The organism is Acidisphaera sp. S103 (assembly GCF_009765975.1).
GTDB lineage: Bacteria > Pseudomonadota > Alphaproteobacteria > Acetobacterales > Acetobacteraceae > Rhodopila.
Window position 1 is genome coordinate 56,191 of sequence record NZ_LMUJ01000032.1, and the last position, 50,560, is coordinate 106,750.

The 50,560-nt window shown below is 64.5% G+C and carries 16 protein-coding genes (1 of these 16 cut by a window edge); 15 read left to right on the top strand and 1 reads right to left on the bottom strand.

Annotated elements, in window-relative coordinates:
- From GSQ89_RS06445 to GSQ89_RS06500, 12 genes are all read left to right on the top strand, one after another.
- On the top strand, positions 1 to 27,498 hold the 3' portion of the coding sequence (locus tag GSQ89_RS06445) for a right-handed parallel beta-helix repeat-containing protein (protein ID WP_158923190.1). Its footprint begins 765 nt before the window's first position; only the last 27,498 of its 28,263 coding nucleotides appear in the window; its start codon lies beyond the left edge, outside the window; its stop codon occupies positions 27,496 to 27,498.
- Positions 27,499 to 27,512: 14 nt separating this feature from the next.
- The gene (locus GSQ89_RS06450) at positions 27,513 to 27,839 is read left to right on the top strand and encodes a DUF3467 domain-containing protein (protein WP_158923192.1); all 327 of its coding nucleotides are present in this window, start codon (positions 27,513 to 27,515) and stop codon (positions 27,837 to 27,839) included.
- 19 nt (positions 27,840 to 27,858) lie between these two features.
- Positions 27,859 to 29,718, top strand: coding sequence for an efflux RND transporter periplasmic adaptor subunit (locus tag GSQ89_RS06455; RefSeq protein WP_158923194.1), 1,860 nt, complete (start codon positions 27,859 to 27,861; stop codon positions 29,716 to 29,718).
- Between the two features lie 172 nt (positions 29,719 to 29,890).
- Positions 29,891 to 32,047, top strand: coding sequence for a peptidase M50 (locus GSQ89_RS06460; RefSeq protein WP_158923196.1), 2,157 nt, complete (start codon positions 29,891 to 29,893; stop codon positions 32,045 to 32,047).
- On the top strand, positions 32,044 to 34,056 hold the full coding sequence (locus tag GSQ89_RS06465; protein WP_158923198.1) for a prepilin peptidase: 2,013 nt from the start codon (positions 32,044 to 32,046) through the stop codon (positions 34,054 to 34,056). Before GSQ89_RS06460 ends, GSQ89_RS06465 begins: the two co-directional genes overlap by 4 nt.
- On the top strand, positions 34,057 to 34,884 hold the full coding sequence (locus GSQ89_RS06470) for an efflux RND transporter periplasmic adaptor subunit (protein WP_158923200.1): 828 nt from the start codon (positions 34,057 to 34,059) through the stop codon (positions 34,882 to 34,884).
- Between the two features lie 64 nt (positions 34,885 to 34,948).
- Positions 34,949 to 39,397: a Hint domain-containing protein gene (locus GSQ89_RS06475; protein WP_158923202.1), complete on the top strand. Its 4,449-nt coding sequence runs from the start codon at positions 34,949 to 34,951 to the stop codon at positions 39,395 to 39,397.
- An 8-nt stretch (positions 39,398 to 39,405) separates the two neighbouring features.
- The gene (gene rfbF / locus GSQ89_RS06480) at positions 39,406 to 40,173 is read left to right on the top strand and encodes a glucose-1-phosphate cytidylyltransferase (RefSeq protein WP_158923204.1); all 768 of its coding nucleotides are present in this window, start codon (positions 39,406 to 39,408) and stop codon (positions 40,171 to 40,173) included.
- Entirely contained in the window at positions 40,170 to 41,213 is a 1,044-nt protein-coding gene (gene rfbG / locus GSQ89_RS06485) for a CDP-glucose 4,6-dehydratase (protein ID WP_158923206.1), read from the top strand. The genes rfbF and rfbG overlap by 4 nt, the downstream gene beginning before the upstream one ends.
- A complete protein-coding gene (locus GSQ89_RS06490; protein ID WP_158923208.1) occupies positions 41,198 to 42,451 on the top strand; it encodes a class I SAM-dependent methyltransferase in 1,254 nt (417 codons plus the stop codon). Before rfbG ends, GSQ89_RS06490 begins: the two co-directional genes overlap by 16 nt.
- Positions 42,452 to 42,453: 2 nt before the next feature.
- Positions 42,454 to 42,984 (top strand): dTDP-4-dehydrorhamnose 3,5-epimerase family protein, encoded by a 531-nt coding sequence (locus GSQ89_RS06495; protein ID WP_158923210.1) that lies wholly within the window; start codon positions 42,454 to 42,456, stop codon positions 42,982 to 42,984.
- Positions 42,981 to 46,304 carry an NAD-dependent epimerase/dehydratase family protein gene (locus GSQ89_RS06500; protein WP_158923212.1) on the top strand — a complete coding sequence of 1,108 codons (3,324 nt, stop codon included), beginning with the start codon at positions 42,981 to 42,983 and terminating at the stop codon, positions 46,302 to 46,304. The genes GSQ89_RS06495 and GSQ89_RS06500 overlap by 4 nt, the downstream gene beginning before the upstream one ends.
- 82 nt (positions 46,305 to 46,386) lie before the next feature.
- Here GSQ89_RS06500 and GSQ89_RS06505 read toward each other — a convergent pair whose 3' ends face one another.
- Positions 46,387 to 47,427, bottom strand: a complete 1,041-nt coding sequence (locus GSQ89_RS06505; RefSeq protein ID WP_158923214.1) for a Rieske 2Fe-2S domain-containing protein — start codon at positions 47,425 to 47,427, stop codon at positions 46,387 to 46,389.
- A 152-nt stretch (positions 47,428 to 47,579) separates the two neighbouring features.
- On the opposite strand from GSQ89_RS06505, the gene GSQ89_RS06510 reads away from it, so the two are divergent.
- Genes GSQ89_RS06510 through GSQ89_RS06520 form a run of 3 tightly spaced genes read left to right on the top strand, consistent with a single transcriptional unit; the run spans position 47,580 to position 50,424 of the window.
- Entirely contained in the window at positions 47,580 to 48,656 is a 1,077-nt protein-coding gene (locus GSQ89_RS06510) for an LLM class flavin-dependent oxidoreductase (RefSeq protein ID WP_158923216.1), read from the top strand.
- Between the two features lie 10 nt (positions 48,657 to 48,666).
- Positions 48,667 to 49,452, top strand: coding sequence for an alpha/beta fold hydrolase (locus GSQ89_RS06515; RefSeq protein ID WP_158923218.1), 786 nt, complete (start codon positions 48,667 to 48,669; stop codon positions 49,450 to 49,452).
- Between the two features lie 33 nt (positions 49,453 to 49,485).
- A complete protein-coding gene (locus GSQ89_RS06520) occupies positions 49,486 to 50,424 on the top strand; it encodes a cobaltochelatase CobT-related protein (RefSeq protein WP_158923220.1) in 939 nt (312 codons plus the stop codon).
- Positions 50,425 to 50,560 lie beyond the last annotated feature (136 nt).

Genomic DNA, 50,560 nt, shown 5'->3' on the forward strand with positions numbered 1-50,560 from the left:
GGCGGGTCGGCCTCCGTTGCTGCTACCGCGACCGTGCAGCTTCAGGACCCGGTCGCCGGCGATCCCAACAATTATATTACGCCAGCCGAGCTGAACGGCGAGCCGATGACGGCTTTGGTTTCGACCTCGTTGTCGGGGTCGGCAAATTTGACCCTGCCGATCAGTTCCAATCTGTTGGCCGGCGGCACGCAATCGTTGCAACTGAACTGGTCGGGCGATCTCGCCAGCGTCGGCGGCTCCAACCTGAACAGCCTTGGGGCGTGGGCGCAGCTCGATACGATTTCGCCGGCGTTGGTGCGGCAGGCGGTCAACGCGCTGCCGGGGCTGATTTCGTCCGCGGTGGGCAGTGCCGGGTTCGGCGCCGGCGTGCCGGTCCTTGGTCAGGACCTGGGCCAGTTGTTCGACCTGGGTTCGGATTTCACCACCGCGGCGGCCGGAATTGGCAATGCGACGTCGCTGGATCAGGTGGCGGCGGCGCTGCAGAACAACGGCATTGCCGTGACGTTCAGCGTCAATGCCGCGGACAACGAACTCGATATGCTGGTCAACGCCAGCAATGCGTTCGATACCACGGTGCCATACACGATCGACACCCAGATCGGCGGCACCAACTTTGTACTGAACGGATCGGTGCAGGCGACCGGGACGGCGACCGCTGCCCTTACCGTTGGCCTGTCGTTCGATACGACGCTTCCCGACGACCAGCGCCTTGTGCTGGTCGAGAACAGCAGCGCGTTGAGCCTGGCGTTCACCGCCATCACTGCCTCACCGATCACGGCGACGGCGGCGCTCGGGTTGATGCGGGTGCAGGTGAACGATGGCAGCCTGACGATCGGTGCGCAGAATGGCAGCACCGTCGATCCGACGAAGCCAGCGACTGCGACGATCGCGTTTTCCGGCACCAGCGGTGGACGCGTCACGTTAGCGCAACTGGTTTCGAGTCCGACTGGCTCGATCACCACGGCCTACAGCGGCGCGATCCAGGCGACGCTGCCGTTGACCAGCCCGCTTGGTGGGAATGCGGACCTGGGCATGACCTGGCTGCTGGATCAGCCGGCCGGTGGCGTTCCGCAGATCACCGGTGCCGCGCAGGCGGCCAGCCTGGTGGTCGCGCCGAGCAGCCTAACGACCGACCCAACGCTTGATGCCCAGTCGGTGGCGGGGTTGCAGACCCTGGTCCAGTGGGCGGCGGCGGTCACCACGTCGGCCGATCAATCCACTGCCCTGACCACCCAGATGCCGTTGGTGAACGAAACGCTGGCGCAACTCAGCGGGCTTGGGCCGGCGACAAGCGGCACGTTCCCGGGGGTGCTCAACGTTATCGCCAGCGCGATCAATTCCTATGCGGTGGTGGGCGCCAGCACCGACAATTTCCAGGCCTCGATCATCAGCGCGCTGGCGGCATTCACCGCCGCGAACCCGGCCTACACGTTCGCCGTCACTGCAACCGCGGGAGAGATACCGGCGTCCGATACCACGGGGGCGGAAGCCCTGGGCCTGACGCCGGGCATAGACCAGTTGGTGTTCACCCTGTCGGTGACCGCGACCTATGCCAGTTCCCCGACGTTCAGCCTGACCCCCAGTTCCGCCGACGACAATCTCGGTTTTTCGGCCACCGGGACGGCGACGGGCACCGTGAACCTGAACGTCACGTTCGCGATCGCACAGACATCGAATATCTCGGCGCAAGACGCCACCGTCGTGATTTTGAATGGGCTGACCGCGGCGGCGACCGGCCAGGTTTCCGGGCCGTTGCCGCTAGGAATCGGATTGCTCGGTGCGACGGGGACCTCGGGCAACGTCGACCTGGGCACGTCTGTCGACATCACCATGACCAGTGACGGCACCGGGCTGCCGCAGCCGAACTCGATCGGCGCGATCCTGGGCACCCCCGCCGGCCAACTGATGACGGTCACGGAACAACAGCCATCGTCCATCTCCGGTGACTTCGTGGTGACGTCGACCTTCGGCATCCTGAACAACGGGACCACCGAGGTCACGATCAACGGCGATCCGCTGAGTGGGTCCGTCCCGACGGTGATTATCGTGGGGACTGAATCGCTGGACTTCCAGGCGTTCGCCAATCTGGCGCCCACCGATCTGCTGGGCGGGCTCTCGACGCTCGCATCGGCGATGGATGACGTGGGCGACGCGCCTTCGGTGTCCGGCACAACGTCCGAGATGATCGCCGATGTGCCGCTGACCGACGTGACGGTGGGGCAGGCCGCCGATTTCGGTTCGGTGTTCGAGACGGACATTGTCGATGCGCTGACAGCGTCGCAGAATCATGCACCGACCTTCGACAGCATCCAGCAGTTCCAGACGGAGCTGGCCGCCCTGACGGGGGTCACCGGGTCGAGCGTCACTTACAACAATAGCAGCAACGACATCGACGTCGGCTTCACCCTGTCTGTCGGCTTCGACACCACTCCGGCGTCGTTCACCTATGACCTGACCGGCACGGCGGGCACCGTCCTTGGCGATCTGACGAATGTGAATGCGACGACGGCGACGGCGACGCTGTCGATCAACGGCACCGGCACCATCGCGGTCGGGTTCGACTTCAGCCTGGCGCCGAACGCGGTGCAGTTCGTTGGCGCGACACCGTTGCCGACAACGGGTGTTCTGCCTACGGGATCGGATGCGCATTTCACCCTGAGTCTGACCGCCCCTGGCGACGCCACGCCGACGACAGTGTCCGTGACCGTCGCTGCGGCTGCCACGCAGGCCAATGGAACCGCGGCACAACTCCTTACCGAAATCAGTTCGGCACTGGCAGCCGCGCTGACGACAGCAGGCCTGCCGGCGAACGTGGTGACAGCCGGCATGTATGGGGGTGCGCTGACGCTGAATTTGATACCGGGGATGTTCACCGACATGGCGGTGTCAACTGCCCCGACAGACCCGGCGGTGTATGAACTTGGCATCGCGCCGGCGACGCTGCCGACAGCCTCGATCGTGGGCAATACGGCCCTGCCGGGTAATGGCCGGTTGAGCGCGGATGCCACGTTCACGGTCACGGCGGACGGCGGCACCGCGACGCCGATTACCATCACCGCGGCATCGACAGCGGGCAACAGTTCGCAGAGCCAGTTGCTGACGCAGGTGCAGCTTGCGCTGGCGCCGCTGAACGCGACCCTGACCAATGCCGACCGCCTGCCCATCGTGGTCGGCCTGACCAGCGCGGGCCTCCTGTCTTTCACGATATCGGGCTATGGCAGCACGCTGGCCATCACCGCCGGCGCGGCGGCGCAAACCGGGCTGGGCTTGCCGACGTCGGACACCGTCCAGGCGGGGGCGCCGGATGTCTATGTCGAGGCATCCGCCGGTCCGGTTCCGGAAGACGACGTGCTGACCACCAACCAGACGTTCACGATCACTGTCGACGGGCTGCCGAGCATGGACATCACGGTCTATGCGACGGCCACGGCCGGCAACGATACCCCGGCCCCGACGGGCGTTCTCGATCCCACCCCGGCGCAGTTGGCGGCGGAGGAGGACGTCACCACCCCGCAGCAGATGCTGACGAATGAAATCAACCTGGCCCTGGCGCCATTGAATGCCGAACTGGCCAACGCCGGCTACGCCCAGGTCTCGGCCAGCATCGGCACGCCCGCCTCGAATGCCGATCTGGACGCCGGCAGCACGACGGCCAACAGCGATGGAGTCCTGTTCTTTTCCACGATGGGATCGGCGGCAACGATCATCGTTCAAGCACCGGCGGGCAATCAACTGGGCCTCGGGCTTGATCAAATCAGCACCGCGCCGACGCTGTCGGTGGCCGCGGGACAGACGTTCAACGGCAACATCGATGTAACGCAGTTGTCGCTGACCGGCACGCTGGCGGTGACCGGAAGCGTCACCGCCACGGCGGAATTGGGTAACGTCGAAATCAATCTGGGGCCGGGCACCATCGCGTTCGATCCGACCGTATCATTGTCGTTGCGTGGTTCGGCCCTGTTGTCGAACCTCGACAATCCCGCGAACACCGCCGCCTATTTCAATGAGGTTGTTGGTGGTGCGGCCTCGATTTCCCTTCCGCTTACGGCGGCCGATGGATTGGGTTCCGAACTTGGCCTGGATTCGAACGCCGCCCTGGCGCTGAGCGCGCCCGACATGTTCACGCTTTCAGGGTGGACGGCCAACACCGCGTCGCTGGAGGGGCTGGCCACCGCGCAGTCTTTCACTTTTGCCGAAGCGAAGGAGGCACTGACGCAGCTTGGTGCCTTGGTCACCCAGTCCGCGGCGAACCCAGACGGGCTGTTCGGCCAGCTTGTGCCGCTGATCAACGAGCCGCTGGGCACCGCGTTGGGGATCACTCAGGACTTCGCCAACCTGGCGTCCGATCTGCTGCCGGGATCGAATTTCACCCTGGATCAGCTTCAGACCGCGTTGAACACAGCGGTGACGACGGCCTTCGGTCCATTGAACAGTGGCGCCAGTTTCGGCGTTCAACTGACCGGCGACGTGTTGCAACTGACGCTGAACTTCACGCCGGGCCTGACCGCGACCAATGTCCCGATCAACATCGATCTGCCGAATTTGGGTTTAGGAACGAATCCCAATCTGCCCGGTGTCTCCGACATCGGCGGCAGCGTCGTGACGGTGACGCCCAGCGCCAGTTTCAAGTTGGCGCTGGATATCAACCTGGCGTCGCCAACCAACCCGGTGTACGACCTGGATTCAACCACCCAGTTCATGCTCGGCGTGCTGGTCACCGGTACCAGCGGCTCGTTGTCGCTGGGGCCGCTCGGGGTGACCTTCGCGGGTGCCACGCTGCTGTTGAGCAAGACCAGCGGCGATACGACCGATCCTGCAACGTATACGATCGGGCTGACCAGCACGACATCGTTGGCCACCGTGACCCAGCAGATGGCCGGCAGCGGCTGGCTGAGTGCCTCCGGCCCGGTGACCGCCACGATCACCGGGCAGGTGACTGTCTCGCTGCCATTGTCCGAGACCTCCGACGGGAGCACCACGTCGCTCGGCTCGCTGACCTTGACGATCGCCAATCTCGGGCAGTTCGACCGGGATCTGTTGGCCGGCGCCGGCAGTGTTTCCAGCCAAATCACCTTCTCACCGCCCAACCTGGCGAGCGCGTTCGCCAGCGCCGACCTATTCGGCAACGATACCGGTATTCTGGGCGCGCTGAACACGTATCTCGATCAACTGCAATCCGTTTTGAATACCGATTTGTTCGGGCTGGACATTCCGGTCGTCGGCAATGCGCTGGCCTCGGCCGGCAGTTTCGTGACGCAACTGCAGACCGACATCAATAAGATCGGGTCGGAGGCGGGCGTCCAGGACATCTATAACGCGCTGACGGGTGCTCTTTCGGCTTTCGATCCGGCGACGCCGGTGGTCCAAATCCAGTATCTGACCACCGGTTCCACTTCGTGGGACACCTTCGTTACGGGCGACGCGTCGGCGTTGCCGTCTCAGGTTTCGGATATCGAAGACATCCAGATCATCTTCACGCTTGGTGGCACGTGGTCGCCGGGCACCTCGCCGAACCTTAATCTTGGCCTGCCTGGCCTGGGGCTGACGGTCACACAAGGCGCGGTGTCGGTCAGCGCGGGGTGGAACCTGGCGTTCACCCTGGGCGTCGATCGCAACAGCGGTCCCTATATCGTTACGGCAGGGGGCAGCGGCAACCAATCCCTTTCCATCTCCAACGGCGTGACGGCCGACCTTGTTGCCAACGTGTCGACCACCGCCGCGATCACCGCGACGCTGGGCTTCCTGGCGTTGACCGCGACGCAGCCGATCCCGGGCCAGCCCGACCCGGACAATACCGGCGACACCGCGGTGCAGACGCAGGCGTCGTTGAATTTTACCGCTGGGTTGACCGGCGGAACGAGCACGATTGGCGGAGAAACCGTCGAAAACCTTACGTCGTTCAGCGGCAGCAACCTGAACATCGCCGTGACCGGCAGCGCGGAGATCGACCTGGATCTCAAGCTTGGGTTTGGTTCGGGTGGCACGGTGGATACGCAGTATCCGCATTTCACCGCACAGCTTCTGATTGGCGCGGCGGCGCCGGAGGGAAGTCCGGCGGGCACCCCGGGTGCCTGGACGTTCACCAGCGACAACCTGGACGCGACTGCCGCACCGAGCGTGGATTTGAACAATATCTCGCTGGATCTGGGCGATTTCCTGAACAATTACCTGAATACGATTCTCAGTCCGCTGGCCCAGGTGCTGGAACCGATTCAGCCGATCCTGAACTTCCTGAACACCCCGATTCCCATCATCAACGAGCCGCTGGTCCAGGCGATCTCCGACATCTTCGGCGGCGACGTTCAGAATTTTTCGTCGATCGTCAGTTTCGTCGATGCGGTCGTCGATTTCTCCAACGATCTGGGCGCGTCAGGGATGATTTCCCTGGGTAGTTTCAATTTTAACCAGTTCGATCTGCGGCAGGCGCCCGGCAGCGGCGGCAACTCGATACCCGACGACGATTCCAGCCAGCTTATGACCGACTTGCAAAACCCGTCGGATTTCACGGCAAGCCCCGACGATCCCAATCCTTTGGCGGCGGCGGAGGGTGATAATTCCGGGTTCGGCTCTTTCATGCAGGAGGCCGGTTCCGGCAGCATCCTGTTCCCGGTCCTGACAAATCCGTCGAGCTTGATCGGCCTGTTGTTCAACCAGCAGGCAACCCTGGTGGAAATCACTTCGCCGGAACTGTATGCGCAAATCAGCACCAGTATCGACATCCCGGTCTATCCGCTTATCACCGCCAATCTGACGGCGTCTTTCAGCATCGATGCCCGGTTCTCCGGGGGCTACGACACGTACGGCATTCTGGAGGCGGTGCATGACGCGGCGAGCAATCCCGGTGCGATCCCGGGCGATCTGGCCGACGGGTTCTTCATCAACGATGCCCAGACGCAAAGCAAGATAGGCATGGAGCCGGCGACGTTCGTCGGCATTCAAGGGATGATCGGTGTTGGCGCCAGCGTTGGCTTCGGCAGCCTGCTCAGTGTTGGGGTCGGCGGCGGCATCGGGATGAGCATAAGCGTTTCGTTGAAGGATTACGCGCCTTCGAACTATGCCCCCAATGGTGAGACCGCGGCCGCCTATGCCGCGGCCAATGACGGCAATGGCAAGACGCGGCCGAGTGAGATCGCGGCGTGGATCGAGGAGTTTGGCGATCCGCTTTGTGCGTTCAACCTGAATGGCGACATCACGGCCGATCTTTTTATCGAAGAACAGGTCGTGGGCCTCACTTTTACGCAGTCGATTTTCAACGTCACGCTGTTTTCCTTCACGGCGGGTGTTAACTGCAATGTCCAGTTCGAGAATCTGGGCACCGTGGTCGATGGCGAGTTGACGCTGTACACCGGCGCAGACTTCTACAAGCGCGATGTTTACACCGAGGGGCTTACCGGTGAGGTCCTGTCGGCCGGGCCGAGCGAGGAAGGCAACGACGACTTCACGGTGTCGCAAAAGTCGCCCACGGAGATCCTGGTCACCGCCAGCGATGGGTCCAGCGAGACGTTTACCGGGGTCACCAGCCTGTTTGCGGAACTTGGGACCGGCGACAACACGTTGGACGTTACCAGCGCATTGAAGGCGGCGAACGGTGACACGATCAACGAAACGATTATCGGCGGCACGGGCACCCAGGAGGGTAACGATACGATCACGGCCGGCGGCGGCGACGACCTGATCGAGGCCGGTGACGGCACAGCCCAGATCGTCGGTGGTGACGGGTCGGACACGATCTATGGCGGGACGACAAGCAGCCCGGGCGTCAGCATCAACATCGTCACCAAGAAGACCCAGAATGCCGACGGTACGACGTCCACTGTCACCCAGACCGTTTTTGGCGATTCGATCACCGGGGGCACCGCTGGCGGGAATCTGATATACGGCAGCTTCGGATCCGATCTTATCAATGCGCCCGGCGGCCACAACACGGTGTTTGGCGGCCAGAACGACTACAATGTCGTTATTACGCCGAATAAAGGTTATGAATGGGGCGACGGCCCGCAGAACATTGTTACCTCGATTCCCAATGTTATTCAGGCCGCGGGCGGCAACAACGTGCTTGTGGGCGGTTCGGGGAACGACGAGATCGAGGGCGGCGGCGGCAACAACACCATCGTCGGTGGCGGCGGCAATAATCTGCTGATTGGGGGCGAAGGGTCCAATCTGATCTATGGCGGGGTCTTCGCCGTCAACGTGAGTGCCGCGGTGAGTTCCGAGGCGGCGACGCTCGCCAAGGCGACACCGCCCAGTTCGTTCTCGATCAGCAATCCCGGCGGCACGCCGACGCCTGTCAGCACCACGGTGCAATCCACCGGCGCGCTTGGGCAGAGCGTCATATTTGGTGGATCGCCAGCGCTTGACCTGGTGAAGCAGTACGGCACGCTGGCGAATTGGCTCGCGCTGGGGCTGCCGCTGAATGGCTTGCCGGCGACCGAGACAGCCGCGGTGGCCGCAGCCGACGGTCCAGATACCCTGTATGCCGGGACCTTGGGCGACATGGTGATCGGCGGCGCGGCCGACAACACGATCTATGGCGGTGCCGGTCCGGATACGCTGGTGGGCGGACCGTCCACCGACCTGATCACCGGTGGCGGCGGCAACGAATACATCTATGACCGTGGCACCGCGACGATCTACGGCGGCACTGGGAATGACACGATCTACGGCGGCCCGAAGAGCAACACGATCTATGGCAACACCGTCACCGGCAGTAATGGCGGCAGCGACTACATCCAGGGCGGTAATTCCGACAACTCGATTTATGGCGGCACCGGTAACGACACGATTTTTACTGGGTCGGGTCCCGATACCGTCGTCGGCGACACGGTCACCGGCGGCAAGGGCGGCAACGACCTGATCTACGGCGAGGGCGGCAACGATACGTTCTATGGTGGCCTCGGCAACGTCACGATCTACGGCGGTAGCGGCGCCGATACGATCTATGGCGACACCACCGGCGGTTCGGGGGGCAACGACTATATCTCCGGCGGGTCCGGAAGCGACACGATCCTGGGCGGCACCGGCAACGACACGATCTATGGCGGTGGCGGCAAGAACACGGTGTACGGCGGCCAGGGCAACGACTTCATCAGTGGTGTCGGCGGCAGCGATGACTCGGTGTTCGGCGGCAGCGGTAACGACACGATCTACGGCGGCACCAACAACGAGACGCTGGCGGGTGGCGAGGGCGCGGACAGCATCTTCGGCGGGCTTAGGTCCGACCAGATCACCGGCGGGTCCGGTCCCGATACGATCACCGGCGGCGGCGGCTTCGATATCATCGTGGGTGGCACCGGCAACGACAGCATCCAGGGTGGCACCGACGGCGATCTGATCCATGGTGGCACCGGCGCCGATACCATTACCGGCGGTTCGGGTGCCGAGAGCATCTATGCCGGCGCGCTGGCGAGCGAGATTACTGGCGGCAGCGGCGCCGACCTGCTGGTTGGCGGGGCTTCGGCCGACACCATCACCGGTGGTTCCGGTCCGGATACGCTGTATGCCGGTTCGGCGCCCGGCAACGTGCTGTCGGGCGGGACGGGCAACGACCTGATCTACGGAACGGACTCGATCGGTGCGACCGGCGAGGGCGACACGATCACCGGTGGCAGCGGCAACGTGACGATCTGGGGATCGGCGGGTGACGATCTGATCATCGGCGGGTCCGGCAACGATGTGATCCATGCCGGTTTGGGCAACCAGACGATCTATGGCGGCACCGGCACCGACCTGATCTTCGGGGGGCCGGGCAACGACGAATTGTTCGGCGACCTGACGGACACGGCGCTGACCGAAGACACGATCTATGGCGGTACCGGCACCTCGACGATCATGGGCAACGCGGGCGACGATGAGTTGTACGGCGGCGATGGGCGGGATTCGATCACCGGCGGCGGTGGCAACGACGTGATCTATGGCGGCAACGGAACCGGCAAGACAATCGTCGGAGGTGGCGGCGATGCAACGATCTGGGGGTCTGTCGGCGGCGACGATTCCATCAGCGGGGGTGCCGGCAATGTCGAGGTCTTCGGCGAGGGTGGTAATAACACGATCACCGGCGGTGCCGGCAACGACACGATCGAAGGCGAACTGACCGGCAATCTGATCTCGGGCGGCACCGGCAACGATCTGCTGGTGGGCGGTGAGGGCGGCGACACGATCAATGGCGGCCTGTTGTCGAGTCCGTCCGCCGGGACCGGGCAGGATACCATCTACGGCGACACCGGCAGCACATCGCCCGCTGTTGCCGGCAACGATCAGCTTACCGGCAATGCCGGTGACGACATGATCTACGCGGGTACCGGCACCAACACGATCAGCGCTGGCACCGGGGCCGGCACCCAGGTGTTCAATCCGGGTGTGGCGACGGTCGCGACGTACGCGTCAACACCGATCCCGGAACAGAATCCCGAACTGACCGCCGCGACCAGTGCCGCGGCGGCGCTGCCCACGCAGGTGGCGAACAGCGGCGTATGGGCGACGCTGGCTGGCGGAGTCGGGTCCAGCCTGGCCGCGCCCACCACCAACAATGGCGGGCCGGTGATCGTTGCCAGCGCAACGACGAGGTATGTGGCGTGGATCGATACGCAGAGCGGCATTCCGGCGGTCTATGTGGCGACCGAAAGCGGTTCCGCCTGGAACCAGCTTGCCGGCAGCGCGCAAGCGGGCGGCATCAGCGGGCTGCTGCAGGCGGCGTCGGAACCGGCGATCGCGCTGTTGGCGAGCGGCCAGCCGATCGTTGCCTGGACGGCGCAGACCAAGACCGGCACCGATATCGAAGTTGCCGAATACAATGGCACCAGTTGGGTATCCCTGGGCAATGTCAGCCAGACCGGGAAGGCATCCAACGCGCAGATCCTGATGGTGGGCGGCGAGCCGACCGTGGTGTGGCTGGATACCACTGGCGGCGTGTCGAATATCTACGCCAAGCAATACAACGGGACCGCCTGGGTCGCACTGGGGACCGGGGCGGCGTCGGGCAGCGGTGTCAGCGGATCCTCGACGCCGGTGACGGAATTTGCTGCCGCCACCAATGGGACCAACCTGGCGGTCACGTGGACGCAGGCGTTTGCCGCGGCGCCGACGCAAATCTACGTGAAGCAGTATAGTGGCGGCACGTGGGCGGCGTTGGATACGTCGGCGTCCGGCTCCGGACTGAGCGCCGCGCTGTATGCGGCGGCTGCGCCGACCGTGGCTTATGTCGGCAACAATCTGTTCGTTGCGTGGCAGCAGAACATCACCAATCCGGCCCAGTCGGAGACGGTATTCCAGCAGGCGTCGGTGATCTACGCGGCGGAATACACCGCCAGTGCGTGGAAGCCGGTGCAGGCGGGTGCCGAGACGGGATTTGGGATATCGGACAACGCCGATATTTCGCTGGCGCCGAAACTGGCCTCGAATGGGACGGCGCTGATCCTGGCGTGGTCGAACGAATCCGTTGCCGGTGCGGGCACCGATACGGATCTTTATGTGTTGACGTGGAACGGCACCAGTTTCGCCGCCGCGTTGCCGGGTCAGGCGAGTGGCGACGGTGTGGCGCAAAGCACCGGCGGACTGGTCGATCTGTCGGTGACGCTGGATCCGAATGGCAATCCGTTCGCGACCTGGGCCGATCTCGACGATGGCGCACCGTCGCTGCGGGTGATCGGCACGCCGGTGACGCCGTCGGCGGTGACGGTCGCCACGCCTTCGACCTTGTCGACCCTGCTGAGCGGCACCAGCGCCGGTTCGGGTGACGTGATCTACCTGAGCAGCGGCACCTATGCCGCCATTACCCTGGGGACCGCCAACAACGGCCTGACGATCGTGGGCGAGCCGGGTCTGGGTGCGGTGATCGATGGCGTTACGGTGACCGGCAGCAACGTGACGCTGCAAGGCGTCTCCATCGCCGGCACCATTACCGCAAGCGGCACCGGGTTCGCGCTGCGGGAAAGCCGGCAGACCAGCGGTACGCTGACGCTCGATGGGTCTGGCCAGCTTGTGATCGACAGCGCGCTGACGGGTGTGGGTGTGTCGTTGTCGGGTGCGACCGGGTTCGAGTTGCGTGGCAACACGATCACCAGTTCCGGCATCGGTATCGCATTTGGCGCCGGCAATACCGGGACGATCGATTACAACACGATCACGGCCACGACGATCGGCATCAACATCGTCAACACATTCGCCGGCATGATCCTGGACAACGTGATCACCGGGGCGGGGATCGGGGTGAATTACTTCGCCGCGGCGGCATTGAGCGGCAACCGGATCGAGAACAACACGACCGGCGTGGTCGCGGCGGTCAACAATGCCGATGGCGGCTTCGGATTTGTGGCTGGGTCGGGCGTCAATTTCATCAGCGGCAACACCACCGGCGTGCAGCTTTCCGGCCAGATGCAGGATCAGAATATCAGCGGCAACCAGATCGGCGTGAGCGGCAGCGGTGTGATCGGCGGCACCACTTTGTCGCTGGCCAACGACATCAACGGGAACGTAACGGGCGTCGAGAATTTCATCGGCACGATCCAGTTCAACCGAATCGACGGCAACGGCACCGGCATTCTGGCGACCGCCAACCTGAACGTGCTGCACAACCTGATCTATAACAACACGACGGTTGGCCTTGAGGTTTCGGGCGTTTCCAATATCAGCACGTCCGACAACACGTTCTACACCGCGACCGGCGACAACATCCGTATCGAAAACGGTTCTTCCAATGTCGAAATCCTGAACTCGATTCTGTGGGTGCTGAACGGCTACGACATCTATGTCGCAAACAACAGCCAGAGCGGGTATTTCAGCGACTACAATACGCTGTTTGCGGGTCCGAACGGCATTCTGGTCTACTGGACCCAGAATTTCACCGACATCCTGGACTGGCAGGACGACGTCGCGCTGTACGATCTGCACTCCACCGGTTCGACCGTTCCCGAACCGACCAACGGCATGCCGCACTTCGTCGACATGCAGGCCAACAACTTCCAGCTTCTGCCGATGGTCGGCGGGCAGGCGGCGGCGGATGCGGCGCTGACGCAGGGTAGCCCGATCGTTGAGTACGACACGCAGCTTCAGAACGGTAACCTGCTGACCGACCCGGGCTTCGAGCAAGGCCTGAGCGGCTGGACGACTGATGCCGGCGCCGGCTCGGGCGTACCCTCGGGTGGACCGAGCGCGTATGATGGCAGCAATTATTTCTATGCCGGCGCGGTTAGCGGCGATCCCACTGGCTTTGCGCAGCAGCAGATCAACCTGCTGCAGGCCGGCTACAGCGCGGCGGAACTCGACAGTGGAACGTTGACGGTATCGTTCGGCGGCTACACCCGCTCATTGAGCGAAACGACGCCGGACATCAGTTCGATCACGATCACGCTGCTTGGCGCCACCGGCAACACCCTTGGCACGATGACGGTCGCCTCGCCGAACGCGACGACGCAGTGGTTGCTGACCAATGGGACGATCGCGCTGGCGACGGGGACTCGTTCGATCCTGTTCCAGTTCAATGTGACCGTGCACGCCGGCGATACCAGTTACAACGCCTATATCGATGATGCGTTCGTTACGTTGACCACCGGCAGCGGGCCGCAGTCGGCGTTGCCGGGGATCGGTGCCAACTATCTGACCAATCCCGGGTTTGAGAATGGGCTGGACAGTTGGACTGCAAGCCCGGGCAGCAGCGCGGCGTCCGCGGGGCAAGTGACGGGCTATCCGGCCGCCTTCGATGGATCGAGTTATTTCGCTGCCGGCGCCGCGCAGCAGGGGACCGTTACGCAAACGGTGAACCTGCTGACCAGCGGGTTGACCACGGCGCAGATCGATGCCGGTGGACTGAACCTGGTGTTCGGCGGCCGGGTGATCTCCGGCAACGCGTTCCCGCCTGATCAGGGACAGATCACCGTCACGATGCTGGCCGCCGATGGCAAGACCGTGCTGGGGACCAGCACCGTGCAAGCCCCCGACACCACCGACCGCTGGGCGCTGGTGGGCGGCACGACGGCGCTGCTGTCGGGAACCCGCTTCGTCGAATACACCTTCACCGCGACCCGGCAGACGGGCGAGACCTACGACGAATCGTTCCTCGACGACGCATTCGTTTCGACTGCACCGATCGGCGTGGCGACGCCGGATGGCGCCTATCAGGCGCCCGCGATGACCGATTCGTCGACCAGCGCGGCGCAGATCGTGCTGACATCGCCGGTGCTGTACGTGAACTGGGTGGACAATGCGCCGCATCTGATCACCTGGAACAATTTCGGCGATGCCGGCGCTTCCAACCAGTCGGTCAATATCGAGCTTTACCAGGAAACATCGCTGGGTTCAGGGTTGCCGAGTGAGCCGAAGCTGCTGGAGACGATCGCCGCGGCGGTCAGCAACACCGGGTCCTATACCTGGATTCCGACGCCGGCGACGGTGCCGTATGGTACGACGGGCCTGATCATCCAGGTTTCGCTGGTCAGCGATCCGGCGGTGTTCGACCGTTCCACCGAACCGTTCACGGTGCCACAGAACGGCAGCACCTATTATGTGAACGATGGATCGACGGCGAACGACCAGTACACCACCGCACCCGGATCGAACCGTAACGATGGGAAACTGCCGAGTGCGCCGCTGCCGAATATCGATAATGTGCTGCGGCAGTATTCGCTGACGTCCGGTTCGGTGATCTACGTCGATCCCGGCAGCTACAGCATGATCGATCCGTTCGATGTGTCGGGTAACGTGAACTATGGGCTGGGCCTGGATCAGGGCTTCACCGTGCAGGGTCCGACCAACGGTACCGCCGCGATTCTGTTCCCGGCGATCCCCGGCAATCCGGTCAACCTGATCCAGCTTGAAGACGCTAACCTGGTAACCGTCAACAACCTGACGCTGCAGAACGCCGGCCGTGGTATCCTGATACAGAACAGCACCGGATTCTCCTCCACTGGTGTAACGATCACCGGCATGGCGAACGAAGGATTCCGAGCGGACAACTCGTCCATTACGCTGTTGAAGAACCTGACAGTGTCCAATTCGGGTTCGGTCGGCATCTATGTCGACGGCACGGTCGGCGCGATCACCGGTGCGGACGTGACCGACAGTGGTCTCAGTATTGCGCCCTATCAAGCCGGCGGCAATGCCAGCCTGGCGTCAGGCCTGTATGTGTCCGGCTCGGTCGGGTCGGTCAGTGGAACATTCGCCGACAACGTCGGGTGGGGCGTTTATCTGGCCAATCCAGGTTCGGTCGTTGTCACCGACAGCACGATCTTCGGCAACCTGGACGGGCTGTATGTGAACGGCAACAGCGGCACCGCCGTCATCGGCGATCCGGTGCTGACCGACAATGCCGGCAACATCGTCCAGGGCAACACCGGTTACGGCATTTTCGCGACGGGTTCGGTGCTGGTCACCGGCAACGTGGTTTACAACGAGTCGGGTGCCAACAGTTACGGCATCCAGGTACAGAACGGTGCGAGCGCAACCGAAAACGTCGTCTACGCTAGCCTGATCGGCATCGTTGACGACGGTGCCGCGCTGGTCAGTGCGAACCGTGTTTACGACAACGCGCAGATCGGTATCGACGACATCAACCAGGATTATGCCGGCGGGACGATCGCGATCACCGATAACGTGATCTATTCGAACGGTGCGGGGATCATCGACCAGCCATTCTACGCCGAGACGCTGAACCTCGACAACAACCTGATCTATGCCAACGGGACTGTCGCGATCTCGATCGCCGGACAGAGCAACGTATCCATCATCAACAACACGATCGATCAGCCGGTGGGCGACGGCATCGATATTTCCGGTTCCAGCAGCGGCATCAAGCTGCAGAACAACATCCTGGTGATCGGTTCCGGCATCGGCATCAATGTCGCGGCGAACAGCCAGAATGGTTTCGCCAGTGACTACAACCTGTTCTACACCGGCGGCACCCAGATCGAAGGCGGCGGTGGCGGCGCGATCGGCGAGTGGGAAGGCGTCCTGGAACTGTCGCTGATCGCCTGGCAATCGGCGACGTTCGGTGACCTCGACAGCTTCACCGCCAATCCGCTGTTCGTGAACCCCACCGGATCGGAAGGTGTTCTCGGCTATGTCAGCCCGTCACAGCCGGGCTATGACGACGACTTCCACCTGCAAAGCCAATACCAGAATTTCGCCGGCGGCAGCCTTGCCCCGATTATAGGCTCGTCCGGAAAACCGGTGTTCCCGGTCATCAACGGCGGCACCAGCGCGGCGCAGTCACCGGCGATTGACCGGGGCAACGCGTCCAGCAGCTACGCGAATGAGCCTGAGCCGAATGGCGGCTATATCAACCTCGGTAATTTCGGTGACACGGCGCAGGCGTCGGAGAGCCCGAGCCAATATATCCTGGTGCTGGCCCCGCAAGCTGGCGCGACAGTGCAGGAAGGCACATCGACGGCGATTACGTGGCGGGCATTCGGATTTACCGGCAACGTGACCGTGTCCTATTCGACGGATGGCACGACGTTCACGCCGATCGCCACGGGCATTGCCGACAGCGGCAGTTACACCTGGGCGGTGCCGGCCAATCAGGCCGCGGGCAGCACCTATGTGATCCAGGTCGCATCCGTCAGCGCACCGTCGGTTACGGGTCTGTCGCAGACATTTACCGTGTCCGGCAAGATCACCGACTACTACATCAGCCCGACCGGCAACGATGCGAACAACGGACTGACGCCAAGCACACCGAAAGCCTCTATCCAGGGACTGGAAGCGGCCTACACGCTGGGGGCAGGCGATACCATCTTCGCCGCGGCGGGCACCTATGACGTCACCACCAGCATCGGCCTGACCGGCACCACGTCCGGCACCAGCGCGGGCGCCTTTACCATCACCGGGCCAACCAGCGGGCCCTCGGCGGTGTTCGATCGCGAGAACCTCAATTCCGGCCAGGACGTGTTCGACATCCAGGGCGGCAGTTTTATTACCATCGAGGATGTCACGATCACGGGTGCTTTCAACGGCATCGAGATCGGTGGCGCGTCCAAGGGTGTGCAACTGCTGAACGACACGGTGACCGGCAACAGCGATGTCGGGATCCTGGTCGATGTGAACAGCGGCGGCACCGCGACCGCGGTGACCGGGCTGATTATTGAGGCCGATACCGTCTCCGACAATGGCCTGGATGGGAATGGCAATTACTATGGCGGCAACCAGGATGGGATCCTGGTGGACCAGGGCAATGGAGCCATTCAGTTCCTCAACGACAAGGTTTTCGGCAACAACAACGCCGGGCTTTATCTGCAGGGCGGCTACGACGGTGTGGGCACATCGACGATCGACGGCGGTGCCTATTACCAGCAGACGGGCCTGTATGGCGGCAACGGAATCGGCATCGACGACAACACCGGCAGCCTGATCGAGAATGTGGAGGTCTACAGCAACAACAACGACGGTATTTACAGTAACGACAATGCCGGTTACTCCACGACTGTTCCTGGCAGGGTTATCGACAATACCGTGTTCGGTAACGGGGCCGCGCAAATCGAGGCCCATACGGCGATCGTCACAGATAACCTCGTCTACAGCCAGTTGAACAAAAGCCGGACCGCGATCGAACTGGATACGTCGTCGACCGGTACCGGCAACACCGTGTTCGGCGCGACCTTCGGCATCTATGTGGATGGCGGGTCCGAGGCGATCGACAATCTTGTTTACGACGTTACATCTTACGGCATCCAGTACAGTCTGAGCGCTCCGGCGGCGATCACCGGCAACACTATCTACAGCGCCGCGATCGGCATTTATGGCGCCGAGTACTACTCGGGTGGGGCGATCCCGATCACCGGTAACCTGATCTACGAGAACACCACCGCGGGTATCGAGCTGAACGGGTCAGGCGGCAACAACGCGGACATCGTCAACAACACGATCGACGAGCTGACTGGTATCGGCATTCTGGTCGGCGGCAACTCAACCGCCACGACGATCGAGAACAACATCATCGTCATGGCCTCCGGCCCGGCGCTCGTCGTCACGCCTACGGCTGAAGGTGGCTTTGCCAGCGACTACAACTTGTTCGACGTCGGCAGCAGCAGCACCGTGGCCGGCAGCACCGTCGGGACGATCGGTGTCTGGGAAGGCGTCAGCTATACCAGCCTGGCGTCATGGTATTACGAACTCGGTCTCGACCAGCATAGCCAGGTCGGCAACCCGGATTTCGTTGCACCCAATGGGGCCAGCGGAATCTTCGGGTTCGGAACGCCGGGTGGCCAGCCGGAATTCTACTCGCCGGATTATGCCACCAATCTGGGGACGTTCGACACGCCGTTCGGCGTGCCGATCGGGCAGTTGACGACGCTTGGCGCCGTCGCGGCGGGGTCGTTGCAACTGAATGGAACATGGACCGCGGTGTATGATACCGCGGACAGTTCCTTGACGAGTCCCACGCCGGGAACGGTGGTGACGCCGGACGGACCTACCGGCACGACGACCACTGTGACGCAGGTCACATACGGCTTCGAGACGGATGGATTCCAGAACAACCATACCTACGACTTCAGTGCGCCGCTCAGCGGAACCCCGCTGTTGTATTACACGACCGCGGCTGGGTCGGGTGGGACGGCGACCTGGACGTTCACCGGCCTGATCCCCGGGCAGACGTATCAGATCAATACGCTGAACGAGGCTTCCGGCACCTTTGGCACCGCGCAGTACGTGGTCACCGACGGCAACGGCAACGTCCTGGTTGGCAGCAACGTCAATCAAAACAGCGACTATCTGACCGACTTCGTCAATGGCGGCACGATCAGCCAAGCCGTTTCGGTTGTGGCAACCAGTGTCGTTGGCACGAACGTGTCGGTCAGCACGCTGTACTACACCAATACGTATCCGTTCGAACCGGAGTATAACGAAAACGAAGTCGGACAGTTCATCGCCACCGGGACCGAGGCGGTTCTGACCATGCAGGCCGAACCCGGCAGCGAACTGGTCGCGGACACGGCGTTGCTGGTGCCGGTTGGCGTCAATGGCGGTGCGGGCGACAATTTCCACCTGCAACCGGGATCGCCGGCGATCGATGCGGGCGATCCGACGACGCCGTTCGTGCAGGAGCCGTCGCCGAATGGCGGCCGGGTGAACCAGGGTTATGACGGCGACACAGCGCAGGCGCAGGTCAGCCCGTCTGCAACGTCCATCCAGGTGCTGTCGCCCGGCAATTTGTCGAAATACGAAATCGGCGAGACGCTGCCGATCAATTTCCAGACCACGGGATTGACCAGCGAACAGCCGGTGCTGCTGCTGCATACGGGCGGCGCCTCGATCAGCACCGGATCGCAGGGCAACTGGTCCGGCGACGCGTTCCGCACCGACGGACAGACCGAGACCGATACGCAGTCGGCAACGAATATCGGCACGCTGGCCGGGGTGCCGACCGCGCTGTTCTCCACCGGTGTCCAGGAGGCTTATGGCAGTGGCGTTGGTCAGGCACTGAATTTCGACTTGCCGGTGGCGAACGGCACCTACTCGATGACGCTGTATTTCGCCGATCCGTCGACCAGTACCGCGGGCAGCCGCGTGTTCAACATCGTCGCCAACGGCGTGACGCTGCAGGCCAATTACGACATCGCTGCCGCCGCGACGGCTCAATACGGGGAAGGCTATCACGCGGTGTCGGCGACCTTTACCGTGACGGTCACCGGCGGCCAGGGCCTGACGCTGGATCTGGTCGATGTGACCAGTGGCTATGGGGCGATGATCAACGCGATCGCGCTGGAACAGGCCGATCCCAGTGGTACGGCATCACCGACGGCGACTGTGCAGTTGTTCACCAATGCCGGCACGTGGCAAACGATCGCGTCCAACGTGCCGGTCAATTCCTTTGGGCAGGGCCAGTATCTGTGGACCGTGAACCAGACCAGCGACGGCAATACCGCGCTGATCCGGGTGATTTCCGGCACCGTCACCGGCACGTCCAATCCGTTCCTGCTGGCCAACGGTGGCCAGGATTTCTATGTCAACAACAGCTCGACGGCGGGCGATCAGTACACCACGGCGGTCGGCAACGATGCAAATTCCGGCAAATCGCCCGACCAGCCGCTGGCGAGCGTCGCGGCGCTGTTGCGCGCCTACCCGATCGGGCCGGGCGACACGATTTATGTCGATACCGGTAATTATACGGTGCCGACAAACATCGATCTGCCGGCGGCCGAATCGGGCACCGCGCTGGATCCGGTCCAGATCATCGGTCCCACCATCGGCAGCCATGCGATCCTGAACCGCGGCAACGTAACGAGCGGCGAGGACGTGTTCCAACTGGCCGGCATCAGCAATGTCGAGATCGAAAACCTGACGCTGGAGGGTGCGTATGACGGTGTCAATCTGACCAACGCATCCGGCGTGACCCTGCTGAACGACACGATCGCCAACAATCTGAACGACGGCGTCGATGTTCCGTATGGCGCGGGCGTCACGAACCTGGTGGTGAAGAACAGCACCATCGATAACGACGGTTCGCTGGAATACGGTTATGGGGTTTATTTCGGTTACAACAACTCCGGCATCCTGCTGGCCAACGACCAGATCTACAACAGCTTTGGTGACGGGATCTATCTGAACGGCAGCGGCCAGCAGACCGTGCAGGGCGGCAGCGTCTACAACAGCAATGGCAATGGCATCTCGGCCAGCTACGCGTTGATCGAGGACGTGGTCACCTACGGCAACAGTAACGGCAACGGTGCCGATGGCATCACCGCCAGCTACAGCACCGTCATCGGCAACACCGTATTCGGTAACCGCTCGGATGGGATCAATGCGGGTGAGAGCGTCGTTGCAACGGATAACCTTGTCTATGATGAACTCGGTGACGATGGGATGGACATCGGATCCGGCGCGACCGCCAGTGGCAACACGGTCTATGGTGCCGCCAACGGTATGTTCCTCTCGGGCGGGGCTGTCGCGCAGGACAATCTGGTCTACGACAACACCAGCAGCGGCATCTATTACACGCTGAGCCTGCCCGGGGCGATCACCGGCAACACGATCTATGGCAATGCGCTGGGCATTTCGGGTGCTGAATACTACTCTGGGCCGACGCTGCCCATCACCGGGAACCTGATCTACGAGAACGCCACCGCGGGGATCCTGCTGACCGGCGGGTCCAATCAGGAGATTATCAACAACACGATCGACCAGCCGACGGGCACGGCTATCTCACTCGCCGGTTCGGATGGCAATTACAATGCCCAGAGCATCGACAACACGGTCGAGAACAATATCCTGGAGGTCGCGGCCGGCCCGGCGCTGACGATCGCGCCGAGCGCCGAAACTGGTCTCGTTAGTAACTATAATATGTTCGATCTGACCGGTAGCGGTGTGATCGGCAGTTGGGAGGGTGTGAATTACAGCACGCTGCCCGGTTGGTATTACGCGACGGGGCAGGATCAGCTCAGCCAGGTGGGTAACCCGGCATTCGTCGATCCGGCGGGTGCGGACGGATTGCTTGGCTACGTTCCGCAAACGGGTGCGCAGCAGGTGGTGACGGCGTCCTCGGCAAGCGGATTCTCGACGACGGGTGTATGGACACCGTACTTCAATGGGTCGGACACGAATCCCGCCGATGGCGGCGCCGGCAGCACGGCGCTGGAATCCCTGGCGGGATCGAATGGCACGGCGACCTGGACGTTCAGCGGCCTGACGCCGGGCCTGGTGTATCAGGTGGCGGTGAACTGGCCGGGCAATTTCGTTGCCGGCACGGCGACTTATGTGGTTCACGATGCCAACGGCCAAGGGCTTGTGCTGGATCAGATCAACCAGTACGACAACGCATCGACGGGCGTGACCAATGGCGGTGTCGGGTTCACGATTATCGGTGTGTTCACGGCCACCACCGGATCGATCAGCGTGACGATGAGCGGCGGGGTGGGCAACACGATTCTGGCCGACGGGGTGCTGGTTCAGGCGATCGGCCGTAATGACGGTTCGGATGACGATTTCCATGTGGAACCGGGGTCGCCGACGATCGATGCGGGCAATCCGGCGACGCTGTACAACCTGGAACCCGGCCCGAATGGCGGTCGCGTCAACCTGGGCTACGATGGCGACACGGCGCAGGCGCAAACCAGCGTGGCGCAGACGCTGCAGGTGCTCAATCCGGCGGATCTGGGAAAATATGAGGTCGGTCAGCAGGTGCCGATCGATATCGACAGCAGCGGCCTTCTGCAAAGCCAGGCGGTCCTGCTGATCAACGCCGGCGGACCGACGATCGCCACCGCCACGCAAGGTAATTGGCAGGCCGACACTGATCTGGCCAGCAGCGTGTCCACGTTCACCAACACAGCATCCATCACGACCTTGGGCACCGTGCCGGCCGCGCTGTTCACCACTGGCGATGATGTCAGCGCCAGCGCGGGTTCCGCGCTTAGTTACGATCTTCCCGTCGCCAACGGCACTTATACGCTGAGGCTTTACTTCGCTGATCCGAACTCGAACGCTGTTGGGCAGCGGGTGTTCAATGTCATCGTCAACGGCGCGACGATGGTGGCCGATTACGACATCTTCAAAGCGGCGGGTGCGGAAAACAAAGCGGTCGAACTCGATGTCACGGTCACAGCGACCGGCGGCAAGGGCCTCGATCTGAGCCTGGTCAGCGTGTCCGGCTACTACGGGGCGATGGTCAATGCCATCGAAGTGGATCAGACGGTTTCCGGTGGCGCGGTGGCGCCGACGGTGAACTTGGAGGTTTCTACCAATGACGGCGCGTCATGGTCGCCGCTCGCGACCAACGTGCCGGTCAATCGCTTCGGTCAGGCGCAATATGTCTGGACGGTGGACCGCACCACGACCGGCAGCACCGCGCTGATCCAGGCGGTTTCGGGCAAGGTCACCGGCACCTCGCAGCCGTTCCTGCTGGCGAATGGCGGCACTCTCTTCTACATCGACGACTCATCGCTGACCGGCAACCAATACACCACCGAGATCGGCAACGATGCCAATTCCGGCAAGTCGCCCGACCAGCCGATGGCCAGTCTGGCGGCGCTGCTGCGCGCCTATCCGATCGTTTCGAGCGATACGATCTTCGTCGATACCGGCAACTATGTGGCAACCAGCGATGCCGTGCTGCCGGTTGGTGATGGTGGAACGGCCGCCGATCCGGCGATGATCGTCGGTCCGACCAACGGCGGTACCGTGGTGATCGATCGCAACAACACGTCGCCTGGTGCGGGTGCGATCGACGATACCGGCGCCAGCAACGTCACGATCGAGAATCTTGCATTGACGGGCGCCGACTACGGCATTGCGATTAGCGGCACATCGACCGGCATCACCCTGCTGAACGACAGTGCCTTCGGCAACGCCGGGGACGGCATCTTCACGCCCAGTAGCGGGTCGATCTCCGCCCTGTCGATCGACAACAGTGCGATCTACGACAATATCGGCCCAGGTATCACCCTGCAGGACGGTGTGCTGACCGCCACTCTGTCGAACGATCAAGTCTACAACAACACCAATGACGGTATCGATGCCGTCGCCTACACCGGCACCATCGCCATCACCGGCGGCGCGGTCTACGACAACAGTGACGCCGGTATCACCGCGAACTATGCCACCACCGTCGAAGACGTGCAGGTGCATGGCAGTGCTCGGGACGGCATCGATGCCAGCGCCAATGGCGGCCGGCCGTTCATTTCCGGAAACACGGTTTATTCCAATGCGTGGGCGGGGATTTCCAGCAGCGGCGCGATTGTGACCGACAACACGGTCTATGATCAGGTCAATACCAGCTACGACGCGATCTACTTTGGCGGCGGTGGAACGGTGTCCGGCAACACCGTCTATGGCAGCAGCACCGGCTTGTACGTGCCCAGCGGCGCGCTGGTGACGGACAACGTGGTCTACGGCAACAGCCTGGATGGCATTTTGCTTGGCGGCAGCTCTGGCTACACCATCACCGGCAACATCACCTATGGCGACGCGATCGGTATCGCCGGCAGCATCAATTCGTCGACGATCGAAAACAACCTTGTCTATGACAACGTCACCACCGGCATCGCACTTACCGGCGGGTCGACCATCTCGATACTGAACAACACTATTTATCAGTCCATCGGCCAGGCGTTGACCTTGTCCGGTGTGTCCAGCGTGACGGTCGAGAACAACATCCTCTGGGTGGACGAGGGCGACATCATCAGCGTTGCGGCCGGCGCCACCACGGGCTTCGTCAGCGCCTACAATCTGTTCTACCAGGGGGCGGACGCCACACCGGCCACGCTCGGCCTGTGGCAAGGGGTGGCCGAGGCAACACTCGCCGCCTGGCAGACGGCCAGCGGCCAGGATGTCACCGGCAGCAAGACCGGCAACCCGGATTTCGTGAATATCGCCGGGGCAGATCAGGTCCTGGGCGGCCCGGGCACGCCGGTCGGGGCCGGGGCGGACGACGATTTCGAGCTGGCGGCCGGATCGCCCGCTATCGACTCCGCGAATGCCTATGTGGCGCCGTTCACCGATCTGCTGGACCAGCCGCGGCACGACGATCCTGCGACGGCCAATACCGGCGTCGGCTATCCGCTGTATGTGCAAACCAATGGCGCCGCGACCAGCCCGCCGGCCACCAGCGGCATGACGTTGCTGTTCCAAAGCGACGGCGGGGTCACGACGTTTGCGTTGCCGTTCTCATTCAGCTTCTACGGCACGACCTACACCAGCGTCCTGGTTTCCTCGCAGGGCTACCTGCAATTCGCTGGTCCTGACACCAGCGGATACGATACGCCAAGCGTGGCCGGGCTGGCCGCCGCCGCTCGGATCGCGCCACTCTGGGCACAGATTTACACCGAGGTCACCGGCGGCGGAGTCTTCTATTCGAAGACGGCCAGTTCGGTCACGTTCGAATGGGTGGGCGTTGCCGAAAATGGTGGCGGCCCGGTCAATTTCTCAGTCACGATCAACAGCAACAGCAACAGCAACAGCAACGGCAGCTTCAGCTTCAACTACGGGGCCGGGAACGCCAACCTCAGTCCGGTCGTCGGGGTCTCGGCGGGCAACACGCAGCTCGGGTCCACGCCGGTCTATGTGCTCTCCAGCGCCAACGGCAGCGCCTCCTTGAACAACGTGGCTTCGCAGAGCTGGGCGCCCCAGGCGGGAGACACCTATTTCGACATCGGTGCGTTCGAGTTCCAGGGCAGCAGCGCCGACAAGACGCCGCCGAAGGTGGTTTCCATTACGCCGATCCCGGCCAATAACGGCACGACCGGTCTCGCCTTCACCGGCATTACGGTGACTGTCAGCGAGCCACTCGATCTGGTCAGCGCCAACAGCCCGGCGAACTACAGCCTGATCAAGGCGGACAGCAACGGCCAGTTCAACACCACGGGTGCGACGGTGATCCCGGTCGTGCCGGTCTATGTGCTGGGTTCCACGACGGTGACGCTGGAACTGCCGAACGGCGTGCTGGCGGCGGGCGAATACCAACTGACGCTGTCGGGGACCCGAGCGATCTTCGATCAGTCCGGCAACGCGCTGGCTGGCAACGGCACGACGGCTGGCACGAACTATGTGACCGTCTTCACCATCAACCGGTCGAGCGACATCGCGCCGGTCGCAACACCGCAGACCATTTCGGTGGCGGAGGACGCATCGGTGCAGGTCGTGCTGGCGGCGACCGACACGCAAGGGAACACGCTAACCTACAGCGTCGTCACAGCGCCAGCCGACGGCATGGTGTCCGCGATTACCAACGGCAACACTCTGACCTACACGCCGGTCGCCAACTTCTACGGTTCGGACAGCTTCACCTTCCAGGCCACCGATCCGGACGGTGAGAGCAGCCAGGCCGCGGTGTCGGTGACGGTTACCCCGGTCGACCAGGCGCCGGTGGCGATCGCCCAAAGCGTCAGTGTTATTCACGATGCGCCGCAAGTCATTGTGCTGGGCGGCACCGACGCGGAGACTCCGGCGAGCCAGTTGACCTACACGATTGCGACCCAGCCCGCGCATGGGACCTTGGTGCGGGTTGCCGGCAGTTCCGACGCCTTCACCTATACGCCGGCGGCCGGATATCTGGGGGCGGACAGTTTCAGCTTCACGGTGACCGATACGGGCAATCCGCCGGGTAATCTGGCCAACGCCAAGACCAGTGCGCCGGCGACGGTTTCCGTGGCTGTTGTCGATCCGGCGCCGGTCGGCGTGCCGGCCAGCTATACGACGCGTGAGGGCGTAGCGTTGAACGTTCCGGCGGCACAGGGCGTGCTGGTGAACGACATCGACACCGCCGGCGACGTGCTGACGGCGACGCTGGTGACATCGACCTCGCATGGTAATCTGGTGCTGAACAGCAATGGTTCGTTTGTCTACACCCCGTCGGCGACGTTCACCGGGACAGATTCCTTCACGTACCTGCCGCATGGGACGTATGTGGCGGGTGCCGCGACCACGGTGACGATCAGCGTGACCGCTGGCGTTGCTCCCCCGCCGCCGCCAGGGAAGAAGGGCGCCGCGGCCCCTCCAGCTCCGCCGCTGCCAGGGGGTTCGGCCGGCGGCGACGAAGCGAGTGGTGGTGCCATGACGGAAATGGTGCCGGTTGCCGCGCCGGAGACGTCTACTGGGTCGGCGGCCTCGCAGCCGACGACCGACAGCGATTTCGTCGTGGTGCCGGCGTCGACCGATCCGACCGGTGATTCGGCGCCGTCGTCTTCGTCGGCCGGTGCGACATCGGATGGGACGCAGCCGACAGGCAGCACCTACACGCCGGCGGTGGTGATTCCGACGCCGACCGGTGATGCCGTGGTGCCCGCTGCGGCGGTGGTCGCACCGGTCACGGTGCCGGACGATGCGACACCGCCCGTCACGCCGTCGGCGGCGGCCACGGATGTACCAGCGGCGACAACCGACGCGGACGCATCTGCTGCCACCGCGGGTTCGACGGATGGCGAGACGCCGACTGTTTCGGTTGTGCAAGCCGGTGCAGCCGTCGAACCGGTGATCACGGTCACGGTGCCATCGACCGACACGGTTGCCTCGCCGCCGACATTGATGCCGGTCGTTGTCAACCAGCCGGACGTGGTGCTCACCGAACAGGTTCCGCCGGCCATCGTGGCCTTCGTACCAGGCACCGAACGGCCAGCGGTGCCGGCCGTGACCGACGTGGCACCCGACGCCGCGATGCCAGATGTATCGGATGTGCCGTCGACGCCGGCCGCCGATATCACCGTGCCGGTGACGATCACGGCTGCGTCGCAGCAGGTCCTTTGGGTGAACGACACGGCGGCGCTGATGGCGATGCCGGACCCGATCATGCTGCCGAGCTTCACTCAGCCGGGTGATGAGACGTCGGTGCTGATGTTGCCGGCGGCGCCGGAGATCTCGCATCTGCCGCAGGACTTCGCGGCGGCGCTGCGGCGGTTGACCGAACGGACCCCGGCGATCGTTACGTTCGTCGATCCGGTGACCGGCCAATTGGTGAATTCAGGGGGGCCGCAAGCCATGGAGCCCACGAAAGAACAGTCATGGCTGCTGGTCGATACCGACCCCGATGACAACCTTGGCGCCCTGTCATCGCGCATCCGCTGGGATAGCCACCCGATATGACTCAGGAGAACGAAATGGCCGATGTTTCCGACAACGCCCCGCACGAGCCTTCCCCCGTTGACGTGGCGATCGCCGAGCAGGTGGTGAACACGAAGGTCAATTGGGACGACAGCAAAATGGTCACCACGTTCGCCAATGTGGTGAACGTTCTGGTGACGCGTGAGGAACTGACTTTGCTGTTCGGCATGAACCAGACCTGGAACGCGTCCCAGGCCAAGGAACTGACGGTGCAGTTGAGCAACCGCATCGTGCTGACCCCCTACGCCGCGAAGCGACTGCTGACCCTGCTGACGGCTCGGATGCGGGACTATGAGTCTCGCATCGGGCCGATAACGCTGTAGCACGCCGGAACCGTCCGCGATGGAGCGCGAAAACCAGACAGAACCCGAGGCTGGGACCGTCACGCCGCTCGATCAGGCGCTGTGGAGCGTCCTGGCCGCCGAATCGGCGCCCGCGCCGTTCACCCGGGCCTGGCTGGCGCTGTTGTGCCGGATGCTGCCGGGGGCCGCGCGCGCGGTGCTGGTGCTGCGTCAGGATGGTGCGCTGGCGCCGATCGCCCGATGGCCGGAAGGCGACCCGGGATCAGCGCAACTGTCGCATGTCGCGGAACTGGCGCTGACCGAACGGCGTGGCGTGGTCAGCCGTCCGGGTGGCCGCACACCCGGGCACACCGCGACCCGTGTATCGCACCTGGCGTTCCCGCTGCTGTTCGGCGGTGAAGACCAGGGCGTCGTGGCGGTGGAATTGGAAGGCGCCGGCGATGCGGCTTTGCGTGATGCCATGCGGCAGTTGCAGTGGGGTGCATCATGGATCGAGCTGCGCCAGCTTCGGGTTCAGTCGGTCGATGATGCCGCCAGGTTGCGACAGGGTTATGCGGCGTTGGAGGTGGCGGCGACCGCGCTGGCGGCCGACCGCTTCGATGCCGCGGCGCGTGCGACCGCGACCGAGATGGCGTTGCGTTTGCGGGCCTCACGCGTCGCGATCGGGTGGGTGACGCGGCGGTCCATCCGTATCGCCGGCCTGTCGCACGCGGTTGGTTCGGGCAAACGGGCGGATGTCACGGTCAACCTGGCCGCGGCGATGGATGAAGCGGTGGACCAGGGCGCCTCGCTGCTGTTTCCGCTGCCTGACGGTGAGGCACTGCCAAGCCGAGCGGCGCATGCCAGGCTGGTCGCGCAAGGTGCCGGTCCGTACGTCCTGACCGTTCCGCTGACCACGCAGGGGCGCATCGCCGGTGCCATCACCGTGGAGCGCGACACGCCGATCGATCAGGACGCGATCGATCTGACCGAGGCGATCGCCGCGCTGGTTGGCCCGGTGCTTGGGCAACTGCGTCTTGGCGAGCGCTGGCTGACGACGATCGCCTTCCACATCTTCACGCGCACGGCTCGGCAGTTGCTCGGTCCGGAACATTACGTGTTGAAGTTGGTGACCGGTATCGTTGTCGGCGTGGTCGTGTTCTTTTCTTTGTTTCACACGGAATATCATGTCAACGCCCAGGCGATGGTGGAGGGCGAAGTGCGGCGGACGATCGCCGCCGGGTTGGATGGCTACATCGGCAGCGAGCATGTCCGGGCGGGGCAGGTGGTGCATCAGGGCGACGTGCTGGCGACCCTGGATGATTCCGAACTGAACCTGCAACGGTTGCGTTGGATCGCGACCCGCCAGCAGCACCAGTCGGAACTCGATCGGGCGTTGGCAACCGGCACGCGCGCCGATGTCAACATCGATGGCGCCCAGATCGCCGAGGCGGCGGCCGAGATCGCCCTGCTGGACGCGCAACTGGCGCGCACCAAGATCGTTGCGCCGTTCGACGGGCTGATCACCAACGGCGATTTGTCGCAGTCGGTCGGTATGCCGGTGCAGCGTGCGCAGGTGCTGTTCGAGATCGCGCCGCTGGACAGCTATCGTGTGATCATTCGCGTGCCGGACAGCGAGATCGCGCGGGTGGCGCCAGGGCATTTGGGCACACTTGTGCTGTCGGCGCTGCCGGATCGGCATTTCGATCTGCATGTGGTGCGGGTGACTCCGATCGCGGAACAAAGCGACGGCAGCAACACGTTCCACGTCGAGGCTCGGCTTGACGACGTATCCCCGCAATTGCGGCCGAACATGGAGGGCGTGGCGAAGATCGACGCCGGACGGCATCTGCTGATCTGGGCCTGGACCCATCACCTGATCGATGCGATCCGGCTGTTCCTGTGGTCGTGGTGGCCATGAACAGCGCGGAGCACGCTCTCAACCGACTCCAGCCCATCCGTCATGGCCGGGCGTGTCCCGGCCATGACGGTGAGAGGGTACCGGCCGGTTCTCGGATCAGGTCCCGGGACCGCCATGATACAAATGCAAACGACCCGAACCTGACCGTGACACGGGAGAGCGATCGTCTCCCATGAGCACCTCCGGCAAACCGCTCCTCAGCGCCCAATGGTTCCGTGTCGCGGCGGTGCGGCCGCGGTTGCGCGATCATGTGCGGATCACCCGCCAGCATTTCCGCGGTGATCGCTGGTTCGTACTGGAAGACCTGATCGAAAACAGCGTGCATCGTTATGCGCCGGCGGCGCAGGCGGCGATCGGGCTGATGGATGGCACGCACACGCTGGACGAAATCTGGACGTCCTTGGCCGGCCTTGGTGAGGAACGGCCGACACAGGACGAAATGATCCATTTGTTGGCCCAACTCGATGGGGCCAACCTGCTGGCGACCGAACGGTTGCCGGATTTTTCCGAACTGTCGCAGCGGGCGCACCGCCTGGCGTCGAATAAGCTGTGGCGGCGCCTGGCCAACCCGCTTTACCTGCGGATCCCGATTTGTGACCCGGACCGGTTCCTCGATGCGACTGTCGGCCTGGCGCGGCCGCTGTGGTCGGTGTGGGGCTTTCTGGTCTGGCTTGCGGTTGTCGGCTGGGGTCTGGTGCAGGCCCTGCTGCACTGGACCGAACTGACGCACGATCTCGCCGACCGGGTGCTGGCGCGCGACAACCTGCTGATCCTGGCGGTGACGTTCCCCGTGCTGAAGCTGTTGCACGAACTCGGCCACTGCTACGCCGCGAAGATCGGCGGTGCGTCGGTGCATGAGGCCGGTGTCATGACGTTGGTGGTGATGCCGGTGCCGTATGTCGACGTCAGTCCGGCTAGTGCATTCACCAATAAATGGCGGCGCGCGCTGGTGGGTGCCGCCGGGATGCTGACGGAGCTGTTCTGCGCCGGGCTCGCCATGATTGTATGGACGAATGTCGAGCCAGGGCTGGCTCGGGCGGCGGCGTTCAACTGCCTGCTGATCGCCGGTGTGTCGACGCTGCTGTTCAACGGCAATCCACTGCTGCGGTTCGATGCGTATTTCATCCTGTCCGACCTGATCGAGATTCCCAATCTGGCAACCCGAGCGACCCGGTATTACGGGTATCTGGTTAATCGATACGCGTTCGGTGTGCGGAGTCAGACTTCGCCCGTGCAGGCCCGCGGCGAGGCGCAGTGGTTCGCGTTCTATGGCGTTGCTTCCTATGTATATCGAATCTGGGTGATGCTTTCGGTCGCGGTCTTCGTGGCGTCGCAGATGCATGGGGTTGGCGCGGTGCTGGCGGCCTGGACCGTGCTGTCCGGCATCGTCTATCCGCTGATCAGCGGCATTTGGAAGGTGGCGCAAGGACCGGCACTGCATCAGCATCGGTTGCGTGCGATCCTGGTGACCGGCGGTGCCGTGGCGTGCGCCGCGCTGCTGCTGTTCGGGGTGGAATTGCCGTACGGGACGGTGACGCAGGGCGTCGTGTGGGCGCCGGCGGGTGCCGATCTGCGGGCCGGCGCCGAGGGCACGCTGACCGAATTGATCGCGGCACCCGGCGCGATGCTGACGGCGGGAAATTCGGTCGCTCGGATGACCGACACTGTGTTGGATGCGCACGTGCAGCTGCTGGCGACGCAGTTGCGAGAAGTCGAATTGCGCTACACTGCGGCGGAAGGGACCGATCGGGTGCAGACGCAGATGCTGCGCCAGCAGATCGGCTATTTCCAGTCGCAGTTGGATGAAATGCGGTCGCGCCGGAAGACTCTCGCGGTCATGGCACCGGTCGACGGCCGGTTCCTCGTTTCGATGCCGAGCGACCTGGACGGCAAGTTCATGCGGCGCGGCGAATTGATCGGCTACGTGCTGAATGACGATGCCGCCAGCGTGCGCGTTATCGTGCCGCAATCGGAAATCGAACTGGTGCGAGAGGATACGCGCGGCATCGATATGCGTTTCGCGAGCCGGCCGATGCGGGTCATCCATGTCAAGCGGATAAGCCGCGAAGTGCCGACCGCGACGCGGCAGTTACCGAGTGTCGCCCTGGCCAGTGTCGGCGGTGGCTCGATCGCTGTCGATCCGACAGATGATCAGCACCTGCGGGCGCTGGAAGAGGTGTTCCAGGTGGACGTGAAATTGCCCGATGGCTTGCGGGACCATCGCATCGGGGAGCGGGTTTATGTCCGCTTCCAGCACGGCGACCGGACGCTGGCCTGGCGTATTTCCCGCACCGCTCGGCAGTTGTTCTTGCGGCGGTTCGATCTATGAGCGCCACCACCATCCCGCGCCCTTCGGCTCAGGCGACCGCGGCACCGGCGCTGCGACTTGCCCGGGCGGTGCCGTATCCGGAGCGTCACACTCGCCCGCGCGGCGTCGTGGAAGAGCATCTGCGGGTCGCCGCGGCGCTGCTGCTGCCTGGTCCGCCGCAAATGCTGTGGCGGTTGGCCGCGAGGCGTGTGGCGCGGTTGGCGGCGGGTTATGCCGCGGAAGCCGCGGGTTCGGTCGAGGCATCGGAAGCCGCCGCGGCTTTGCGTGTCCGGTTGCGGGATGGGATTTCGCCGGACTCGGCAGCGCGGGCGTTCGCGTTGATTCGTGTTCTTGCCGCGCGTCACCTCGGTATGACGCCTTACGACGTTCAGCTCATGGCCGCGTGGTCGATGTTGCGCGGACACATGACCGAACTCGCGACGGGTGAGGGCAAGACGCTGGCTGCCTCGCTGGCCGCCGCCACCGCGGCGCTGGCGGGCCGGATGGTGCATGTGGTGACGGTGAACGATTACCTGGCTGAACGCGATCATGGGCAGTTGTCGCCGCTATACCGAGCCCTGGGGCTGACGACGGGGCTGATCATCCACGGCCAGACGCCGGCGGAACGGCGGGCGGCTTATGCGTGCGATATTGTTTACACCAGCAACAAAGAACTGGTGTTCGATTATCTGCGCGACCAGATGCACCGGCGTTCCACACTGACGGCGCTGCACGCCCGCGTCGCCCGCCTGGATGGGCGGCGCGGATCGGAGGATGCGCTGGTGATGCGCGGTCTCGACTTCGCCATCGTGGACGAGGCGGACAGCGTGTTGATCGATGAGGCCCGCACGCCGCTGATCATCAGCGAGACCGCCAGCGATGCGGTGAGCGACGATGTCTGCGTCGAGGCGCTCGATCTGGTGACGGGGCTGACCGAGGGCCTTGACTACACGATCGATCGCAGTGAGCGCCGTATCGACATGACTCCCGGCGGGCGCCGTCGCGTGGAGCTGTTGTCGGAAAGCCTGGGCGAACATTGGGGCAGCACGCTGGTTCGGTCCGAACTGGTGGTGAAAGCGCTGACGGCGCGGCTGCTGTTCGAACGCGACGTGCATTATCTGCTGCGCGACGGCAAGGTGTGCATCATCGACGAATACACCGGCCGCGTGATGGCCGATCGTTTCTGGAACGATGGCCTGCACCAGATGATCGAGGCTAAGGAGGGCTGTGCGCCCAGCGGTCAGCGCGCCTCGGTGGCTCGTATTACGTATCAGCGGTTCTTTACGCGCTATCAGCATCTTTGCGGGATGAGCGGCACGTTGGCGGAGGTGACGCGCGAATTGCGGTCCGTCTACGGCGTCGGTGTCATCCGCATCCCGACGCACCATCCCGGCCGCCGGCGGGTGGAAAAAACCCAGATCGTGCCGACCGCCGAAGCAAAATGGCGCGCCATCGCCGATCATGCGGTCAGGTTCTCCGCGGCGGGCCGGCCGGTGCTGATCGGCACGCGGTCCGTTGCCGCCTCGGAACTGGCGAGCGGCCTTCTGCGTGGCCACGGTGTCGCTCACAACTTGCTCAACGCCGCGCAGGATGCGGCGGAGGCGGCGATCGTCGCCCGCGCGGGTGAGGCAGGGTGTGTCACCATCGCGACCAACATGGCCGGACGGGGCACGGATATCCGTCTCGCACCCGGTGTCTCCGACCGCGGCGGCCTCGCGGTGATCCTGAGCGACCGGCACGACGCGGCTCGGATCGACCGGCAACTCGCCGGACGCGGGGCGCGGCAGGGCGACGCGGGATCGTTCACTCAGGTGCTGTCGCTGGAAGACGCGTTGATGGATCCGTTACGGTCCAATCCAGCCGCGCGGCTGTTGCTGGCGGCGGCGCGCGGCCATCGCCTTCTCGCCTGCATTTTGTTTTCGATTATGCAACGCCGAGCCGAACGGCGCCACCGGATCGTCAGGCGTGAACTGATGCGTTTCGAGGCGCGGCTGCAAGGCTCCCTGTCATTTGCTGGAAGGCCCGACTAGATGCGCGGATCGATTATTCCGATACTGTGTCTGTTCATCGCGGCGGTGCCGGCGCGTGCCGAATCCGACGCCGCATCCGGCACCTGCATCATCAAGCCGCATATCCAAATTCAACTCGGCAGCGCGGTCAGCGGGATGCTGTCGGAGACGCTGGTCGATCGTGGCGATGACGTAAAGCAGGGCCAGGTCGTCGCTCGGCTTGAATCAAGCATCGAACAAGCCAGCCTGGCACTCGACCGCGTAAAAGCCGCGAACGATACCGCGATCAAGGTCGAGCAAGCGGACGAGGAACTCGCGGTCCGGGAGCTGGAACGGAAGAAGTCGCTGGAGGCCAGCCAGCAAGTCAATCACAACGCGCTCGACGAATTGGCGACAAAGGTCCGCGAGGGCGAACTGCGCATCCAGCAGGCGCGGACGGATCAGCAGGTGGCGGCCCTGACCGCTGACCGCAGCGAGCGGACCCTGGCCCTGAAACAGATACGCAGCCCGATCGATGGTGTCGTGATCGAGCGTAAGCTGTCCGCCGGTGAATATATCTATGAACAGACATCCATCATGACGATCGCCCAGATCGATCCACTCAATGTTGAGTTGGTCCTGCCGATGGAGCGCTACGGCGATATCGTGGTCGGATCGACGGCGATCGTGCATCCGGTGGCACCGGTCGGTGGCGCGTACAAGGCAAAGGCCACGGTGATCGATCCGGTGATCGACGCGGCAAGCGAAACATTTGGCGTCCGGCTGATCCTGCCCAATCCCAATCACAGCATTCCCGCCGGCATCCGCTGTTCGGTCGAATGGCGGGACACGAAGCAGGTGCTGCGATGATGCGGATTTCAGCCGCCATCCGAACGATCTATGCGGCGAAAGCGCCGTGGGGAGCCAGGGTATAATGGTCCAGACCACATTCAATGTCGGCAACGCCGGCAGCCTGACCACGGTCCTGCAGGAAATCAGCACCGGCGGCACCGATGCGGCGATCAACACCGCGTACACCATCGCGATGACGGCCGGTGTCTCGCTGACCGCCGGCGTCAGCCTTGAGGCGGGGTCCAGCGTCACACTGGAAGGGTCCTTCCCGTTCATCGTGCCGGCGTTCACGGTTACCGGTACGGTCGTCACCGACCTCAATCTCACTGGCACTATCACCTTGGACAATGGCGTGCTGGAGAATCCCGCACTCGTCATCACCAGTGGTACCACCGTCGCGGGGCTGTTTTCCGGTACGGTGCTCGGCACGGTGGGCGATGCCGGCGACAGCGCGATCAACAACGGCATCATCCAGTCCGGCGGAACCTACGCCGCAATCGAGTTCAACACCGGTACCGTGCAGAACGGCTGGAACGGATCGCCGTCGGCACAGATCGAGGGTGTTCCGGACGGGATCGATATCGGGATCTCTGGCCTCGTGCAGAATGGCGGCACGATCGTCGGCACGGGTCCGACCAGCGCCGCCGTGTCCATGGGCGCGGGCACTGTGGATAACGGCCAGATCGGCGACGCCCTCGCCCTGCTGTCGGGCGGCCAGAACGGTGTGATGATCCAGGGGGCGGGCGTCGTCAACAACGATGGCTCGATCTTTGGCGGCACGTCGGACGCGGTCGATATCGGCTCCGGTCTGGTAACGAACGGTCAGATCGGCGTCGAATCGGCGCTGATCGATGGCGGTCCTTCGGGCAACGGTGTTTCGGTCAACTTCGGCCTGGGCACCGTGGCGAATTTCGGCAGCATCATCGGTGGGAACGGCGCCGGCGTTTACCTCACGTTTGGCGGAACGGTCACGAATGGCGCGACGTCCGATTCCGCCGCGCTGATCGGCGGTGCGGCTTACGGCGTGCTGCTGTCCGGACCCGGATCGTTGCAGAATTACGGGACCGTGGGCGACGCCGGCGGCGCGACGCAGTCCGTGATCGGTGCTTTTCTCTTCGCCGGCGGCACAATCGAAAACCTGGCGACCACGGCGCTGATCGGCGGATTGGACTGGGGCGTCGCGGTGGAGAACGGCGCCGGTTTCGTCACCAATCTCGGTACCGTTCAGGCGACAGCCGCGGCAGGGTTCGGTGTCGATCTCGCCGCTGGAGGCACCGTCGTCAACGCGGCGGCCGCGACGATCTCGGGTCCGTTTGACGGCGTGCGAATTGCGGCCGATGTCCCCGGCACAGGCGCCGTCGTGCTGAATGACGGCACGATCGCCGGCTTGGTGGGGGTCGACTTCCAAAGCGGCCCGACCGAGGCGGTCGGGACGCTCACCAATGACGGGCTGATCGAAAGCACCAGCGGCAGCAGCGGCAACGCGGTGCTGTTTGGCACCGGCACCGAACGGCTGGTGCTGGAGGCGGGTGGGGCGTTCGTCGGCGGTGTGGTCGGCGGCGAAACGGCGGGCAGCAACACGACGCTGGAATTGGCCGGCGGTACACAGGGAACCTTGAGCGGACTTGCGGGCAATAGCGGCACCGTGACCGACAGTGCCGGTGGTTTCGCGTTCAGTGCTATTGGCACCATCGCGGTGGATGCGGGGGCGTCGTGGACCATCGCCGCACCCGGCACGCTGGACACGGTGGATAATGCCGGCGCGCTTGGCGTTTCAGCCGGCGCGGTGACCGTGACTGGTTTGCTGACCAACAGCGGCAGTCTTTCCATTGGCGGCAGCACCCTGACCGCGACGACCGGTCAGGTGGCGGACACGGGCATCATCACCATTGGTGCCGGCGGGCTGTTGATGGCCGATGGTGGGGGCATTTCCGCCGCGGGCACCGCCGATATCCAGGTCGGTGGCGGTTCGGATGCCACGCTGAACGTGACAGGTAGTGGCGCGACGGTAAACACCGGCGGCGATCAGTTGGCGATCGGATCATCAGATGAGGGTTCCGCCCTGGTCAACCAGGGCGGCACGGTCCTGGCCGGCACCCGCTTCGCCGCCGACGAGGCGATCACCATTGGCGGTGCCGCCGGGGCCACCGGCGCGCTGACGGTCTCCGACTTCGGATCGCAGGTCCGATCCACCGGACAGTTGAGCGTTGGCTTCGGTGGCGACGGATCGCTGCTGATCGAAAATCAGGCGACCGTCATCACCGGCAACAACACCGTGGACAAGTCCGAGGGCTTCGACGTCGGACAACTCGCCACAGGCTCCGGCGAGGCCACGGTGACCGGTGTGCAATCCCTGTTGTCCAACACCGGTGCGTTCATTGTCGGCGACGCCGGCCTGGGCAGCCTGTCGATCCAGTCCGGTGGCACCGTCATCACCACCCCCGGCACGGTCGCGGGCCTCGACGGCGCAGTCATCGCCGCCACGGCCTCCGCCTCCGGTTCATCGGTGAACGTAACCGGCACGGGGTCGGACTGGCAGGTCGGCGGGTTGCTGGAAGTGGGTTCCAGCGGCGCCGGCGCGCTGTCGATCGGCAGCGGCGCCACAGTCACCGTCGGCACCCTCGACGCCGCCCTGATGCAGGACGCGGTGGGCCAGGTCAGTGTCACCGGCCCCGGTTCGGACCTGACCGTGACCGGAGCCGCCACGATCGCCGACGACGGCACCGGCGTGCTGTCGATCCTCGACGGCGCCACCGTCTCGGCCGGCACGCTGACCATCGGCTCGCTGGGCGACGCATCCGGCGCCCTGGTGGTGTCCGGCGAGGGCAGTTATCTGCAAACCGGGCTGTTGGACATCGGCACCGCGCTTGGCTACGGCGACGTGACCGTCGGCCCCGGGGCGTTCGTGAACGCCGGGGTGATCGACGGCAACGGCCAGGTGGTGCTGGAAGGCGGCACGTTGGATCCGTTGGTCGACATCATCAACGCCTCAGAACTGCAAAGCGGCAACGGCGGCGTCGGAGGAGTCGATCCCAGCGGGCTGGGGTTCATCATCAACGAGGGCACGATCGCGTCCAAAGTCGGCAAGGGGATCGGCGGTGCCACGCTGACGGTGGCCGGGACGGTGGTGGGCGGGGGCACCTGGTCGGAGAACGGCACGCCACAGCCGGATGCCGGCGGGCCGGGGATCCTGCTGGTCGGCACCGGCTCGACGATGGTGCTGCTGGACCCGGTGCTGAACGCGGCCACGACGACGTTCCAGGACGACCTGTCGACGCCGGACAGCTACATCGTGAACGACAGCGTGATCGACGTGGCGTTCGCCGGTGCTTCGGGGGTGCTGCGGCTGGACGACATCGGCGGGTTCGGCGGCACCATCGCATCGTTCGTGGCCGGTGACACGATCGAGGTGGAGACGCCGGGGCCGGCGACGTTCCAGCAGAACGGGTCGGTGGTGTCGGTGATCGGGACCGGCGGCACGCTGGGGACGCTGGCGTTCGCCAACGCGGCGTTGGCGCAGGCGGCATTCACCACGGCGGGGGCACTGGTGGACACCGTGCTGTGCTTCCTGGCGGGGACGCTGATCGGGACACCGGACGGGCAGACCCCGGTGGAGCGGCTGGCGGTTGGCGACCGGGTGCGGACGGCGTCGGGCGCGGTGCGGCCGGTGGTGTGGGTGGGCCACGGGCGGGTGCTGGCGACGCGGGGGCGGCGAGGGCCGGCGACGCCGGTGATCGTGCGCAAGGGGGCGCTGGGGCCGAACGTGCCGCATACGGATCTGTTTGTGACCAAGGGGCACTCGTTCTTCGTGGACGGGGTGCTGATCCCGGTGGAATTCCTGGTCAATCACCGCTCGATCCTGTGGGACGACCGGGCGCAGGAGATGTCGGTCTACCACGTTGAACTGGAGACGCATGACGTGCTGGTGGCGAACGGCGCACCAGCCGAGAGTTACCGCGACGACGGCAACCGCTGGCTGTTCCAGAACGCCAACAGCGGCTGGGACCAGCCGGCGAAAACGCCGTGTGCGCCGGTGCTGACCGGGGGGGCGGTGGTGGATGCGGTGTGGCGGCGGCTGCTGGAGGGGTGCGGCCCGAGGCCGTCGGTGCCGCTGACGCAGAATGCGGATGTGCATCTGCTGGTGGACGGGGTGCGGGTGGAGGCTTCGGCGCAGATGGGGGGTGTGCTGGTATTCGGCGTTTCCAGCGGGGCATCCCCCGTGCGGCTGGTGTCGCGTGCGGCGGTGCCGCAGGAGTTGGGTCTGGCACGGGACCCGCGGTGCCTGGGGGTTGCGCTGCGGTGTGTGGTGGTGCGGCAGGGGACGCGGTTCCGGGTGGTCCGGGGGGACGACCCGTTGCTGGCGGACGGGTTCCACGCGTTCGAGCCCGGGACCGGGTTGCGCTGGACGGATGGGGACGCGATGCTGCCGGGGGCGATGTTCGATGGGTTCGGGGGGGCGTGCGAAGTGGTGCTGCATCTGGGGGCGACGGCAATGTATGTCGATGAGGGAGATGTCGCGGCGGTGGCGTGAGGGGGGCCATGAAAGTCGTTATCCTGGCTGGCGGCCGTGGCACACGGTTGTCGGAGGAAACCGCCACGATCCCGAAGCCGATGGTGGAAATCGGCGGCCGGCCGATGCTGTGGCACATCATGCGGCTCTACGCGCATTTCGGCCTGACCGACTTCGTTGTCTGCCTCGGCTACAAGGGCCACGTCATCAAGGCGTATTTTGCCAACTACCTGCTGCACCGGTCTGATGTGACGGTCGATCTCGGCGCCAATCGGATCGATTTCCACAATCATACCGGCGAAGATTGGCGGGTGACATTGATCGACACGGGGGACGCGACCCAGACGGGCGGCCGCATCCGCCGTGTCGCGTCTTACCTGCCGCCGGACGAGCCGTTCTGCATGACCTATGGCGACGGTCTTGGCGATATCGATATCGCCCGCGCGATCGCGTTTCATCGCGCACAAGGCCGCCTTGCGACCGTCACCGCGGTGCGCCCGCCGCCACGCTTCGGCGGCTTGCGGCTTGACGGCGACCGCGTCGCCACCTTCACCGACATGCCGATCGAGGGCTGGATCAATGGTGGCTTCTTTGTGTTGCAGCCGAAAGCGCTGGACCTGATCGCGGGCGACGCGACGGTGTTCGAGCAGGAGCCCTTGCAAACCCTGGCGAGGGAGGGGCAGTTGGGCGCGTTCACGCACGATGGGTTTTGGCAGCCGATGGACACGTTGCGCGAGAAAATTGCCCTGAACGCGTTGTGGGACTCCGGCGCGGCGCCGTGGAAGCTCTGGGAATGATCCAAAGTCGTCCGGACCCCAGCTTCTGGACCGGAAAACGCGTTCTGGTGACCGGCCACACCGGCTTCAAGGGTGCCTGGCTATGCCTGTTGCTCGATCACCTCGGCGCGCGTGTCAGTGGCCTTGCGTTACCCGCCGAACCGGACGGTGCGTTTGAGGCGATGCGGCCACCGGTGGAGAGCCATATCGCCGACATGCGTGATGCCGACGCGGTGCTTGACGTCGTGCGGCAGGCGCGGCCCCAGATCGTGCTGCACCTCGCCGCGCAGGCGCTGGTTGGCGAAGGTCACGCCCATCCGCTGGAGACGTTCGCCACGAACGTGATGGGGACCGCCAACCTGCTGGAGGCACTGCATGCGGCGCCAGCCGCGGTGGCGCTGATGGTGACGACCGACAAAGTCTATCGCCCCGACCCCGGCGGTGGTCCGTTCCATGAGGACAGTCCGCTTGGCGGCACCGATCCCTACAGTGCGTCTAAAGCGGCGGCGGAACATGTGGTCGCATGCTGGCGGGAGCGGCTGCGGGAAAACGGCTGTGTCGCGGCGGCGGCGCGAGCGGGCAACGTGCTGGGTGGCGGCGATGTGGCGGCTGGGCGGCTGGCGCCGGATGTGATCCGTGCCCATCGCGCGGACGTCCCGATGATGCTCAGGCGACCGGAGGCGGTGCGGCCGTGGCAGTACGTGCTGGACGTGCTGGCGGGCTACCTGCTCTATGCCCAGGCACTGTTCCACGACAACGCGCCGCCGGCGATGAACTTCGGACCGGAGGCCGGCGATGTCCTGACCGCGGTGGAACTGACCCGGCGGCTGCAACACGCACTTGGCTCGACCCGCGGCTGGCGGCAGGGCGAGGCTTCGTTCGCCGAGACCACGACGCTTCGTCTGGACCCCGCCCGAGCGTGGCGGACGCTGGGTTGGCGGACGACGACGGATATCGACCAGGCGCTTGCCTGGATCGCCGCATGGCATCAGGCGGCATGGGCCAACCGGGACATGCACCGCGTGGGGCATGCCCAGATCGAGGCATGGCTGACGTCATGACGCCACAAGTTGCCTGCCGCTTCTGCGCCGCCGGCCTGACCTGCGAGGCGTGTGACTGCGGCGACCAGCCGCTCGCCAACAGCCTGGTGTCGATGGATGCGCCCGATGTGCCCGATCCGCGTTTTCCACTGCGCGTCATGGTCTGTTCGGCCTGCCTGCTGGTTCAGTTGGAACAGGCGGCCGACCCGGGCGCGATGTTTACCGAATACAGCTATATGTCTTCGGTCTCGGCATTCTGGCGCGACCACACCGCCCGGTTTTCGGCTATGGCGGTGGATCGGTTCGGATTGACCGCCGAAAGCCTTGTGATGGAGGTTGGCAGCAACGACGGCACCCTGCTGGGCGCATTCGCCGGGCGTGGCATTCCGATCCTGGGGATCGACCCGGCGGCCAACGTGACGGCCGAGGCGCGGCGCCGCGGTGTCCCGACACTGACCGCGTTCTTCGGCGAACGGACGGCGACCGAACTGGCGGCGGGCGGCAGGCAGGCTGATTTGTTGGTTGCCAACAACGTCCTGGCGCATGCGCCGGCCCTGATGGATTTCGTCCGTGGTTTCGCCCGGGCGCTCAAGCCCGCCGGGGTGCTGTCGATCGAGGTACCGCATGTGCTGGCGATGCTGAAAGGCGCGCAGTTTGATACGATCTACCACGAGCACGTCTTCTATTTCTCCGCCCTTGTCCTGCGGAAGGTGTTGGCGGCGGTCGGGCTGGCCGTGTTCGACGTGGAGACGCTGCCAACCCATGGTGGAAGCCTGCGACTGCTCGCCCAGCATGCCGGCACGGGCCAACGTCCGGCGACCCCCGCGCTCGACCAGGTCATCAAGGCGGAGATCGACGCCGGATTGCATCGGCCCGAAAGCTACCGGATCCTGGCGGACGCCGCGGCGCGCGTGGTCGGTGGACTACGCGCGTTCCTCGATCAGGCTCGGGCGGATGGCGCCGTCGTCGCGGCCTACGGTGCGGCGGCGAAGGGCACGATGCTGCTGAACGCCGCCGGTGCCGATTCGGAGACGATCGTTTTCGTTGCCGATGCCAGCCCGCTGAAGCAGGGGTATCGGATGCCCGGTTGCCGCATTCCGATCGTCGCTCCCGATCGGCTGAAGGCGGTTCGGCCGGATTTTCTGCTGGTGCTGCCCTGGAACATCGCCGATGAGATCATGGAGGCGACGCGCTTCATCGGTGCCTGGAGTGGTCAGTTCGTCATTCCGTCACCGGTCCTGCGCGTCATCGCGGCCTGACGATGCGGTTGGTGCAGACCCTTCTGCCCGGCGTCGTCCTGCTGCAGCCTGACGCGGCCCAAGATGCTCGCGGCAGCTTTGTTCGGTTGTCCTGTGTCACAACCCTGGCCGCGAACGGCATTGCCTTTGCGCCTGTCCAGACCAGCCTGTCGCGATCCTCGCGGTGTGGCACCCTGCGTGGCCTGCACTTCCAGGTCGCACCGTCCGCCGAGACTAAAATCGTCCACTGCATCGCCGGTGCGGTGTTCGACGTGGCGCTTGATCTGCGACCGGAGTCGCCCACCTTCCGGCGTGCCTTCAGCACTGAGCTGACCGCGGCGAACGGGCGGGGGCTGCTGGTGCCGCGCGGTTGCGCGCACGGCCTGTTGACGCTGACCGACGACGCGGCCGTGTTGTATCAGATCGACCGCGATTACGATCAGGCGAGTGCGCGCGGGGTGCGCTGGAACGATCCGGCCTTCGCGATCCCATGGCCTTCGCAGCCGGCGGTGATGTCGGACCGCGACGCCGCCTGGCCGGATTTCGTACCGTGAACGCGCCGCGGGTACTGTTGACGGGCGCGTCGGGCTTTGTCGGTCGGCAGGTGATCGGGCCGTTGCTCGATCTGTCGTATGAGGTCCATGCCGTCGGCAATACGGTGACCGACCCGCGTGCGCGCTGGTATCGTGCCGATCTGCTGGAGCAGGGGACGCGGCGCCAACTGGTGACGGCGGTGCGGCCGGACGCCGTGCTGCATTGCGCCTGGGTGACCGGGCACGGCGCTTATTGGACGTCACCGCTAAACCTCGACTGGGTCGCGGCTTCCCTCGATCTGGCGCGCCTGGCGGCGGATCGGGGCGCGCGGCGCATGCTGATGGTGGGAAGCTGCGCGGAATATGATTGGCGCTCCCTGCCGGCTCGGCCCTGGCGGGAGGACGATCTGTGCCGTCCCGGAACGCTGTACGGCACCGCGAAGGACTCGCTGCACCGGCTGATGGCGGCCTTTGCCATCCAGGCAGGCATTGGGTTGGTCTGGGCGCGTCTGTTTCATCTGTACGGGCCGTATGAAGCACCGTCCCGGCTGGTGCCCGGCCTGCTGGGGGCGTTGCGCGAGGGGCGGCGGGGCGAGATCGGGCCAGGCGAAGCCGCCAGGGATTTCATGCACGTCGCCGATGCCGGCCGAGCGCTGGCGCATTTGCTGGGGAACTCGATCACCGGTTCGGTCAATGTCGCGTCCGGCCAGCCCGTTACGATCGGGACGATTGCCGGCCTTGCGGCGCGGCTGGCGGGGCGGCCCAAACTACAGGCCGAATCCACAAGGCCGACAACCGAACCGCTGGCGATGCTGGCCAATACGACAAAGTTGCGTGCGACGGGGTTCGTGCCGTCGATCGGGCTGGAAGATGGGCTGGCGGCGCTGTGGTCAGGGCAGGAAGGCCAGGGCGCCGCCCTGGACCCGCAAAGGGGCACGGCCCCTTTGATCCCGTTCATGAAGGGTGTTGGGGGGGAGGGGGGGACAGCGCGGGTTGCAACACCTGAGTCGCCCCCTCCCCCCCAACACCCTTCATCAGTGGTTCCAAGGGCCCCGGCCCTTGGCGGGCTTGGGCCGCAAAGCGGACCAAGGGGGCAGAGCCCCCGTCTTCTTTCCCCCGACTACGAAGCCGCCGTCCGTCTCTTCCGCGCCGATCGGCGGGACGAAGCCCTTAGGGCGGCTGAGGCCGTGCTGGCGCGACAGCCGGACCATGCGCCGGCGCTGAACTTGCTGGGCGTGTTGCACCGCCAGCTTGGGGATTTCGCCCGTGCTCGCTTGTGTCTGGAGCGGGCGGCTGAACTCGACCCGGACAGCGAAACCGCCTGGATCAACCTCGGCAATGTGCATCTCGATATGGAAGCGACGGACGCTGCCGTGGACGCCTATGCGCGTGGGCTGGCCGTCGCGCCCGATCGGGTCGACACGCTGCGGCTTCTGGGCAACGCGCTTTCGCGCGCCGGGCGCGATACGGAGGCTATGGTCCGGTTAAACGCGGCCGTTGCGACTGAAGTCCCCGGTGCGCTGCGTGACCGCGCCCGAGCCCATTACACGGCGGGGCGGGTTGACCAGGCGCTGGTGGACCTGGACACCGTCATCGCGGACCGGCCCGACGACGTGGAGCCGCGGCTGATCAAGGCGCAGATGCTGCGCCTGTCTGGGCACGCCAGGCAGGCTGCCGCGCTGCTGCGCGAGCTTGTGGCGCAATCGCCGGAGAATGCCGATGTGCATTTGTCGCTCGCCGATGCGCTGTTGGCGGAGGAACAGCGGGAAGCGGCAAACGAGCACTATGCCCGCGCGGTCGCCTTGCGCCCCGGTGACACCAATGCCGAGGGCAAATTGTGTTGGAGCCTGCTGAACAGCCGTTACGGCAGTGAGGCCGAACATATCGCCGACGCTGCTTCTATCGCGCGCCGTATCGTCGCGCGTGGGGTACCGCACCCATCGAGCGCCCACGCGGTGCAAAGCGCGCTGCTGCGCGTTGCCGACCTGGATACCTTGGCGGCGTTCGATGCGCTGTTCCCGGATCGGCGTGTCCTGCTGGATTATTGGGTGCGCCGCAATGTCGTCGGTGCGCTGCATGCGCAGCTTGGCCGCGTGCAGACGATGCAGGACCGGCTGACGCTGGTTGACTGCCACCGCGAATGGGGCGACCGCTACGAGGCGAAGCCAATCGCGCTTCGTGCTGTTCGGCCGCCGCCGGGTCCGCGTATTCGTGTCGGATTCGTGTCGTCCGACCTGCGGCACCACCCTGTCAGCTACTTCGCGCTGCCGATTTTCGATCATTACGACCGCGACCGGTTCGAATTTTTCGCCTATTCCTTCAATCCCGGCGCACCCGACGCGGTGCAGCGCCGCATCGCCGGCAAGATTGCCGGATTCCGGCGGATGCCCAACATGCCGGAGCAGGACATTGCCCGGCGTATCGCCGACGACAACCTCGATATCCTGTTTGAGCTTGGCGGTTCGACCCATCTCAACCGGCTTGAAGTAATGGCGCATCAACCCGCGCCGGTGCAGGTCAGTTGGCTCGGGTATCCGCATTCGTCCGGGCTTAGCCGGATCGGCTACATCCTGGTCGATCCGTATCTGAAGCCGCCCGACCCGCGGATGCTGCTGGAACGCCCGTTCGAGATGCCCGCAAGCTGGGTCAGCCTGGGTCCGCTCGGTTTTACCGACCATCCGATCGTGCCGGAGTTGCCGGAGGCGCGCACCGGACGGCTGACCTTCGGCACGATGAACAACCCGTACAAATATGCGCCGGAATCGATCGCGCTGTGGGCCCGGGTGCTGCACCGCGTGCCGGGAAGCCGCTTCCTGATGGTGCGGCCAGAGGCAGGGGTCGGCTTGTTCAGGGACAACATGGCGCACGCTTTTGCCCGGCATGGGATCGCCTCCGACCGGCTCGACTACGTTGCGGTACGCGGCCAGCACATGGCGCACTACAACGACATCGACATCGCGCTGGACACGCTGCCGCAAACCGGCGGCACGACGACATGCGAATGCCTGTGGATGGGGGTGCCGACCGTCAGCCTGGTCGGTCCCGCCTTCTTCGAGCGCCTGAGTTTCAGCAATCTGACGAACGCCGGTTTGCGCGATCTCGCGGTGGATACGCCGGATGCCTACGTGGACACGGCGGTCGCCCTGGCAGCGGATGTCGAGCGGCGGCGGGCGTTGCGGGTTGGCTTGCGGGCAACGATCCGGCAGTCGCCGCTTGGGGATGCGCGCGGGTGGGTGCGGGATTTCGAGGCCCTGACGCTGCGCACGCTGGAGCAAACGAGCGAACGCACTGGTTCGACAGTAGAGCATGATCGCGCTGGGCGGAACGTCCAGAGCGCGTGAATCATGCGATCAAACAACGCTCTAGGGGCTTTGTCGGCGTAGGGCCGGCGAGAAGCGCGCCCGTGGCCGAGGGCGCGTGGTTCTATTCCGCGGCCAGGCTTTGCGCTTCCTCGGCAAGCAACCGGTCCACCGTGCGACGCATGTGCATCCGGGCCGCATCCGTCGTGATGTCCACCAACGTGGATTCTCCCAGTTCGGACAACCTGGCCTGTTGGGCTTCGACCACGGTGCGGTCTTCATTGAACGCCGCGGCGATTTCTTTGAACAGCGCCTCCGTGGTCGCCGGGTCACCGGGCCGGAACCCATTGGCGGTGGACCAGAAATAGAAGCAAGTCGTGTCGGTCTCCGGCGTCAGGCCATGGAACAGGCGGAATTGCAGCTTGCTGTCCTCGGGCAGACCGTCCTTGTAGGCCCCGGCCTCATCCGCGGCGCTGAGTTGCAGGATCGAGCCCGGCGCGATGAATTCGAACATCTGCGCCCGGTCGATGCGCCCTTCGAACCCGACCGCGCGAACATAGGTCGGCGGTGGGGCGGAGTTCAGCATCCAGCGGGTGAATTTCAGCCCCAGCGGCGTGCGGACGGTGTCCATCTTGGCCTCGACGTGGATCGTTGGATTGCCGCCGATGGTCGATACATGAACATAACCGAGATGGGTCAGGTCCATCAGGTTGTCGACCATCAGCATGGCCGAACTCTTGATCGGATACATCGTGTGCTTATGCGGCCAGCGTTCGGTGTCGTTGTGCCATGGATAGGACACGATCGTGGCCGGATCGGCTTTCGCCGGATCGCCCATCCAGATCCACAGGAACGCGTCCTGTTCGACCAGGGGGAAGGCCCGGACGCGGGCGCGTTCCGGGATGCGGTCCTGGCCGGGAATATGGACGCACGCCCCCGTGCGGTCGAAGGTCAGGCCGTGATAGCCGCACACCAGGCCGCGTTCGGTCACCTGGCCCAGGTGCAGCGGGGCGCCGCGATGGCAGCACATGTCCAGCAGCGCACCGGCATGACCATCGGCGTCGCGGAACAGCACCACCGGCTCGTTGCAGATGCGCCGCGCGAGGGGCTTGTCGGCGATCTCGTCCGCCCAGGCGGCGACGTACCAGGCATTGCGGATGAACATTGGGCGCGCTCCCTGTTTGCCGGCTTTTGCCGCCGGTTGCAGCGCCATCATCGGACGCTGGCGGGCGGTGGTGTCAAGTTCTATCGTCGGTGTGTCGACAGTTCCGCGAATGTCTATTAGCGTTTCGTTTAGGGACGGCACAGGCGACGGCCATGAAAATCTCGTATTTCGAAACGGGGCGCTATGTCCCGTCACCCGATTTGCCGCGTGAGTGGCCGGTGCGGTCAGGTGCGTGCGATCTGGACACTGTGTCCGTGGCGCTGCGGGGGATGGAAGAGCGGGCGCGGTTCGTCGAGGCGCTCGGTTTCGACTGGGTCAGCCTGTCGGAACATCATTACTCGCCGCGCATTCTGACGCCGTCGCCGGCGGTATCCGCGGCGTGGTTGGCGGGGCGGGTCGACACCATCAAGATCGCGCTGCTGGGTCCGATCGTCCCCACCAGCAATCCGATCCGGGTGGCCGAGGAATTCGCCATGCTGGACGCGCTGGCCCCGGGCCGCATCGTCGCCGGCCTGCTGCGCGGAACCACCAACGAATACCTCAGCTACGACCTGAACGCCGCCGAGGCTCGGGCGCGCACCGACGAAGGCATGGAACTGATCCTTCGTGCCTGGACCGAACCTGAACCATTCGGCTGGCAGGGCCGGTATTTCCAGTATCGGACAGTCTCCATCTGGCCGCGCCGGCGGCTGCCGGGGCTGCAATCCTACGTCCTGGGCACCAGCGCCGAAGCGGGCGCGTTCGCCGCCCGCCATCGCATGGGCCTCGGCGTCTCCTACGGGTCGTTCGAGGCGATGGGACGAGCGACAGCGTATTACCGGCAACAATGCGCCGAACACGGTTGGACGCCAGGGCCGGACGACATCATCTACCGCGCCAACATGATCCTGGGCGAGACCGATGACGCCGCGGAGGCAATGCTCGCTCGGCGCGACAAGCGGGCACCGTTCCCCATCGGCGGGGCGCTGCGCGATGCGCTGATCGAGGCCGATGTATCCCGCAACGTCGCCGGCGTCCGGCAGCCGGCCAATGTCGGCGGCGTGCTGCCAATCAGCTTCTGCGGCGGCCCCGATCGGGTCGTGGAGCAGATCCGGCAGTGCCGCGACGCGATGGGCGCCGGCGTGCTGGATATCTCCCTGACCGATCCCGGAACCGGCGACTTGGAGGCGATGATGGACGCGCTGACGCTGTTCGGGCGCACCGTGCTGCCGCGCGTGCGCGATATCTGAGGTTCAGATCATGTCTTTCACCGAACGCTTCGTCGACGCCGATGGGTTCCGGATCCGCTACATGGAAGCGGGGCAGGGGCCAGCACTGATCCACCTGCACGGCGCGGGCGGGCTGCACATGACACCGGCGCACGACCTGCTGAGCCGCGACCGGCGGGTGATTGCGTTCGAGATGCCGGGGTTCGGGGACTCGGCGGAAAATACCCAGTCGGATGGAATGGAGGCACTCGCCTCGACGATGGCCGCCGCGGTGCGGGCGCTGGGGATCGAGGTGTTCGATCTGCTGGGTAGCTCGTTTGGGGCGAAGGTGGCGCTTTGGCTGGCGGCACGGCATCCGAACATGGTGCGGGCGCTGGTGCTGGAGGGGCCGGCGGCGATCCGGCCCGGAGGCATGCGTCCGCCATCCGGCACCGCGGCGGAGATGGCACCGTTCCTGTTCGGTCATCCGGATCGGGTCGCGCCCATGCCCGACCCGGACCCGACGGTTGCGGCGAAGCAACGGCGCCTCGTCGGGCGGCTGCGCGGCCCGGATCAGGATGCGGCGCTGGAGGACCGGATGCGTGGGTTGGCTGTTCCTGTACTGGTACTGTTCGGCACGCTGGATCGGGTGATGCCGCCGGAGATGGGGCGTGAATACAAAGCGCTGCTACCGAACAGTCATCTGGTGTTCGTCTACGACGCGGGGCACTTGATCGCGGCGGAACGGCCGGAGGCATTTGCCGAGGTCGTAGGGGATTTTTTGGCGCGGCGGGAGGCGTTCGTGATCACCCGGCGGGAGACGATGATTTTCCCGTAGAATCGGTTTCCGTTCGGCTGATATAGAACGGTGATGCTGACGAAATCTCCCTTCGTGATTGGTCTCAAGAGTCGTTTCGCAAGGCGGCAGGGCTTGGTGAACGGCTACAGTGCTTTCACGACGGCCTTTGATGAGATCATAGACGCGAGTGACCTCCCGTTTGTCCTTCGTAAGGAAACCAGGAACGAGGCAAAAAGCTTCAAAGAGGCCGCGAGGCGGTTTGAAAGCGAATTTTGTGCCGAACGGATTACGATAGGAGCGGCCGCCGCGAAACTTGTCCGCGACCTGCAGGCCCATTTCCCGCCGGCGGATCGAGCAAAATTGGTTGTCTCGTTCCTGATTGACAACTCAAAATCGATGGCAGGGCTGGGCATGTTGTCGGCTCTGATTGCCGTGGATGTGGCGGTCGATGCCATGGCAAAAGCGGGGATAGATACGGAGATACTAGGGTTTACTACAGTAAACTGGAGAGGCGGTCGAGCACGCCGGGCCTGGCGATGGGGCGGTAGGCCTCGCAACCCGGGCCGATTATGCGAGCTTCGGCATATCATCTATGGCGCGGTTGACCGCGCAGGCCGATTTCCGCGAGACGCGCTACTCGCGCTTCGCACGGATATTCTTCACGAGAATGTTGACGGAGAAGCCTTGGAATGGGCGGCCTCACGGCTTGATCCGTCGCGCTGGGACCGGAGAGTCATATGCCTGATTTCGGACGGAGCACCAGTGGACGATTCGACACTGCTCGCCAACGAAGATCCCGAAGTGCTGACACGGCATTTGGAAACGACCGAGCATCGGCTGCGTGAGGCAGGAATTGTCGTTGGTTTCCTGTTGATCGGACAGGATCATAACCGGGAGCCAGATCTATGCGAAAAGGCAGCGGAACCTGAAGCGGCTGGACTGTCACTGCTCGCGCTCGTTCATCGTGCGCTCTTATCTGCTATTTTCGAAGCGCCGATTTCCAACGCCTGAAGCCCGTTGCTCTCCAGCAGGCTGTTGATTAGATAAAGGGATATCGGGTCGTTTCAAGTTACGTGGTTTAATCGAAGATGAAGAGGCGACATCTACCCCACCCCATATTCCCGCTTCGCCGCCCCAGCCGACAAAT

What these genes read in the sequence shown, in the direction of transcription:
- GSQ89_RS06450 (WP_158923192.1), top strand. Translation starts at nt 27,513, where the DNA reads ATGGCCGATGTTTCCGACAACGCCCCGCACGAGCCTTCCCCCGTTGAC.
- GSQ89_RS06520 (WP_158923220.1), top strand. Translation starts at nt 49,486, where the DNA reads ATGCTGACGAAATCTCCCTTCGTGATTGGTCTCAAGAGTCGTTTCGCA.
- GSQ89_RS06475 (WP_158923202.1), top strand. Translation starts at nt 34,949, where the DNA reads ATGGTCCAGACCACATTCAATGTCGGCAACGCCGGCAGCCTGACCACG.
- GSQ89_RS06515 (WP_158923218.1), top strand. Translation starts at nt 48,667, where the DNA reads ATGTCTTTCACCGAACGCTTCGTCGACGCCGATGGGTTCCGGATCCGC.
- GSQ89_RS06460 (WP_158923196.1), top strand. Translation starts at nt 29,891, where the DNA reads ATGAGCACCTCCGGCAAACCGCTCCTCAGCGCCCAATGGTTCCGTGTC.
- rfbG (WP_158923206.1), top strand. Translation starts at nt 40,170, where the DNA reads ATGATCCAAAGTCGTCCGGACCCCAGCTTCTGGACCGGAAAACGCGTT.
- GSQ89_RS06510 (WP_158923216.1), top strand. Translation starts at nt 47,580, where the DNA reads ATGAAAATCTCGTATTTCGAAACGGGGCGCTATGTCCCGTCACCCGAT.
- rfbF (WP_158923204.1), top strand. Translation starts at nt 39,406, where the DNA reads ATGAAAGTCGTTATCCTGGCTGGCGGCCGTGGCACACGGTTGTCGGAG.
- GSQ89_RS06455 (WP_158923194.1), top strand. Translation starts at nt 27,859, where the DNA reads ATGGAGCGCGAAAACCAGACAGAACCCGAGGCTGGGACCGTCACGCCG.
- GSQ89_RS06495 (WP_158923210.1), top strand. Translation starts at nt 42,454, where the DNA reads ATGCGGTTGGTGCAGACCCTTCTGCCCGGCGTCGTCCTGCTGCAGCCT.
- GSQ89_RS06465 (WP_158923198.1), top strand. Translation starts at nt 32,044, where the DNA reads ATGAGCGCCACCACCATCCCGCGCCCTTCGGCTCAGGCGACCGCGGCA.
- GSQ89_RS06505 (WP_158923214.1), bottom strand. Translation starts at nt 47,427, where the DNA reads ATGTTCATCCGCAATGCCTGGTACGTCGCCGCCTGGGCGGACGAGATC.
- GSQ89_RS06490 (WP_158923208.1), top strand. Translation starts at nt 41,198, where the DNA reads ATGGCTGACGTCATGACGCCACAAGTTGCCTGCCGCTTCTGCGCCGCC.
- GSQ89_RS06470 (WP_158923200.1), top strand. Translation starts at nt 34,057, where the DNA reads ATGCGCGGATCGATTATTCCGATACTGTGTCTGTTCATCGCGGCGGTG.